Annotated in this window: 48 protein-coding genes and 5 pseudogenes; 22 read left to right on the top strand and 31 right to left on the bottom strand. The window is 69.7% G+C overall.

The features are described 5' to 3' along the window. Positions 1-126: 126 nt before the first annotated feature. Entirely contained in the window at positions 127-1,005 is an 879-nt protein-coding gene (locus tag AC07B0_RS11015; protein ID WP_469378407.1) for a helix-turn-helix domain-containing protein, read from the top strand. Here AC07B0_RS11015 and AC07B0_RS11010 read toward each other — a convergent pair. The 3 genes from AC07B0_RS11010 to AC07B0_RS11000 form a co-directional block, all read right to left on the bottom strand. Next, entirely contained in the window at positions 950-2,101 is a 1,152-nt protein-coding gene (locus tag AC07B0_RS11010) for an HTTM domain-containing protein (RefSeq protein WP_478897668.1), read from the bottom strand. The genes AC07B0_RS11015 and AC07B0_RS11010 overlap by 56 nt on opposite strands. Further along, on the bottom strand, positions 2,091-2,831 hold the full coding sequence (locus tag AC07B0_RS11005; protein ID WP_478897666.1) for a DUF5819 family protein: 741 nt from the start codon (positions 2,829-2,831) through the stop codon (positions 2,091-2,093). Before AC07B0_RS11005 ends, AC07B0_RS11010 begins: the two co-directional genes overlap by 11 nt. Positions 2,832-2,943: 112 nt before the next feature. Beyond that, positions 2,944-4,215, bottom strand: a complete 1,272-nt coding sequence (locus AC07B0_RS11000) for an ice-binding family protein (RefSeq protein WP_356881207.1) — start codon at positions 4,213-4,215, stop codon at positions 2,944-2,946. Between the two features lie 402 nt (positions 4,216-4,617). Here AC07B0_RS11000 and AC07B0_RS10995 point away from each other — a divergent pair, with 402 nt between their 5' ends. Then, positions 4,618-4,746, top strand: coding sequence for a hypothetical protein (locus tag AC07B0_RS10995; protein ID WP_478897664.1), 129 nt, complete (start codon positions 4,618-4,620; stop codon positions 4,744-4,746). 125 nt (positions 4,747-4,871) lie between these two features. Here the strand turns inward: AC07B0_RS10995 and AC07B0_RS10990 are convergent, their stop codons facing one another. Both AC07B0_RS10990 and AC07B0_RS10985 read right to left on the bottom strand, forming a co-directional pair. Then, entirely contained in the window at positions 4,872-5,612 is a 741-nt protein-coding gene (locus tag AC07B0_RS10990) for a response regulator transcription factor (RefSeq protein WP_478897662.1), read from the bottom strand. Beyond that, positions 5,609-6,883 (bottom strand): sensor histidine kinase, encoded by a 1,275-nt coding sequence (locus AC07B0_RS10985; protein WP_478897661.1) that lies wholly within the window; start codon positions 6,881-6,883, stop codon positions 5,609-5,611. Before AC07B0_RS10985 ends, AC07B0_RS10990 begins: the two co-directional genes overlap by 4 nt. Before the next feature lie 143 nt (positions 6,884-7,026). On the opposite strand from AC07B0_RS10985, the gene AC07B0_RS10980 reads away from it, so the two are divergent. The 4 genes and pseudogenes from AC07B0_RS10980 to AC07B0_RS10965 all read left to right on the top strand — a co-directional run. Then, complete coding sequence (locus tag AC07B0_RS10980) at positions 7,027-7,479, top strand: DUF4190 domain-containing protein (protein ID WP_478897659.1); 453 nt, start codon at positions 7,027-7,029, stop codon at positions 7,477-7,479. A 66-nt stretch (positions 7,480-7,545) separates the two neighbouring features. Then, a complete protein-coding gene (locus AC07B0_RS10975; RefSeq protein WP_478897657.1) occupies positions 7,546-9,081 on the top strand; it encodes an alpha/beta hydrolase in 1,536 nt (511 codons plus the stop codon). Positions 9,082-9,252: 171 nt separating this feature from the next. Next, positions 9,253-9,810, top strand: coding sequence for an SMI1/KNR4 family protein (locus AC07B0_RS10970; RefSeq protein ID WP_478897655.1), 558 nt, complete (start codon positions 9,253-9,255; stop codon positions 9,808-9,810). A gap of 95 nt (positions 9,811-9,905) precedes the next feature. After that, positions 9,906-10,506 (top strand): annotated as a pseudogene (locus AC07B0_RS10965) (transposase); the annotation flags it as partial. Positions 10,507-10,525: 19 nt separating this feature from the next. Here AC07B0_RS10965 and AC07B0_RS10960 read toward each other — a convergent pair. Together AC07B0_RS10960 and AC07B0_RS10955 are read right to left on the bottom strand one after the other, a co-directional pair. Continuing rightward, on the bottom strand, positions 10,526-10,915 hold the full coding sequence (locus AC07B0_RS10960; protein WP_478865054.1) for a hypothetical protein: 390 nt from the start codon (positions 10,913-10,915) through the stop codon (positions 10,526-10,528). A gap of 47 nt (positions 10,916-10,962) precedes the next feature. Beyond that, positions 10,963-11,140, bottom strand: a pseudogene (locus AC07B0_RS10955) (VOC family protein); the annotation flags it as partial. Between the two features lie 801 nt (positions 11,141-11,941). On the opposite strand from AC07B0_RS10955, the pseudogene AC07B0_RS10950 reads away from it, so the two are divergent. After that, positions 11,942-12,490: pseudogene (locus AC07B0_RS10950) on the top strand (IS630 family transposase); the annotation flags it as partial. 126 nt (positions 12,491-12,616) lie between these two features. Here AC07B0_RS10950 and AC07B0_RS10945 read toward each other — a convergent pair. Then, positions 12,617-13,360, bottom strand: coding sequence for a 2OG-Fe(II) oxygenase (locus tag AC07B0_RS10945; protein WP_478898168.1), 744 nt, complete (start codon positions 13,358-13,360; stop codon positions 12,617-12,619). Positions 13,361-14,024: 664 nt separating this feature from the next. On the opposite strand from AC07B0_RS10945, the pseudogene AC07B0_RS10940 reads away from it, so the two are divergent. Further along, positions 14,025-14,449 (top strand): annotated as a pseudogene (locus AC07B0_RS10940) (transposase); the annotation flags it as partial. 4 nt (positions 14,450-14,453) lie between these two features. Here the strand turns inward: AC07B0_RS10940 and AC07B0_RS10935 are convergent. The 7 genes from AC07B0_RS10935 to AC07B0_RS10905 form a co-directional block, all read right to left on the bottom strand. Further along, positions 14,454-15,041 carry a sulfite oxidase-like oxidoreductase gene (locus tag AC07B0_RS10935; RefSeq protein WP_478897653.1) on the bottom strand — a complete coding sequence of 196 codons (588 nt, stop codon included), beginning with the start codon at positions 15,039-15,041 and terminating at the stop codon, positions 14,454-14,456. Between the two features lie 379 nt (positions 15,042-15,420). Then, positions 15,421-16,533 carry a type IV pilus twitching motility protein PilT gene (locus tag AC07B0_RS10930; RefSeq protein ID WP_478897651.1) on the bottom strand — a complete coding sequence of 371 codons (1,113 nt, stop codon included), beginning with the start codon at positions 16,531-16,533 and terminating at the stop codon, positions 15,421-15,423. Continuing rightward, positions 16,530-20,417, bottom strand: coding sequence for a hypothetical protein (locus AC07B0_RS10925; protein WP_478897650.1), 3,888 nt, complete (start codon positions 20,415-20,417; stop codon positions 16,530-16,532). The genes AC07B0_RS10930 and AC07B0_RS10925 overlap by 4 nt, the downstream gene beginning before the upstream one ends. Next, the gene (locus AC07B0_RS10920) at positions 20,414-20,938 is read right to left on the bottom strand and encodes a type II secretion system protein (protein WP_478897648.1); all 525 of its coding nucleotides are present in this window, start codon (positions 20,936-20,938) and stop codon (positions 20,414-20,416) included. Before AC07B0_RS10920 ends, AC07B0_RS10925 begins: the two co-directional genes overlap by 4 nt. Further along, complete coding sequence (locus tag AC07B0_RS10915) at positions 20,935-21,369, bottom strand: prepilin-type N-terminal cleavage/methylation domain-containing protein (protein WP_478897646.1); 435 nt, start codon at positions 21,367-21,369, stop codon at positions 20,935-20,937. The genes AC07B0_RS10920 and AC07B0_RS10915 overlap by 4 nt, the downstream gene beginning before the upstream one ends. After that, on the bottom strand, positions 21,366-22,577 hold the full coding sequence (locus AC07B0_RS10910) for a type II secretion system F family protein (protein ID WP_478897644.1): 1,212 nt from the start codon (positions 22,575-22,577) through the stop codon (positions 21,366-21,368). Before AC07B0_RS10910 ends, AC07B0_RS10915 begins: the two co-directional genes overlap by 4 nt. A gap of 111 nt (positions 22,578-22,688) precedes the next feature. After that, the gene (locus AC07B0_RS10905; protein ID WP_478897642.1) at positions 22,689-24,515 is read right to left on the bottom strand and encodes a GspE/PulE family protein; all 1,827 of its coding nucleotides are present in this window, start codon (positions 24,513-24,515) and stop codon (positions 22,689-22,691) included. Positions 24,516-24,801: 286 nt separating this feature from the next. Here AC07B0_RS10905 and AC07B0_RS10900 point away from each other — a divergent pair, with 286 nt between their 5' ends. The 3 genes from AC07B0_RS10900 to AC07B0_RS10890 all read left to right on the top strand — a co-directional run bounded on the left by AC07B0_RS10900 (position 24,802) and on the right by AC07B0_RS10890 (position 26,836). Next, positions 24,802-25,140, top strand: a complete 339-nt coding sequence (locus tag AC07B0_RS10900; RefSeq protein ID WP_469378441.1) for a type IV pilin protein — start codon at positions 24,802-24,804, stop codon at positions 25,138-25,140. A gap of 172 nt (positions 25,141-25,312) precedes the next feature. Continuing rightward, positions 25,313-26,131: a prepilin peptidase gene (locus tag AC07B0_RS10895; protein ID WP_478897640.1), complete on the top strand. Its 819-nt coding sequence runs from the start codon at positions 25,313-25,315 to the stop codon at positions 26,129-26,131. Positions 26,132-26,284: 153 nt separating this feature from the next. Next, positions 26,285-26,836 (top strand): PadR family transcriptional regulator, encoded by a 552-nt coding sequence (locus AC07B0_RS10890; protein ID WP_469378445.1) that lies wholly within the window; start codon positions 26,285-26,287, stop codon positions 26,834-26,836. A 185-nt stretch (positions 26,837-27,021) separates the two neighbouring features. Here the strand turns inward: AC07B0_RS10890 and AC07B0_RS10885 are convergent, their stop codons facing one another. Continuing rightward, entirely contained in the window at positions 27,022-28,914 is a 1,893-nt protein-coding gene (locus tag AC07B0_RS10885) for an FG-GAP-like repeat-containing protein (protein ID WP_469378447.1), read from the bottom strand. Positions 28,915-29,158: 244 nt separating this feature from the next. Next, entirely contained in the window at positions 29,159-30,334 is a 1,176-nt protein-coding gene (locus tag AC07B0_RS10880; RefSeq protein WP_469378449.1) for a type 2 periplasmic-binding domain-containing protein, read from the bottom strand. Positions 30,335-30,682: 348 nt separating this feature from the next. Between AC07B0_RS10880 and AC07B0_RS10875 the strand changes: the two genes are divergently transcribed. The 3 genes from AC07B0_RS10875 to AC07B0_RS10865 are packed head-to-tail and all read left to right on the top strand — an operon-like array spanning position 30,683 to position 33,373. Continuing rightward, the gene (locus AC07B0_RS10875; RefSeq protein ID WP_469378451.1) at positions 30,683-31,321 is read left to right on the top strand and encodes a hypothetical protein; all 639 of its coding nucleotides are present in this window, start codon (positions 30,683-30,685) and stop codon (positions 31,319-31,321) included. Continuing rightward, positions 31,318-32,982, top strand: coding sequence for a prepilin-type N-terminal cleavage/methylation domain-containing protein (locus tag AC07B0_RS10870; RefSeq protein WP_478897636.1), 1,665 nt, complete (start codon positions 31,318-31,320; stop codon positions 32,980-32,982). Before AC07B0_RS10875 ends, AC07B0_RS10870 begins: the two co-directional genes overlap by 4 nt. Before the next feature lie 4 nt (positions 32,983-32,986). Beyond that, positions 32,987-33,373, top strand: a complete 387-nt coding sequence (locus AC07B0_RS10865) for an excalibur calcium-binding domain-containing protein (protein ID WP_469378455.1) — start codon at positions 32,987-32,989, stop codon at positions 33,371-33,373. 109 nt (positions 33,374-33,482) lie between these two features. Here AC07B0_RS10865 and AC07B0_RS10860 read toward each other — a convergent pair. Together AC07B0_RS10860 and AC07B0_RS10855 are read right to left on the bottom strand one after the other, a co-directional pair. Next, positions 33,483-33,755, bottom strand: a pseudogene (locus AC07B0_RS10860) (tRNA adenosine deaminase-associated protein); the annotation flags it as partial. A gap of 284 nt (positions 33,756-34,039) precedes the next feature. Continuing rightward, positions 34,040-34,741: a M24 family metallopeptidase gene (locus tag AC07B0_RS10855; RefSeq protein ID WP_478897634.1), complete on the bottom strand. Its 702-nt coding sequence runs from the start codon at positions 34,739-34,741 to the stop codon at positions 34,040-34,042. A gap of 636 nt (positions 34,742-35,377) precedes the next feature. Between AC07B0_RS10855 and AC07B0_RS10850 the strand changes: the two genes are divergently transcribed. Further along, positions 35,378-35,731 carry an EamA family transporter gene (locus AC07B0_RS10850; protein WP_478897632.1) on the top strand — a complete coding sequence of 118 codons (354 nt, stop codon included), beginning with the start codon at positions 35,378-35,380 and terminating at the stop codon, positions 35,729-35,731. A gap of 52 nt (positions 35,732-35,783) precedes the next feature. Here the strand turns inward: AC07B0_RS10850 and AC07B0_RS10845 are convergent, their stop codons facing one another. Then, positions 35,784-37,904: a SpoIIE family protein phosphatase gene (locus AC07B0_RS10845; protein WP_478897631.1), complete on the bottom strand. Its 2,121-nt coding sequence runs from the start codon at positions 37,902-37,904 to the stop codon at positions 35,784-35,786. A gap of 367 nt (positions 37,905-38,271) precedes the next feature. Here AC07B0_RS10845 and AC07B0_RS10840 point away from each other — a divergent pair, with 367 nt between their 5' ends. Further along, positions 38,272-38,475 (top strand): cold-shock protein, encoded by a 204-nt coding sequence (locus tag AC07B0_RS10840; RefSeq protein WP_114041062.1) that lies wholly within the window; start codon positions 38,272-38,274, stop codon positions 38,473-38,475. 439 nt (positions 38,476-38,914) lie between these two features. Beyond that, positions 38,915-39,304 carry a hypothetical protein gene (locus AC07B0_RS10835; protein WP_356878677.1) on the top strand — a complete coding sequence of 130 codons (390 nt, stop codon included), beginning with the start codon at positions 38,915-38,917 and terminating at the stop codon, positions 39,302-39,304. A 33-nt stretch (positions 39,305-39,337) separates the two neighbouring features. On the opposite strand, the gene AC07B0_RS10830 is transcribed toward AC07B0_RS10835, so the two are convergent. The 3 genes from AC07B0_RS10830 to AC07B0_RS10820 all read right to left on the bottom strand — a co-directional run bounded on the left by AC07B0_RS10830 (position 39,338) and on the right by AC07B0_RS10820 (position 44,868). Then, positions 39,338-40,192 carry a hypothetical protein gene (locus AC07B0_RS10830; RefSeq protein WP_469378467.1) on the bottom strand — a complete coding sequence of 285 codons (855 nt, stop codon included), beginning with the start codon at positions 40,190-40,192 and terminating at the stop codon, positions 39,338-39,340. A gap of 207 nt (positions 40,193-40,399) precedes the next feature. Then, positions 40,400-40,690 (bottom strand): STAS domain-containing protein, encoded by a 291-nt coding sequence (locus AC07B0_RS10825; protein WP_356878671.1) that lies wholly within the window; start codon positions 40,688-40,690, stop codon positions 40,400-40,402. Continuing rightward, positions 40,690-44,868 (bottom strand): SpoIIE family protein phosphatase, encoded by a 4,179-nt coding sequence (locus AC07B0_RS10820; RefSeq protein WP_478897629.1) that lies wholly within the window; start codon positions 44,866-44,868, stop codon positions 40,690-40,692. Before AC07B0_RS10820 ends, AC07B0_RS10825 begins: the two co-directional genes overlap by 1 nt. Positions 44,869-45,076: 208 nt before the next feature. Between AC07B0_RS10820 and AC07B0_RS10815 the strand changes: the two genes are divergently transcribed. The 3 genes from AC07B0_RS10815 (at position 45,077) to AC07B0_RS10805 (ending at position 47,706) form a co-directional block, all read left to right on the top strand. Then, a complete protein-coding gene (locus tag AC07B0_RS10815; RefSeq protein WP_478897627.1) occupies positions 45,077-46,405 on the top strand; it encodes a PP2C family protein-serine/threonine phosphatase in 1,329 nt (442 codons plus the stop codon). Beyond that, positions 46,402-46,758: an STAS domain-containing protein gene (locus AC07B0_RS10810; RefSeq protein ID WP_478865047.1), complete on the top strand. Its 357-nt coding sequence runs from the start codon at positions 46,402-46,404 to the stop codon at positions 46,756-46,758. Before AC07B0_RS10815 ends, AC07B0_RS10810 begins: the two co-directional genes overlap by 4 nt. Positions 46,759-47,070: 312 nt before the next feature. After that, positions 47,071-47,706, top strand: coding sequence for a VOC family protein (locus tag AC07B0_RS10805; RefSeq protein ID WP_469378475.1), 636 nt, complete (start codon positions 47,071-47,073; stop codon positions 47,704-47,706). A 156-nt stretch (positions 47,707-47,862) separates the two neighbouring features. On the opposite strand, the gene AC07B0_RS10800 is transcribed toward AC07B0_RS10805, so the two are convergent. Together AC07B0_RS10800 and AC07B0_RS10795 are read right to left on the bottom strand one after the other, a co-directional pair. Next, positions 47,863-48,507 (bottom strand): NADPH-dependent F420 reductase, encoded by a 645-nt coding sequence (locus AC07B0_RS10800; protein WP_478897625.1) that lies wholly within the window; start codon positions 48,505-48,507, stop codon positions 47,863-47,865. 49 nt (positions 48,508-48,556) lie between these two features. After that, positions 48,557-49,369, bottom strand: a complete 813-nt coding sequence (locus AC07B0_RS10795; RefSeq protein WP_478897623.1) for an inositol monophosphatase family protein — start codon at positions 49,367-49,369, stop codon at positions 48,557-48,559. Positions 49,370-49,485: 116 nt separating this feature from the next. Between AC07B0_RS10795 and AC07B0_RS10790 the strand changes: the two genes are divergently transcribed. Next, positions 49,486-50,430 (top strand): LysR family transcriptional regulator, encoded by a 945-nt coding sequence (locus AC07B0_RS10790; RefSeq protein ID WP_478897622.1) that lies wholly within the window; start codon positions 49,486-49,488, stop codon positions 50,428-50,430. Positions 50,431-51,318: 888 nt separating this feature from the next. Here AC07B0_RS10790 and AC07B0_RS10785 read toward each other — a convergent pair. The 5 genes from AC07B0_RS10785 to AC07B0_RS10765 all read right to left on the bottom strand — a co-directional run bounded on the left by AC07B0_RS10785 (position 51,319) and on the right by AC07B0_RS10765 (position 54,068). Further along, positions 51,319-51,474, bottom strand: coding sequence for a hypothetical protein (locus AC07B0_RS10785; RefSeq protein WP_478897620.1), 156 nt, complete (start codon positions 51,472-51,474; stop codon positions 51,319-51,321). Between the two features lie 102 nt (positions 51,475-51,576). Continuing rightward, positions 51,577-52,098 (bottom strand): hypothetical protein, encoded by a 522-nt coding sequence (locus AC07B0_RS10780; protein WP_478897619.1) that lies wholly within the window; start codon positions 52,096-52,098, stop codon positions 51,577-51,579. A 35-nt stretch (positions 52,099-52,133) separates the two neighbouring features. After that, the gene (locus AC07B0_RS10775; protein ID WP_478897617.1) at positions 52,134-52,847 is read right to left on the bottom strand and encodes a transposase; all 714 of its coding nucleotides are present in this window, start codon (positions 52,845-52,847) and stop codon (positions 52,134-52,136) included. A gap of 241 nt (positions 52,848-53,088) precedes the next feature. Beyond that, the gene (locus AC07B0_RS10770) at positions 53,089-53,334 is read right to left on the bottom strand and encodes a hypothetical protein (protein WP_469378490.1); all 246 of its coding nucleotides are present in this window, start codon (positions 53,332-53,334) and stop codon (positions 53,089-53,091) included. A 395-nt stretch (positions 53,335-53,729) separates the two neighbouring features. Continuing rightward, positions 53,730-54,068, bottom strand: a complete 339-nt coding sequence (locus tag AC07B0_RS10765; protein ID WP_356878654.1) for a hypothetical protein — start codon at positions 54,066-54,068, stop codon at positions 53,730-53,732. 789 nt (positions 54,069-54,857) lie between these two features. Between AC07B0_RS10765 and AC07B0_RS10760 the strand changes: the two genes are divergently transcribed. Next, a complete protein-coding gene (locus AC07B0_RS10760; RefSeq protein WP_478897615.1) occupies positions 54,858-55,481 on the top strand; it encodes a DJ-1/PfpI family protein in 624 nt (207 codons plus the stop codon). A 176-nt stretch (positions 55,482-55,657) separates the two neighbouring features. On the opposite strand, the gene AC07B0_RS10755 is transcribed toward AC07B0_RS10760, so the two are convergent. Further along, positions 55,658-56,200 (bottom strand): hypothetical protein, encoded by a 543-nt coding sequence (locus AC07B0_RS10755; RefSeq protein ID WP_469378494.1) that lies wholly within the window; start codon positions 56,198-56,200, stop codon positions 55,658-55,660. Between the last annotated feature and the right edge of the window lie 1,138 nt (positions 56,201-57,338).

Here is a 57,338-nt window from a genome sequence, read left to right as displayed (position 1 = left end):
CGCTTCCTTCACACAGCCCGACACTCACTGACAGGGCCCGTTTGATCATCACCGCACGGTGAGCTCCCCGGCCCGGCACGCAAGTCCGTGGCTGTGAGACAGCCCCGAGCCGGAGGTAGACCACCCGTGGCGGTGAACGGAAACCCGACCGTCAGGAGACGTCGACTGGGCGCGGAGCTGCGCTGGCTGCGCCTGGCCCGAGGCCTGACCAGTACGCAGGTGGCCGAGCACCTGTTGATCTCCCAGCCCAAGATGAGTCACCTGGAGAACGGGCGCCGCGCCATCAAGCCCCGTGACGTGCGGGACCTGTGCGCCCTCTATGAAGTGACGGACATGCGGGTCGTCGACGCGCTGATGCGGATGGCGACGGAAGCGGACCGGCAGGGCTGGTGGACGGCCTGCGGCGAAGTCCCGTACGCCGTTTACATCGGCCTGGAGACGGAAGCCGCCTCGATTCGCTCCTACGAGCCCCAGTTGATCCCGGGCCTGCTGCAAACCCCCGCCTACGCGGACGCCGTCGTAGCGGAAACGATCCCTCAGGCCACGGCTGAACTGATCGCCGTGCGCCGCGAGGTCCGGCTGCGTCGTCAGCACCGGGCCCACCACCCGGCCCGGCCTCTGCGCTTGTCGGTCGTACTGGACGAATCGGTGCTGCGCCGCGTGGTCGGCAGCCCCGCGATCATGTGCGAACAGCTGGAGTTCCTGAACCACCTCGGCGCGCAGCCGCACGTCACCGTACAGGTCCTCCCGCACGAGGCGGGAGCCCATCCCGGCGTCACGGGACAGTTCTCCGTCCTCGACTTCCCGGACAGCGTGGACGGGACGGTGTACCTGGAACGCTTCACCAGCGACCTCTATCTGGAGAAGCGATCCGACGTGCAGCACTACGGCGTCATGTACGAGAACCTTCAGGCCCAGGCCCTGGACCCGGAGCACACCCGCCGCTTCATCACCCGTGCCGCCGAGCAACTGCCGGCCGCGGCACCACCGCCCGGCCGGCAGTGATCCGGCCTCGGGATCCGCACCTTCCTGTGCGCCGCACTGCGCGACGCCACAGGTGCGGCAGGAAGGTGTAGAAGCGGTCGGGAAGGAACACGGCGTCCGCCACGATCATCGCGCCGGAGAAGAGGGGCAGCCCCAAGAGCACCGCGATGCCGACGTGCATGCCGAGCAGCACGGCCAGAACGGGATACTTGAGCCTGCCGAAGAGGACGAACGGGAAGGCGACCTGCAGGAGCACCGTCAGGTAGCCGGCGATCGCGATCACCATCGGGTACTCGTCCACGAGGTGGGAGAGCGCGGGCCAGGGCTGGAAGAGTTCGAGGTTCAGTGCATAGTGGAGAGCCGTGCCGCCGCCCCAGGTCAGGCCCTGGACCTTGTACAGGCCGGCTGACCCGTACAGGAAGCAGACCTGTGCCGCGATGATGAGGATGCCGCAGTTGTGCACCACCGTGGTCAAGGTGGCACGGGCGTCGTGGAGTTGTCGTGCGTAGAAGCTCCTCACCCGATCCGGCGCGTCGCCCGCACGAGCTGTCCTGCGCCGATCCCGGCGTGCGTCCAGGGACCAGCGCCGACCGCAGGCGGTGAGGACGAGGTAGAAGGCCATCAGCAGGATCAGGTTGTCGCCCCCGTCCGTCATGAAGATCGATCTCGCGTGGAACGAGGCCACCACGACGGCGAAGAGGACGGACACGGCGCGGGTCCGCCAGCCCAGCATGAACAGCGCGGACGTGACGACGGCCATGGCGTAGCAGACTTCGAAGTAGGCACGGCTGCCGGACAGGATCAGGATGCTGTTCCAGCCCGTCTGGTCGAAGAGCTGCTGTGCCAGCGCCGGGGTCCAGGGGGAACCGGGGCCCCAGATCTCGTCGCGGTGCGGGAACTCCCGCAGCAGGAAGGCCAGGTACAGCAGCCCGTAGCCGATGCGCAGAACTGACGCGGCGTACAGGGAGATCGGCCGGCCGGTGAGAAGCGCCCACAGCGCACCGATGCGTTCGAGCAGCCACCGGTGGGCCGTGGCGGCGATCGAGGTCTCGTGGGCCGCAGGCCCGTTCGGCGTGGCTGCTGTGGAGGCCTGCTGGGTGAGCTGCTCATTTCCCATGGGGGGTCACCTTCCACCAGGGCAGGAGCCGGTCCTCGGTGGGCGCCGGCGGGCGGTTCCCGGCGGCTGCGCCGGGCGCGGCGACGGGCAGTGTGACGACCCGCAGCTGAATGAACTCGAAGGAGCCGCCGTCGTTGTGGGCGGCGACGCGGTCCGCGGCGATGTTGCGCAGGTACTGCTGCAGCATCGCGGCCCGTTCCGAACGTGCCGTGTCGGTACCTCCGTGGGTCTCGACGTACGAGGTCCAGGCGCGGCGCAGAAGGTTCTGGGACGTATGGCTCGGAAACACATTGTGGTCGACTGCGGCATTGTCAACGGCAGCCAGGTCGAACCAGGGGGTCACCCCTACCGATCCTTTGGAGTCGGTGTGGGCGGTTCTCGCGAGGACCTTCCGGTTGAAGGAGTCGGGGTCCGGGGCGAAGAGCCGCCAGTTCTGTTCGAAGAGGGGGTACACCCATCCGTTGATCTGTGAGCTGTACCGCTTCGATACGGGGTTGGAGGGGGCCACATGAAGGAACACCAAGACGACATGGACCAGAGCCGTCACCAGACAGAGGGCGACGGCGGTGTGCAACCCCGCTTTCAGCGCACGCACACCCATGGGCGGCGTGCACGGGCTGACCGCTTCGTCATGAAGCGGCTGGGGAACCGGACCGGAATCGGACTGATGAAGTTCCTTCACGCCGGGAGATTCAATTCCGCTCGACACCACCCACCCGGTCCTTCTCATGTCGGTTGTTCGTCTGAGGTCTCTGCGGCTCTCACCGACGGCGCGCGGCGGACTCGATGAGGATTCCGCCGCGCGCCGTCATTCGATGAAGGGGCTTCGTACAGCCTGCTGCCTAGCCCTCGCGGCCTTCGTGGCCTTCGTGGCCCTCGGGCTTGTCGCCGTAGCCGTGGTGCTCGCCGGGCTTCCCGCCGTGGCCGTGGTCCGGCTTACCGGGTCCCTCGCCGGGCCCGTGGTCCGGTCCGCCGTGGTCCGGTCCGCCGTGCTCGTCTCCCGGCCTGCCGCCGTGGTCCGGTCCGCCGTGGTCCGGTCCGCCGGGCTGACCGCCGTGTCCGCCGGTGACGTTCCCGCCCGTGATGGTCCCGCCGGTCGTGTTCCCTCCGGTCGTGGCTCCGCCGGCCGTGTTTCCGGCCGTGTTGCCCGCGGTGTTCCCGGAGGTGTTTCCGGCGATGTTCCCCGAGGTGCCGCCCGATACGAGGTCGACGATCGGTCCGCCCAGGAGGCCGCCACCGATCAGACCCACGGTGGTGCCGGTCGTCGACCCGGCGGTGGGCGTACCGGCGGTCGTGCCGGTCGTCGTGCCGGTCGTCGTTCCGGTGGTGGTGCCGGTGGTCGTTCCGGTGGTCGTCCCGCCGGTGGCGCACCCGCCGAGGAAGATCCTGTTGTTGTTGAGCGTCACCTCGCCGTTACGGGCCAGCGCCCGGCCTTCGATGTTCGCCCCCTGGTTCACGAAGATGGAGGTCAGCGCCATGATGGTGCCCACGAAGGTGGAGGTGGTGCCGAGGGTCGCCGAACTCCCGATCTGCCAGAACACGTTGCACGGCGAAGCGCCGTTCGTGAGGAGGATCCGGCTGTTGGACGCCGTGGTCAGGGCTTCGGGAATCTGGAACACCCAGACCGAATTGGGGTTTCCCCCGGCGTTCAGGATCAGGTCGCCCGTGAGTCCGACACCGGAGGTGGCCCGGTGGACGCCGGGAAGCAGCTCCTGGCCCCCGCCGATTCCTGCTGCGAGCGGGAAGTCCGGTGCCTGGCCGGTCAATTGGCCGGCCGCGTTGTTGTACGCCACAACCAGATCGCTCTTGGCCTGAGCGGCCTCAGCATCCGCGGGATGCACGGCACCGCGCACCTCTCCGGGCGGGAATCCGGTGATGGCCGGGTTCGGGTGCGTACCGAGGTCGTGGTCGAGCACCGAGTTACCGGTGTTGGTGACTCCCTGACCCGCCAGAACGGAGTAGCTGGCGGTGGTACCCAGCGGCACGGGTGTCGCGATGGCCAGTGCCTGCGTCGGCAATCCGGCCACCATCACAGCGGCAACCGTCACGGCGACGGCCGAGCCCAGCCAACCGGACAGAGTGCGGCGTCGAGCCGCCTGGATTCTCAGCTTCATCAAGAGGCCATTTCCTGTTGTGGGGCCGTGGCGTACCGGGTCCTAGCTCGCCCGGGATGCCCTGGTGTATTGCGGCCGTATATTACGCAGGAAATTTCGCGCGCCACCAACGGGTCAGGCGGGGTGGGGGGATTGATACAAACACATTCCGAGAAGAATGTGTGTTGAAAATAGCCAAAATTGCGTTGTCGATTATGCGACATTGCCCCGGATGGGTAAGGCGCGATTACCTCACAAGAGGTAGCGCCGCACACCTGTCCAAATAAGTCCAACCGGCACACGCGGAGATGTACCGCCAGTCAGGCGATCTCGCGAAACCCGGCGAGACGGGCGTGGCGGCAGTTCGTCGCCATTGGCCTACGTCGAGGTCACTGGCCGGGGCTTTCCACGGAGCGGATACCCGTGGTCCGCGGCATCAGCGACCAGCCGCACGCCGACGTCGTCCGCGACCGCGTCGCCCAGGAGCAGCGCGAAGTCGTCCTTCTCGCGGTCGGCGATTTCGACCGCTCGGGCAAGGGCGTCGAGCGGTAGTGGGGGAGCGCACGGGTTGCTGGAGCCCGGGTGACGGCCACGGGGGAGTGGTGGCTCAGGCGTGGACCGCCCGGGAGGCTGGGCCAGTGGCACAGGCAGGCCGGGTCGGTTCAGCTGATGTCGCGTCAGCCCACGACCCCGGGTACGGCCAGGCCGGTTTCGTACGCGATCACCACCGCATGGGTCCGGTTCTGCGCGCCGAGTTTGGTCAGCACGTTCCCGACGTGCGTCTTCACCGTCTCCAGGCTCACCCTGCACGACTCCGCGATGTCCTGGTTGGACCGGCCGGTGGCCATCAGGCGCAACACCTCTTCCTCCCGGCCCGTCAGCGCCGCCTGCGGCAGCGCCCGGGCGGATCCCAGTGGGCGGGCGGTGACCATCTGCCGCAGGGCCGCCGGGAAGAGGATCGCCTCGCCCGCCGCGACCACGCGCACCGCCTCCGCGATCTTGGGGACGGGGAGCCGCTTGAGCACGAAGCCGCTGGCGCCTGCGCTGAGTGCGGAGGTGACGTAGTCGTCGTTCTCGAAGGTGGTGATCACCACGACCTTCGGCGGGTCGGTCTGCCCGGCGAGGAGCTGCCGGGTGGCCTCAATGCCGTTGCGGCGCGGCATCCGTACGTCCATCAAGACGACGTCCGGCCGCAACTGCCGGGCCCGCTCGACTGCTTCGACACCGTCGGCGGCCTCCCCGACGACGGCAATCCCGGGCTGCATGGCGAGCAGCGTGCGCAGACCGCTGCGGGTCACCGCGTCGTCGTCCGCGATGAGGAGGGTGGTGCAGCTGGACGCGCCGACGGTGTCCGTTGTGACGGCTGTGCCCGTGTCGGGGCTGGTCGCGACTGCTGCGCTCGTTCGTGAGCCGATCATGCCGGCAAGCGTACTGGCAGCCGTACCGCGAGCCGCCAGTGCTCCGGTCCGTCCGGACCGGCCTCGATCTCGCCGTGCAGGAGCCGCACGCGTTCCAAGAGGCCGGGCAGGCCGTGCCCGGACGTCGGGAAGGCACCCGTGGTCATTGCGCTACCGGCTCCGGTCCGGTTGACCACGTCGAGCACCAACGAGTCCGGCGTCGCCGCCACCTTGACCCGGATCGGACCGACCGCTCCGTGCCGCAGCGCGTTCGTCAGCCCTTCCTGCAGGATCCGGTACGCCGCCCGGGACAGCGTCCCCTGGACCTGCGCATGGTCGCCCGACAGCTCCGGCTCCACCACGGCGCCCGCGTGCCGCAGCCGGTCGAGCAGCTCGGGCAGGTCGGCCAGGTTCCGGGCCGGTGCCGTCCCCGCCTTCTCCGCGCGCAGCATGCCCAGCACGTAGTCCAGGTCTTCCAGGGCGGCCCGGGTCGATTCCTCGATGCTGCGCAGGGCGGCCCGCGCCGCCACCGGATCGGCGCAGAGCATTTCGCCCGCCACCGCTGCCTGGATCGTGGCGGCCGTCAGGGTGTGCCCGATCGAGTCGTGCAACTCGTGGGCCAGCCGGTTGCGTTCGGCCAGTGCCCGCTCCCGCTCGGCGGCCAGCGCGAGCCGCTCGGCCGGCGACGGACCCAGCAGCCTGGGCGCCAGCCACCGCAGGGCGGACGTCACCGCCAGGCACAGAGCCGACGCCAGCAGCAGGCAGCAGAGCGCCGCTGCCCAGCTCTGCCAGCCGCTGTCGGCCCGCAGCGACCAGCCGTTCACACTCAGCCCGGCCTCGGCGCCGGCCCAACCGCCGGGAAGGAGCAGGCCCGCGACGAACAGCAGGATGCTCAGCTGCGCCCCCGCCCACCCCAGTACCACGTGCGACAGCAGCCACAGCGGGGTTCGCAGGCGGTCGGCGCCCGATGCCGTCGAAGGTACCGCCCCGTCACCGGGCAGGTCCGCACGCCGACGCTCGCCCACGGGGTCCGGCAACGGAACCGCCAGCATCCGCCGGGCGCAAGCGATCAGCACCCGCCGCGTGGTGCCGGCCAGCCCGATCACGCCGATCAGTACGGACCAGACCAGCACGGTCAGAGCGAACTGCACTCCGACGGGGGCGGATGGCCACGCCACCGCCGGTAGTGCTGCGACGGGCAGCAGGGGAAGGCTCGCCAACGCGCCGCAATAGGCGAACAGCGCACCCGAATACGTGGAGCCGCGCAGCAGCGGCCGGATTCCTCTGAACATGGCCAGGTCAGTATGACCGGACGGCCCACCGGCGGCCTCCCCCGATCGGGGGAGCGAACTCTCCCGCCTTCCCGTGATGTGTCCGTGGGTCCCCGAAACCAGAATCGGAGCCTCACCAGTTGACGGGACGGAAGGACGGGCTGATGAACGCTCAGGAAATCGAGACACCGCTGGATCACACAGTGCAGGACCAGGCGGTGCAGGACCGCACGGTGTCCGCTCATCCCCAGGCCGTACGGAGTCACCCGGCACCGCACGGAATGACGCCGGGGCTGACAGCGCCGAAGAACAGCCTGGCCACGGCCGCCATGACATTGGGCATCATCGGCCTGTGCACCTCGGCCGTCTTCGTCGGCGGCCCGCTTGCCGTGATGGGCCTGATCCTGGGCATCGCCGCGCTGATGGCAGCCAAGCGGACCGGTGTGGGCCGGGGCAGGGCCGTCACCGCCGTCGTGACGTCGGCCCTCGCGATCGTGGTGTCCGGGCTGGTCGCCGTGTTCATGGTCTGGTACGCGAACAAGACACAGGAGTGCTACCAGCCCGACGGCTTCCACCAGTACGCGCAGTGCGTCCGCGAGCACCTGAACGGAAACTGAACGGCCCTCCCGTTCCCTCACCGGCCAACCGGCTGCCCACTCTCCCCGACAAGGACGAGCATCACCGTGCGAAGCAGAAACACCCGCAAGGCCCGCCTACTCGCCGCCGGCCTCGCGGCGGCCACCCTCTCAGCGCTGACGCCCGCAACGGCCTTCGCCGCGTCCGTGGCATCCGGCACCTCCGCGGCATCCGACCCCTCCACAGCCAAGGACCCCCTGCGGCGGTACACGCAGCAACAGCTCCAGTGGAAACGCTGCGACGCGAAGGGCCCCGACACCTTCCAGTGCGCGACGCTCAAGGTGCCGCTGGACTACAGCGACCCCGCCGGCAAGACGATCGGCCTCGCGATGTCCAGGCTGAAGGCGGGCAGCGCGAAGGCACGTCACGGCGTTCTGCTGCTCAACCCGGGCGGCCCCGGCGCACCGGGACTGCAACTGCCTGTCGATCCGCTCATGAAGTTCCCCGCGGAAGTGAAGCGGCGGTACGACCTCGTCGGCTTCGACATGAGGGGTGTCGGGCAGAGCTCACCCGTCAGCTGCGGGCTGACCGCCGAGGAACAGGCCGACCGGCCCTACAAGGCGGAGACCTTCGCGAAGGACGTGGATCGGGCCCGTACCGTCGCCGGGAAGTGCCGGGCCAGGGCCGGTGACATGCTGCCGCACCTCACCACCCGCAACAGCGCCCGTGACATGGACATCATCCGCGCCGCCCTGGGCGAGAAGAGGATCTCCTACCTGGGGAGTTCCTACGGCACCTACCTCGGCGCCGTCTACATGCAGCTGTTCCCACAGCGGGCCGACCGATTCGTACTGGACAGCGCAACCGACCCGAACCGGATCTACCGGGGGATGTTCCAGGACATGGCGAAGGCGGCCGAGCAGGCTTTCACGCGCTGGACCGCATGGACCGCCCGCCGGCACGCGACCTACGGACTGGGCGACACTCCGGCCGAGGTCCGCGCGACCTACTGGGACCTGATCGCGCGGGCGAACCGCAAGCCCGTCTTCTTCGAGGGACAGACCCTCACCGGCGACGGCATCCGTGCCGACAACCGCACGTTCTTCCACGTCCGGAAGGCCGCCGAACGGATCGCCGGGCTGAAGGACGCGGCCGAGGGCAGGAACCCGGCTCCGTCCGGCACGCCCGGCCAGGCCCAGGAGCCCGACGACAGCTACTTCTCCATCGCCTGGTCCTTCATGTGCGCCGACACCCGCACCTGGTCGCACGACCCCGAGCAGTACCGCCGCGAGGCGATCCGCGACAAGGCCCGGTATCCGCTGTACGGCGACTACGCGGCCGCCATCACACCCTGCGCCTTCTGGCAGCAGGGCAGCGAGCCGCAGACCAGGATCGACAACACGGTCGGTGCGCTGATCACGCAGAACGAGTGGGACTCCCAGACCCCCCTGTTCTCCGGCCTGGCCATGCACCGGGCCCTGCGCGGCTCCCGGATGCTCACCGTCGCCGGTGGTGAGGGACACGGCGTCCTCTACGCACCCGACGCCAATCCTTGCGCGGACAAGGCCGCAACGACCTACCTCACCACGGGCAGACTCCCCGCCAAGAACCTGACCTGCCAGGCCACGACCGGCCAGAAGTAGCGGCGGGTGGGCACGGGACGACACGAACTTCGCCGAACGGCTCTACCGCTACCCCACCGGCGAAGACACGGCCGGCCCCAACAGCTCCGCCTTCTACCCCGGTCACGTCGATGCCTTCGATCCGGCAGCCCCGTCGTCGACATGTCGGTGGGCTCTGGCAGCATCGCCGTCATGACCGACATCGATGACCTCGTGAAACGCGTTGCCATCCGGGCCGCGTCGGACAACGCGGACCTTCCCGCGTCCATCGACGATGCCCGGATCACGGAGGCCGAGGCACAGCTGGGCTTCGCGCTGCATCCCCTCCTCGCGCGCCTGTATCGCGAGGTTGCTGACGGCGGCTTCGGCCCTGAATACCGTCTGCTGCCACTGCTTGGTCCGGGCTCCAGCGTCGTCGGCGAATACCTGACGCGACGCGAGACGTCCGCGGGAGCGGAGCACCCGAACTGGCCCGAAGGCGTCGTACCGATCCTGACCTGGGGCTGTGCCATGTACGCAGGCGTCGACTGTCTCAGTGAAGACGGCCAGGTCCTGCTCTTCGAGCCGAACCCGTATCAGGGCGGATCGTGGGAGCAGTGCTGGTTCCTCGACTCCGCCAGCCTCGCAGCGTGGCTGGAGACATGGCTCGCGGGGACGGGCTGGTTCGAGGAAGACGCCTTCGACAGGGAGGACCTGGTCGAGCCTCAGCCATGGGACCAGGCCGCGAGCCGACTGTCCTCCGGCACATAGCGAAACACCAACGCTTCATCCCGTTGCCTTCGGCGGGGGAGCGGCGGGGCTCCTGCACCAAGATCCGGATTACGGTAGGACTCCTCCTCGCCCGTCGCGGGAACATCGCACGGCCCGTCCGGATCGGCTGGGAGGCTCTGCGGTGGTTACTAGCCCGCTGCGGGATCTCCGTCCAGCACACGAAGACCTGGAAGGAGTCCCCGGATCCGGCGTTCGACGCTAGGTTGGATCGGATCGAGTAAGCGGTCAACGAGCGTCCTGACCGCACGTTCGCCTTTGGGTGTCAACCGGCGCCGCAAGGGCATCGACCACACCTGGGTCGCCCTGCGGTCGATCCGAGCCGCCCGTCCGGACGACGCCCCGATCTACGTGATCCTAGACAACCTCTCCGCCGACTTGAACTGGAGAATCCGCAGGTGGGCGCCGAGAAACAAGGTCGAGCTGTGTTTCACGCTGGCCTACCCGTCCTGGGCCAACCCGATCGAGGCCCACTTCGGGCCGCTGCGGCAGTTCACCCTGGCCGACTCGAACCATCCGAACCACACAGTCCAGACCCGGGCCCTGCACGCCTACCTGCGCTGGCGGAACAACAATGCACGCCACCCCGAAGGCATGGCCTCCCAACGAGTCGCACGAGCACGCATCCGCAGCGAACGAGGTGTCCGCTGGGGCGGACGGCCGCGGGCGGCGGCCTGACAATTTCCGGCTTGGCGGCCTACTCGTTCATTTCCTCGGGAGAGAGACGAGTGATCTTCATCCCGGCTTCGGTCTCGACCAGGGTCAACGCACCGATCCAATCCCCGTCGTCGGGATACTCCCAGTTGACGGCATCTTCGAGAGCCGCCGGAAGCTGATCCCGAGGGATCAGCTCGCCCGGCTGAAGACCGCTCTCTCCGGCCGGCGACACCCACGGCGCAACCCGACGGACCTCAATCCACCCGCGATCAACGAGGGTGAGCAAGATTCCTGCGAGCTCGCTGACCGGCCGGGATTGGTCGGCGTCGTCGAGGTCTCCCCAGACACCGGCCAGGATGTCGATCTCGAATGAATTGACCATGAACGCTTCCTCGATCTTGGTCAACGCGTCCCACTCATGCTTGCTCACTCGTCGATCATCGCAGAGCAACACGGCAAACCTTCCCGGTCACAGCACTAGGCCATGCCCACGGAGACGAGTTCGCTTTCGAAGCCGTCGTGTGATTCGAGGTAGGCGGCGCGTTGGTGGGGGCCGCCGACGGGGGGCGATGTGGAAGGCGAGGTGTCTGAGGCCGGGTGCGCAGCGGTCGTGCCGTGCTGCGGTGAGGGCGGGGGACTGTTCGAAGACGAGGTGGACCGCAGACGACGACGAAACGATCGGCACCTGCGCGCCGACACCGCAGTACGGGCAGACCGTCCGTACGCTCTCGGCCTTCGAGTCCGGCGTCGTCGACGAGACTCCCCCGGGGCGGTGGCGCCCGCCCGATATTCAGTGGCGCCGTGCTCTCGTGGGCCGTTAGCGTGCTTCCGCCCGCAGTCGCCCCTGGCAAGGACGTGCCGTTGTACACCAAGTGAGACCCCCCGAGCGCTGAACCGTCGCGCGTCGCATCTGTGCGCCGCGCTCCCTTTCGCTGCTGTCTTCTCACTGGAACCGGTGTATCTCCATGTCCAGAACCTGGGTGGTCGTTCCCACCTGCCTGCCGATCGTTCTCCGCCGTTGCCGCGGGTGCCCCTCCGGGCACTTGCGGGTGCACGGCGAGCTCCGCGTCCACGCGCACCGCACGCTCCTCGACCCGGGTGTCTCCGGTCGAAGCGACCGGCCGGCTTGGCAGTCGCCGTACGGTCCGCCTTCCCACCGGGCGCACCGCGGCCGGTGGGCCCCCGTGCCGGGAGTGGCACATCCTCGGTCCGCCCTGCCGCGCGAATACCTGTGCGGCCGGTGCGACTGATCGCCGCAGGGTTCGGCTGTGCGCCAGCCGAATTCGGCAGGCCGCTCGGCGCGAGGAACCTCGCGCCGACGGTCCGCCTGGACGGCTAGCTCGCGGGCGCTTTACCTTCACGCTCAATGGCTGAGTCCTGCCAGCGCGGGGCCTGTCCGGCGGAAACCGATCCGCTGGGCAGGCCCTCGTGACCTGAGTCTGAATTTTGTCGTTAGTCGCAGATCCAGGCCCTGGACCGGTCCCAGCCAGTGCTGCCGATGATGCCCGGTGTTGCGGAGCGACGCAGCCACGACTACATCCGCGCCGGCACCACCACCCTCTTCGCGGCCCTCGAGGTCGGCACCGGCAAGGTCATCGGCTCCCTCCACCGGCGCCACCGGGCCGCCGAGTTCAAGAAGTTCCTGACCAAACTCGACAAGGAGGTCCCCGCCGACCTCCAGGTCCGCCTCATCCTCGACCACTACGCGACCCACAAGACGCCGGACGTGAAGGAGTGGCTGCTGGCGCACCCTCGCTTTCACCTTCACTTCACACCGGCCAGCGCGTCCTGGCGGAACCTGGTCGAGGGGTGGTTCGCCGAGCTCACCCAGAAGAAACCCAAGCGTGGAGTTGACCGCTCCATCCAGGCCCTCGAGCGCGACATCCGGGCCTGGCTGACCGACCGGAACGACCAGCCCAGGCCCTTCGTTTGGACGAAGACCGCCGACGAGATCCTCGACAAAGCCGACGCCTACTGCCACCGAATCCCTGACTCAGGTCACTAGATCCCTACAGAGGGACCACCACATGCGCGTCGTCGAATCCGAAGCCCCCCTGGGCGCCCACCCGGTGTCGCCAGCCCGGGCGGTTACCACGTGGGACCTCCTGCGCGACGGCTGCCTTGCTGTTGCTCAGGGCATGTCTATGGGCTCGTAGAGCACATCGGTTCTGAGAATTGTTTTCGTACCCTCAAGAAGAGGGGCCGAGTCGTGAAGCGTCCGATGCCAGAAGAGGAGCGCATCGCCCGGCTCGGGGCGGTGGGCGCTCAGTATTTCCTCAGGCTCTGCGAGCCGGGGCCAGTCCGAGAAGTCGCGTTGCGCAAAGGGAATGTCGTTCTGCTTGTCGGCGATGAACCGTGTTTCTCCGCCCACTGCCTCATACGACAGGTAGACGACGACCGTCAGGTGAGTTCGCGTTCCGTCGGGGGCGAAATAGGGCGAATCGTAGTGCGGGACGAGAAATCCGCCGTGTTCGTACGTGATGAAGCGCATACGCGGATTGACGGACGCCGGCTTCCAGCGCCTTCCGTCTGCATCCGTCGGATCGTCCGGTCCTACTTCAAACGACAGAAACGTCCGCAGCCTGCGGTAGAACTCTGCCGCCAAGACTTCGGAGTCAGCCGTGGCGCGGAGAGAGCCGACCGGGTCTCCTTCTACGTAGTTGGCGGCAACGCCGTCTAGACCCACCGGCGCAAAGCGCTGGGTAGCGAGTTCGGCCGCGAATGCTTCCACTTCAGCCGGAGTGAGGAAATGGCGAATCACCCTGGCATCGACGTGTGGGATCTGCGACTCGGTCGGGGCCCATGAGTCATCGGTGGATATTCGGCTCAGCATTTCCTCGGAGAGGTCGAAGGGATTTACCGGCATTGTGAACATGCTCACTTTTTCGTCCTGAGGTCATTGTCGATGCCGCCGGGGGCGCGGAGGACGCTCCTGGCGGGTGGATTTCTCCGGGAGGGGAGGGGTTGCGTCATCCGAATTCCCACTTCGATCGACGCGCTTCTTTGCGTCGGCACGCGGCTCCCCGAGCGCCGGAGTCTTCGAGGGTTTGAAGTGCACGAGCGGTGGATCGGGGAGCACGATCGCGCATCAGGGATCAGGCGCTGGGTTGCCGCAGCGCGGTGGCAGGCGGCCGCCGGGCGGCTGGTGCGCGCGCCGGCATGACTCTGGGTTCGTGCTCGACGTCACGGCCGCGCGCGCAGCGGCGGATCGAGGCCCCTGGAGTCAATGCCCGCAGGGGGCGCGGACCGCTGAGCGATTATCGTCATGGTGACGAGAATAGACTGGGGTGAACCCGCAAAGCAAGCAGAGCGTCCCCAACGCGGCGGGGTGGGGGCCGGCTCGGGGACTACTGATGCGCGGTGGTCCCAAGCAGGGCTGGGCCGCTCCGTACCGGGTGACCGCATGTGTGGTGTGGGAAAACCGCTCTGACGCGGGGTCAGGCCACCCGGCGTAGTTGTCCCCAATGAAATAAGTCAGTGCGGTGTCCTGACCTGGTTTTCCGGTAACTGACCTTGTGGCAGGTCCAGGTGGGGGGATCGTCGCCGTCGACTCCACGGTCAACCGCGCCCACCAGTACGCCGCCGACGGGCGGGGCCTGCCCCTGCCCACCGTGCTCACGCCCGGCAATGTCAACGACGCCACCGCGTTCGCTCAGCTCCTCGACGGGATCCGATCCGCATCCCGCCGATCCGGCACCTGCTGCGGCGTCGGGGTATCGCCGTCACGATCTCCGAGCGTCGCGACCGAGCGCCAACCGCCGGCGCCTCAGCGGCCGACCGCCCGCCTTCGACAAGGAGGTCTACCGCGACCGCAACGTGGTCGAACGTTGCTTCGCACCCCTCAAGCAGTGCCGCGCGATCGCGATCAGGTTCGGCAAGCTCGCCGACCGCTACCGTGCCGGCGTCATCCTGGCCTCGCTGACCCTCTGGGCTCCGTGAACCGATCCGTGATCATTTGTCGGACACTCCTAAGGGGAGTCGTCCTCCTGGTAAGAGTGCCGCTGTTCCTTCCACGGGTCCGCGATGTTGTGGAACCCGCGTTCCTCCCAGAATCCCCGCCGGTCCTGGGTCATGTACTCGATGGCGCGCAGCCACTTGGGCCCCTTGTAGCCGTACAGGTGCGGTACGACCAGGCGCAGGGGGAAGCCGTGTTCGACGGTCAGCGGTTCCCCGTCGTGGTGCATGGCCAGCAGGGTCCGGTCCGAGGCGAAGTCGGTCAGGCGCAGGTTGGCGCTGTATCCGTACTCGGCCCACGCCATGACGTGGGTGACATCGGGGGCCGGTGGCGCCAGCTCCAGCAAGGCCCGGGCGGGCACGCCGTAGAACTCGTGGTCGGTCGTCGAGGGCCCCGACGCGCAGTGCATGTCGGTGACGATCGTGATGCAGGGGATGGCGGAGACCTCGTCGAAGGACCAGCTGTACTTCTCGCCCGAGGCAGTGGCGCCGAAGACCTGGAGGGTCCACCGCTCGGGCCGGAACTTCGGTACCGGCCCGTAGTGCGACACCGGCCAGCCCTTCGCCAGCTTCTGGCCAGGAGGAAGTTGTCCCGATCCCACGATGCCGCCCTGTTCTCCCGCTTGCCGACGCGGTGACGGCGAGCGCCTCTCCGCGAGCAGAAGTCTGCCAGCATCCGCCGCTCACCCGCGCCGTAGACGCGGAGACCGACAGGCTCGTCGTGGTTTTCGCCAGGCTCCAACCCGCCTTGCCGGCCAGGGCCCGCACCTCGGCGTGCAGCTGTCCGCCGGCGATGCGGTCCTGCCCGAGAAGTCTCGCGGGCTGCCACGCTCAGCTTGACCAGGTCGTCGCCGAGCACAACCGTGCGGGCGAAGTCCGTCAGGTACCCGGCGAAGAGCGGGCGACCAGGTACGAAGCGAATCCCGCGCGAGCGGTCTCCGCGCCCCGGGCCGCCTCTTCGTGACGCTGTCCATCGGACGGTCAGGCGCGGCCGACCTGGACGTGGGGCCGCTTGATGTCCTCCGGGTAGGCCGTGTGCAGCAGTGCCTCCTCGTGGGCGACGGCGCCTGCCGCGACGAGGGCGTTGATGCTGGTTTCGAGGGTCTGCATGCCGTCACGGTGGCCGGTCGAGACCATGTTGCGGATCTGGCGGGTCTTGCCCTCGCGGATCAGGTTGCGGATCGCCGACGTGCCCACCAGCACCTCGAAGGCGGCCACCCGGCCCCCGCCGATCCGGGGGATGAGCGTCTGGTTCAGGATGCCGACCAGGGTGTGCGCCAATTGCAGCCGGATCTGCGGCTGTTGCTCGGCCGGGAACACGTCGACGATGCGGTCCAGCGTCTGCGACGTGTCGTTGGTGTGCAGGGTGGCGAACACCAGGTGCCCGGTCTCGGCGATGGTCAGGGCCGCGGAGATGCTCTCCGGGTCGCGCATCTCGCCGAGGAGCAGGACGTCGGGATCCTCACGCAGGGCCGCACGCAGCGCGGCCGGGAACGAGTCGGTGTCGGTGCCGACCTCGCGCTGGTTGACCGCCGAGCGCTTGTGCTGGTGCAGGTACTCGATCGGGTCCTCGATGGTCAGGATGTGCACCGACCGGTGCGTGTTGACGTGGTCGACGAGCGCCGCCAGGCTCGTCGACTTCCCCGACCCGGTCGGCCCGGTGACCAGCACGAACCCGCGCGGCATGCCCGCCCACCCCATGACGACCGGGGGGAGCCCGAGCTGCTCGGACGACGGCACGTCGAACGGGATGATCCGCAGCGCCAGAGCCGAGGCGCCGCGCTGCACGAATGCGTTCCCGCGCAGCCTGGCCTTCTCCCCCCAGCTGAACGCGAAGTCGACCTGCTTCTCCCGGCGGAACCGTTCCGTGAGTTCCTCGCCCAGCACGCCGGTCACCAGGCGATCGGCCTCCGGCTCGGTCAGCGCGGGCCCCTCGACTGGTCGCAGGGCGCCGTCGACGCGCAGGAACGGCGCCGATCCGGTGGTCAGCAGTAGGTCGCTGCCGCCCCGCTCCCACAGCTCACCGAGCAGGCGGTCGATGATCGCGGCACTTGGCCCGGACATGGTGGTCTCCAAGGTGGTGTGCTTGCTCATGGCAGGACCGTCCACTGCTTGACGGTGCTGGTGTGGCCGTCGAAGGACACGGCGGCCTTGACGAGCGGGCCGGACAGCAGGTCGATCCGGGTGCCGCCGAGGTACTCGGTCGCGCCTCCGCTCCCGGCGGTGACGGTGTAGGTCACGGTCAGCCCGGCCAACTGGGAGGCCTCGGTCAGGCCACACGGTGCCAGGTCGACCTGGTCGGTCACCGGGCCGCTGGAGCCGAGACGGACCGGCACGTCCAGTACGTTGCTGTTGACGCCGGTACAGGTGCTGCCGGGGAAGTCCACCGACATCTTCACCGACTCCACGTCGCCGTCCTCGTGATGAGCCACCTGCAGGACGACGTGGTCGAGCGCTCCGGTCGTGGCCGGTGCCGGTGCCGGTGCCGGCTGGGCGTAGCCGCCGAACGTGAGGGACGCCCGGCCACCGCCGGGGATGGTGGCGTCCGTGACGTCGACGGGCGCGCCGGGAGCCGGGGCCGTGAACCCGGTGATCGCGGTGACCGACGCCGGCTTCGCGATCACGGCCGGATAGGTCGTGAACAGCACCGGCTCCGGTGGGACTCCGATCACCGGGCGGAGGTATCCCGCGGCCGGACGGATGCCGAGGCCGATGGTCCGGGCGATGACGCCGCGGGTGACGACCTGCGAGCTGACCTGGCTCATCGACAGGTCGACGGCAGAGGTCGGCGCGTAGACGGTGCCGTTGATCACCATGCGGCTGTGATGGGTGTCCGTGTCGGCGTCGTCGGTCGACTTCAGCACCGCGCAACGACTCCCCGTGGTGAGGCAGCCGGACAGGGCCCTGATGGCGGGGGCTCGGAACACGATGTCGAGTTCGACGCCGTCGAGCTGGACGGCGGCGTCGGTACCGCCCGTGCCCAGCATCGCCGCATAGTCGACAGCGAGCCCGGACAACTGGTCGGCCTTCGTGACCCCGCAGGCGCCGAGGTCGACCACGTCGACACCGAGCGCGCCTTCATCGGCGGTCAGGGTGTGGTTCGCGTCGCAGGCGGTACCGGTCCCGGACACGGTCAGCGAGGCCGTGGGCGGCCCCGTCGGCCCAGTCGGCGCGGACGGCTCCGCCGGCAAGGGCGGCCCCGTCGGCGAGGGCGGGGCCGGGGTGGCGTCGTCGTCCTGGTGCGATACGTGCAGCACGACCTTGTCGATCACCGCCCCCGCCGGCAGGGGCAGCATCGCGAACGCGCCGAGCCGGATCGACGCCGACGGGGTGGCCGTGGAGAGCCTCGCGGTCGCGGTCGCGGTGTCGAGCGCTTGGGCGTTCTTCGGGTTGAGGAACGCCGCGGCGGTGGGCGTCGCGGTGCTGATGGCCTGGGTGGGCCGTACCGCGATCGGGGGTCGGTGGGCCAGTTCCAGGCTGACTCCGTCGAGTTGGGCGGTGGCGGTGGTGCTGCCGGCGCCGAGGGTGGCGGAGTAGGTCACGACCAGGCCGGTCAGCTGGGCGGGGTCGGTCAGCCCGCAGATGGCGACCAGGTCCAGGGTGTCGGTGCCCAGGGCGTCCCGGTGCGTGGCCAGCTGCTGCGGGGCGGTGCAGGAGCGGGGTATCCCGGGCCCGGTCAGGGTGACCGCGACCGTCGGCGGCGGTCCTCCGGCCGCCCCGGGATCGTCGCGATGCGCGACGTGCAGCAGGGCCCCGTCCAGGACCGAGCCGGGCGCCACCGCGGGGGTGTCGTAACCGCCGAGGCTGACGGTGGCGGTCGGCGTGGTGACCGAGTCGAGTGTGGCGTGGGCCGTGTTGGCGCCGTCGATCGCCTGGGCGTTGGCCGCACGGACGAACGTCGTCGACGACGCGCTCGTCGCCGGCCGGGGCCGCGGCGGGTCGTAGACGACTTCGAGCCACATGCCGTCCAGGGAATCGGCGCCCGCGCTGCCGCCCGCCTTCAGCCCGGCGGCGTAGGTCGCGGTCAGGCCCGTCAGCCGTGCGGGGTCGGCGATGCCGCACGCCTTCAGGTCGACGCGGTCGTCGCCCAGGCCGGCCCGCACGGTGAGCGGCAGGTTGCTACAACTTCCCCCGCCGCCCGCGGGGGTGACGCTGATTCTGGGAGCCGCCGCGTCGCCGGTCTCCTGATGGGCCACCCGCAGCACGGCGGAGTGGACCGTCGACCCCGGCGGCAAGGGCGGCTGGCCGAACCCGGCCAGGGTGATCGACACGGACGGGACCGCCGTGCTCAGAGCGGCGCCGGCCACCGACGATGTCGGCTGTTCGCCGATCTCCAGGGCGTTGTCGGGATCGGTGCCGGTGGCGGTGAACCCGGTGGATGCGGTCACGGCGGTCGGCTTGAACGTGGTCGGCGTGCGGTAGGCGACCTCCAGCCAGATGCCGTCCAGGCGTTCCGTGGCGGTGGTGCCGCCGGTGTCCAGGGTGGCGGCGTAGGTCACGGTCAGGGCGGTGAGCCGAGCCGGGTCGGTGAGCCCGCACGCGCCCAGCAGGTCGATCGGGGGATCGGTGGCGAGTGCCGTGTGCCGGGGCAGGTTGTCGGTGCGGCAGGTGTCTGCGCCGACGGCGGTGGTGACCTTCACCGCGCCGGGAGCGGTCAGGCCGCCGTCGTCCGCGTGCCTGACACGCAGCGTCGCGCTGGTGATGACCGAACCGGGCGGCACCCGGGGGGTGAAGCCGGCGAGCTGCATCGAGGCCGACCGCCGTTTCGTCGGGTCGAGGACGGCGTCGGCCGTGCAGCTCGCGGTGCCCGCCGGCTGCGAACACCCGGCCAGGGTCGGCCGTTCGCCACTGGTCAGGGCATGGCCCGGGTCGGCGAAGCCGGTGTTCGTGACCACCGCGGTCGGCTTCAGCGTGTGTGACGGCTTCGGCGGCTGGACCCCGTACACCGCCACCTGCTGGACGTCCGGGGTCACCGGGGCGCACAGTTCGACGTGTCCACGGTCGACCTGGAACTGGCTGCCGCCACCCATCATGACCTCGACGCCTTCGGGCCGCGCTGTGTCACAACCGCCCGGGCTGGGGACGGCCGGGCGGGTGGGGGCCCCGGGATCCCAGCCCGCCCGCGTACCGCCGACCACGCTGACCGTGGGATCGTCGACCGTCCAGACCGCGGTGCCACCGGTGAAGGTGAAGTCGAAGTAGTAGAGGCCCGGCTGTAGCCACACGACGACGCCCGGGCAGTCGCCACCGGTGAGGCGGGTGAGGGCGCCGGCGTCGTCGTAGTAGCCGGGCTGCAACCGCACCAGCCAGGAACCGGGGGCGGGACACGCGGGAACCGGCTGCCGGACCGGGACGGCCGTGGCCGGCGGGGTGTAGTCCGGGTCGGCGCCCACGACCTCGTCGGCGGGAGCCGACGGGGTGTCGTTGGCACAGTCGTGCACGTACGGCGCCTGGGTTGGGGGCAGCTGGGTCCGTGACACGGCACGGGAGCAGTCGCCGACGGCCGACACGTCGCCCGACACCACCATCGAGGCGCCGGCGCCGGCGGTGATGTTCGAGTGGGAGAACACGCTGCCCTGCACGCGCAGGCCGGGCGTGGTCACGTTGATGCCGTCCTCCGCCGCCTTGCCCAGGCTGCGCAGCGCGTCCTGCGGCTGGGTGGCGCGCGCGGCCGCGGGAGACGCGTTGAGGGGGTCGCAGTGGACGATCATCTGCCGGCCGTTGATCGGCGGGGCGGTGTAGTCGGCGCACGGGTTGCCCTGCGAGAAGTTCTTGATCGCGAGCTGCGTGGCACCGTCCGCGCTGTAGCCCCGCTTGCCCTGGTCGACGTACAGGCCCGCGGCTTTCAGGCCCGTGGCGGCGAAGGACAGGACCGACACGGTGACCAGGCTGAAGACGACGATGAAGGCCAGCGCGAGGATCAGTGTCGCGCCCTGTTCGTCGTCGCGCCGGCGGCGCGGATCGAGGCGGCCGGTCATGACGCGCTCGATCGTCGGACGGCGGTGAGGGCCGTCGGGGGCGCGGCGGGGTCGCTCTGCACGGTCAGCGTTACCTCCATGGGAGAGGTCCACGAGGTCTCGGCACCGCAGCTCAGAGTCACCGGACGGGTCGATGTGGTGGTGTCGAACCGGCCCAGCAACGTGGTGACGACGCCTCCGTCGGTGCACTTCACCCGGTTGAGGGTGCCGGTCGGCTGGTCGTAGGTGTAGACGACGTCGGTGCCGGGCCGGCTCAGGTGGACGATCACACCGGCAACGCCGCATGCGGAGTCGGTCGTGACGTCGGCCGCGCTGTGCACATCGCCGTAGAAGTAGCGGCCCAGCGTGCCCACCGCGCTGGTGGCGGCCACCCGCTTCTCCGTGCCCGCGGTGAAGCGCAGCCCGAGGACGATCGCCCTGGGCAGCAGGAGCCCGATGATGCCCAGGATGACGATCGTGACCAGCAGTTCGGTCAGGGTGAACCCCGACTCCGGGTGGCCGGACGTCCGTTGGGTCGTCATGACAGCATCGACTCCCGCTTGACCACTTCGAGCGTCGCGTCCCTGACGGGGTGCGGGCCGGTCGATTGCACGGTGAGCGTCACCTTCTGTACTCCGGTGTCGGCCGTCGGGCAGGACGGGCCGAACGCGCCCACTCCGTCCCAGTACTCGATCTTGAGGGTCACGGTGTACCCGGCCGGCGGCGTCGGAGTCTCGTAGCCACTGGCGCAGGAGACGTACGGATCGCTGACGATCTTCTCGGCGGCGCTGCGGATGACCGAGTCGGCGCCGGTCACCTTCTGCTGCCTGACCGAGCTGATGATCGCGGTGCCCATGCCCCCGAAGACGGCCACGAAGGCAATGCCCATGAGCACCACGGCGACGAGAACCTCGACCAGGGTCTCGCCCTCTTCGCCGCGGGGACGCCGCGGGCGGCGTGCCGGGCCGGTCATTGGACTTCGACCTGGTTGTAGACGCCGTAGATCGCCGAGAGGAGGGCGATGGCCACGAACCCCACGACGACCCCGACCACGATCACGATGGCCGGCTCGAACAGGCTGGTCAGCCGCTTGAGTTTGTGCTGCAGTTCCTTCTCGTAGAACTCCGACACGTTCTCGAGCTGGTCGTCGAGGGTCCCGGTCTCTTTCCCCACGCGCATCATCTGGGTGACCGCCCCGGGGAACAGCTTGGTGCGGGCGATCGGCCCGGAGATGCCGCCGCCTTCGAGCATCTCCACCTGGGCCCGCCCGATGGACCGCTCGTACACCAGGTTGTTGGCGCCCGAGCCGGCCAGGCTGAGTGCCTCCGGGATGGGCACGCCGGCCTTGATCATCGAGGTCAGGATGCGGCAGAACCGTTCGATGACCATGTAGCGGACCACATCGCCGACCACCGGCATCGCCAGCAGGAACCGGTCGCGCAGGACCCGTCCCCGCTCGGTCCGCAGACCGGCGATCACCGCCGCGACGAGCGCGACGAGCACACCGATGACGACCGGATACCAGACCGTGACGAAGTCGGTGAAGCCCATCAGGATCCGGGTCGGCAGCGGCAGTTCCGCGTTGAAGGACTCGAAGAACAGCTTGAAACGGGGCAGTACGAAGATGACGAGGACGAGGATGACGGCGACGGCCAGAGCCATCACCAGGCTCGGATAGGTCAGGGCGGAGCGGATGGTGCGCCGGCCCTCGACGTCCCGCTCGATGTAGCGGCCCAACTGGGCCATCACCACGTCGAGCTCACCCGTCGCCTCCGCCGAGCGGAGTACGGAGATGTAGAACGGCGGGAGCGCCTTGGCGTGGACGGCCATCGCGCCGGCGAAGCTTTCGCCGAAGCGCAGCGAGTCCATGACGTCGACGAGCAGCCCTCCCAGCTTCTTGTCCTTGGTCTCGGCGCGGATGATCTCCAGGGCGTCCAGGATGGGCACTCCGGCCTTGATGAAGGCGGCCATCTGGCGGGAGAAGTTGCTGAGCTCGACCAGGTCGACCTTCGCCGCGGTGAGTTCGAGCTGCAGCAGGTCGCGGCCCGCGGCCGTGACCGACCGCACGTCGTAGCCCTGCCGGGCCAGGCTGTCGGTCACCCCGTCGACACTGGAGCCCGTGAGCACGCCGGTGGCCTGTTTCCCGTCCGGGCCGATCGCGACGTACTTGAAGGTGGCCATGCCGGTGCACTCCTGGTTTGCGGGGTCGGAGGTTCGCGTCGTCGGTGTGTGGGTGCGGTGTCCGGCGAGCCGGACACCAGGGGACGTTCGGCAAGATCCGAAAGGGGCGGCCTAGACCACGTACACGCTGGACATGATCTCGGCGATCGTCGTGACGCCCTCCTCCACCAGACGGACGCCGCCGTCCAGGAGGCTGTCCATGTGCTGCTCGCGGGCGGCCCTGCGCAGGCTGCTGATCGACGCCTTCTCGACGAGCAGCCGCTTGACCGTGTCGCTCATCACGAGCAGTTCGAAGACGCCGATCCGCTCCTGGTAGCCGGTCCGGGAGCAGAAGTTGCAGCCCCGGCCCTGCCAGAACCCGATGTCGGTCGACCCGCCGGCCTTCGCGAAGAAGGCCAGTTCGTCCACGCCGGGCTGATAGGGGGCGCGGCACTGGTCGCAGATCCGCCGCACCAGTCGCTGGCTGACCACCCCGGCGACCGTGGAGGTGATCAGGAACGGCTCGATGCCCATGTCGGTGAACCGGTGCAGTGCGGAACAGGCGTCGGCGGCGTGGATGGACGACAGTACGAAGTGGCCGGTGAGAGCGGACTCGACCGCGATCCGTGCCGTCTCGCCGTCCCGGATCTCGCCGACCAGGATCACGTCGGGGTCCTGCCGGAGGATCGAGCGCAGCCCCGTCGCGAACGAGACGCCCGCCTGTTCGTTGATCTGGATCTGGTTGACCGACGGGACCACGTACTCCACCGGGTCTTCGATGGTGGTGATGTTGCGCTCGCTCTGGTTCAGCTCACCGAGCGTGGCGTACAGGGTGGTCGTCTTGCCGCTGCCGGTCGGTCCGCCGCAGGCGACCATGCCGTACGGGGAGCGCAGCAGCGACGCGAACCGTTCGTAGGTCGCGGCGGGCATGCCGAGCTCGGCCAGCCGCAACAGGGTGCGGTTGCTGTCGAGCAGCCGCAGTACCGCCTTCTCGCCCCAGATGGTGGGGGTGGTCGCGACGCGGATGTCGACCGACCTGCCGTCGATCTCGGTGGCGATCTGCCCGTCTTGCGGGCGCCGCCGGTCGACGATGTTCATGTTGGCCATGATCTTGATCCGGCTGACCACGGACGGGCCCATGTTCTCCGGCAGGCTCAGTACGTCGTGCAGCGCGCCGTCGATGCGGTACCGGACCCGGACCCGGTCGGCGTGCGGTTCGATGTGGATGTCCGAGGCCCGGTCGCGCAGGCCCTGGGTCAGCATGAGGTTGACCAGGTGCACGACCGGCGCGTCCTCGCTGACCACTCTGGCGCTGGAGGCGGCGCCGCGGCCGGTCTCGGTCGCCTCGAAGGCCTCGACCAGACTGCTGACGCCGGTCAACGCCCGGTAGGCGCTGTCGATCGCGCGCCGGATGTCCGAGGGGGCCGCGATCGCCAGCTGCACCTGATCCGGTGCGACCGCCTGGCCGACCTCGTCGAGTACGCGCGGGTCACCCGGGTCGCCCGCCGCGATGAGCAGCGTGCCCTCGGCCCGCCGCACCGCGACGACGCCCAGCGAGCGGGCCAGCGCCTCCGGCACCCGCGCCGCAGCCTCGGGATCGGGTTCGCTCTGACGCAAGTCGGCCACGGGTATGTCGAGTTGTTCGGACAGGGCCTCGACCAGGGAGCGCTCGTCGACCATGCCGAGTTCGAGGAGCAGGGCGCCGAGCCGCTTGCCCGAGGCCGACTGCTGGAGGAGGGCCTCGTCCACCTGCGCCGGGGTGAGCAGCCCGCGCCGCACCAACAGTTCCCCGATGCGCGGCCGGTTCTGCTCCGGGGGCACATGCCGCGCCGCGCCGGACTGCGCGCCCCGGACCGGTTCAGCCGGGGCCGGGTCCTGCGCCCCCTCGGGCAGGGTCCCGTCCTCGGCCGCCGGGTCTGCCGCCGCCGTGCGGCCCCGGAAGAGACGGCGGTTCGCCAAGGAACCCACCCCTTTCGCGCATCCAGTACAACGGCCGGTCATGTGCCGCGAGATCGCGCGGCACTGTCAGCCACTGATTAGTCAGCCGCATACTACTGCACGTCAACGCGCCCCCCTCCGCAGCCTCCGGATGAATGGAGCCCGCCGCGATCAACCCTTGTGGGTCCACTGCCTGCTCAGTAGTCTGCGGCTGATTAATCACGCTGTTACTATCACTCGATCTTGCAGCGGTCGCCGTAGATGGAGAGAGATGTTCACTTACCTGCAAGGCACGTCGCGTCAGCGGATGCGCGCACAGAACGAGACGACGGAAGCCGGCTTCACGCTGATCGAGCTCCTCGTGGTCATCGTGATCCTCGGCATCCTGTCCGCCATCGTCGTCTTCTCCGTCCGAGGCATCAACGACAAGGGTCAGGGCTCGGCGTGCAAGACCGACAAGTCCACGATCCAGACCGCGGAAGAGGCGTACTTCGCCAATCACAACAAGTACGCCGACATGGCCACGCTGCAGGAGGGGTTCCTGTCCAGCAGTTCCCGCTGGCACCAGGTCACTCTGGGCGACGAGGGCAAGTCGTACGAGGTCGTGCTGGTGCCCGGCGACGCGAACCCCTGCAACGGCGTCTGACGCGGGGGAGCCCTCATCGGGCGTCGTCGGCCGGTGGCCGTCGGACGGCCGAGTTCGCCAGGTGGCTTCGGATGCGCCACCTGGCGAACCGCCGTCGTAAGCCCGCGGCTTCGCCGACCCATCGTTTTTCGCCGGTAGCTACTGATACGCGCGGTACGGCACCATTGCGCGCATGTCACCCATATTCGTCGTGATCATCGGTCTGCTCGGGCTCGCTGTGGGGTCGTTCCTCAACGTCGCCGTCTCCCGGGTGCCGGCCGGCCTCTCGGTCGTGCGTCCACGCTCCGCCTGTCCGGGATGCGCCACGCCGATCGCGGCCCGGGACAACATCCCCGTCGTGTCCTGGCTCCTGCTGGGCCGGCGCTGCCGCACCTGCCGGGTTCCGATCCCCGCGCGCTACCCGCTCGTCGAAGCGCTCACCGCGCTCCTGTTCGTCGCCGAGGCACTGCGCTTCGGCCGGTCGGAAATCCTGCCGGCCGCACTCGTCTTCACGGCAGGACTGCTGGCCCTGGCCGCCTGCGACGCCGAACAGTTCCTCCTCCCACGCCGGCTGCTCTACCCGACTCTCGGGCTCACCGCCGCCTGTCTGCTCGCGGCCGCGGCGGCCACCGGCCAGTGGCACCGGCTCGGTGTGACCGCGGCATGCGGAGCGGGCGGGTTCGCCGTCTTCTTCGCCCTGCACTGGGTGCGGCCCGCCTGGCTCGGATTCGGCGACGTGCGCCTGGCCGGCTTGCTCGGCACCGGGCTGGGCTGGCTCGGTCCGTCGCATCTCGTCTTCGCGGTGCTGGCCGGCAGCGTCGCCGGGTTGCTGGTGGGCATCGTGCTCATCGCGGCGGGGCGGGCGAACCGCCGAACCCGCCTCCCCTTCGGCCTGTTCCTCGCCGCGGGCGCCATCGCAGCCCTTCTCGTGGGCGCGCCCGTCGTCGACTGGTACGAGAGCCTGAGTGACCTGTCCGCGACGCCTGCGCCGCTCACGACGGTCCGCCACTGATCATCACCACCAGGGCCGGACGCCGGTTCCGTCGTACGGCTGACGTCGGGCCGATCGGTGTGTTCTCCCGGGATCCGGTCCTCATGCCCGCCTTTTTCGCTCCGGGCTCGGTCGGCATCGCAAATACCATCGACGGTCCTTACCCTGGTGACCATGACGGAACCTGATCTGCCACTGGCCGAATGGATCGTGCTCGCACTCCTGGCCGAACGACCCAGCCATGGCTTCGCCATCGCCACCCTCACCGCGGAGGGCGCGGAGATCGGTGAGTTCTGGTGCATCTCGCGGCCCATGGTCTACCGGTCGATCACGCGGCTCGTCGAGCGCGGACTCATCACGCCGGTCGGCGCCGAGGAAAGCGATCGCGGACCGCAGCGCATGATCCACGCCGCCACCCGCTCGGCGAAGACGACGGTCAGCCGGTGGCTCAGCGAACCCGTGACGGAACTGTTCGACGTCCGCGCCGAGCTCACGTGCAAGCTCCTGCTGCTCCAGCGTCGAGGCACCAGCCCGGCCCGCCTGGTCGAGCGGCAACGGGTCGTCATCGACGAGATCGAGGAGTCGCTCCGCGCCAAGGAGGACGCCGCGGGCGACCACATCGCCCGCGCGAGCTACGCCTTGCGACTGGAACACGTCCACGCCGCGCGCCGGTTCCTCGACGCCGTCGACGTCGACTCGACGCAGCCGGCCGTCAAGACCGGCTGACGCCACCCTCGTGGTGATCGTCCCCCCCCCCCAGGTATCCACGTCACCGCCGCGCGCGCCACGACTCGATCCGACCGATACCGGCCGGCAGGACCAAGAAAGGCCCGGCGATCGCATTATTGCGATTGCCGGGCCTTTTTTGCAGGTCAGCGTGTCATAGGCAGCCGCCGGTAACGACCCGTCGGCTACGGCACCTCGACGACGGTCTCGCAGGAGCCGCCGGCCGCGATCGCATCCGTGCCCGCGAGCGTCGGACCGCCGTTGGCGTCGCCGGCGCAGACGTCCGCGCCGCCACCGCCGGAGAGGGTGTCGCTGTCGGCGCCACCGGCCACGGTGTCGTTGCCGTTCCCGCCGGAGAGCGCGTCATTGCCGGCCCCGCCCTTGAGGGCGTCGGTGCCGTCACCGCCGGTGATGGCGTCGTTGCCGTCACCACCGTCGACGTAGTCGTTGCCGCTGCCGGCCGACACGGCGTCGTTGCCGCCGAACGTGCAGATGGTGTCGTTGCCGCCGCTCCCGCTGACGCTGTCGTTCCCGTTGCCGGTCACGATCACGTCGGCGCCGTTCGTGCCGTTCACCGTCCCGTTGCCGGTGATCGTGGCGGCGAGACCGTTACAGCCGGCCGAGACGTTGACCGTCACGGTCGCGATGTTCGAGTCGACGGTGCCGTCGGTCGCCTTGTACGTGAAGCTGTCGCTTCCGACGTAGGCGCCGGTCGGCTGGTAGCTGAAGGACCCGTCCGGGTTGAGCGTGAGGGTGCCGTGCGTCGGGCCGGTCACGAGCGACGCCGTCAGCGTGCTGCCGTCCGGATCCGTGTCGTTGCCGAGGACACCGGAAGCGCCGACGACGAGTGCGGTGTCCGCGCCGACGTGGCTGTACGAGTCGTTCGCGGCCGTCGGCGTCCGGTTGGTCGCGTTGGGCAGCACCGTGGCGTCCTTGACGAACGTCGCCGAGCTGTTGCTGTTGGCCGTGACGACATCGGGACGCCCGTCGCCGTCGAGGTCGGCTACCGCTGTGGCCTGAGGGTTGCCACCGCCGCCCAGCCCGAATGCGAGCGGGCTGCCGAACGCGCCCGTGCCGTCGCCCTCGAACACGACGACCTCGTGCGAACCGGAGCTGGAGACGACCAGGTCGACGTGGCCGTCGCCGTTCAGGTCGGACACCGAAGCGGAGGTGAGGTTCGACCCGGCCGACAGGAGGCTCGCGGTACCGAACCCGCCCGCGCCGTCGCCGAGCAGTACGGCGACGCGCCCCGGCGTGCCGGGCGCCACGATCACGGCGTCCTGCTTGCCGTCCTCGTTGACGTCGGCGAGCTTGAGCTTGGACGGCAGCGTCATGCCGGCCGAGACGCTCGACGCGGTGCCGAAGCCCCCGTCTCCGTCGCCCGGCAGCACGGAGAGCGTGTCGGCCGACGAGTTCGACGTGACCAGATCCAGATGGCCGTCGCCGTTGAGATCGGCGGCCGCGATGCCCTGCGGGCCGGTGCCGCCGTTCAGTCCGAACCGCGTCGCCGCGCCGAACGTGCCGTCCCCGTTGCCGAGCACGACCGCGACGTTGTTCGTGTTCGCGTTGGACGTCGCGAGGTCCGGCTTGCCGTCCTCGTCGAAGTCGCCCACGGCGACGCCGGTCGGGAAGCGGGCGACGCACGGGTTGTCGCCCGTGGTGTCGCACCCGGGCGTCGGGTTGAGTTCCACCGAGGCTCCGGCGCCGAGAGCGCCGGAGCCGTCGCCCAGCCAGACCAGAGCGACGTTGCCGCGCCCGTCCTGGCTGATGACGTCCTTGTGGCCGTCGCCGTTGACGTCCCGGATCTCCGCCGAGCTGAGAAAGCGGCTCGTCAAGGTCTGCGGGGCCGCGTACTTCGTCACGGCGCCGAAGCTGCCGCCGCCCGAGCCGAGGAACACGCCGAGGCCCTCGGTGCGGATCGCCGTCACGAGGTCCGGCTTACCGTCGTTGTTGAGATCGCCGATCGCGACGGCGGAGCTGCCGCGGCCGTTGTCGTCGAGGTTCACCGCGGTACCGAAGCCGGTCGTGTTGGCACCGGTCGCCGAGGCCGGGGTGGCGGCCATCACGACGGTAGCCATCGCGAAGACGAGCGTCGGAATTCGGCGTCGCCGGCCGTGCGTGGCCGCGACCGGGCGACCGTCCGGCGTGAGGTGCCGGCGTGGTGATCTGTGCATGGGTGAGGACCCTCCTAAGGGCCTGATACAGAGGAATGGGTGACGCGCTCCGGCATGACGGCCGTCAATCGGCGGGACGCCGGGCCGGGACCGTCGGCGGGCGATGTCCGTGCCGGCCGACGGCCCGTTGCCCAGGCTTCCGGGTCGCCTAGTAGCCGTAGGCGGCGAGGGTCCCCTGGATGGTGGGGTCGAGGTCCCAGTCGTTGTTGAACAGGTCGCTCCAGACGGCCGCTGCGCCGGCGTTTCCGCCGTTCAGGGCGACGCCGTACTGCTCGATGCCCCCGTAGCCGGAGTACGCGCTCGCATTGACCTCGGTCCACGTGTTGGGATCGTTGCCCGTGGTGCCGTTCAGTGAACTGGACGTCCAGCTCACGTTCACGACGTTCGACTTCGCGACCAGACCCAGCTGGGTGTTTCCGCCGGCGTTAGCCGTCACCGCGCCGCGCACCTGGCTGATTCCTGATTCCAGGCGCACCTTGCACGCCGTACCCGCGCTGTCGCAGGCGCTTCCCCGGAACACGTTCTGGCCCGGACCGCTGTCGGTCCACGTGAACCCGTTCTGTACCAGGGCCTGCTTGGACGCCGCGCCGAACGGTGCGGAAGCCGGGTCGGCGACCGCGATCCGGTGCCCGCTCGTCGCCAGCCAGCTCACCACGCCCGGGATCGTCGTGGGCGCGCCGCCGGAGACCGGCGTCGCGTCGCAGCGAGGCGACTGCGCCTTGCCGTTACCGCTGCCGTTGGCGTCCGCGCCGAGCGCCAGCGGCGGGCTTCCGGCGTTGGACGGGTCATCGCCCTTGGTCGAGCCCGCCCAGCTGCCGCTACAGCTGTAGATCGCCAGGCGCCCGACTGCCACGAGATGCTTGGTCGTGGGGTCGCCGTTGCATTCGACGCTCCCGCTCGCCGTGCACGTCCCGCCGGCCGCGGTCGGGATGACCGCGTCCACGTTGGCTTCGTCCGCCGACAGGAACGCGTCGATGTGCAGCGGCCCATTGGAGCAGTTGTTGGAAGAGGAGGGGTCGCACGTGGTGTAGGGGCCGGCGCTCTTCAGCTGCTGCCGCAGGCTTCCCGACGTGATGCCCCGCATCGTCGACGTGTCGATCGCCGGCTTGTTCCAGAACCCGCCGATCTGCGACGCGGCGTTCGCCGTGAACGGCGTGAACGACTTGGACGTCGCGATGTACCCCTTCATGTCCTTGAGGGCGGGGTACATGTTGTTCGCGACACCCACCTCCGAGTCCGTCGTTGCGAACGCTGCCGGTGCCGCGGCGGTGATCAGCGCCGTCGCGAGGGCACCCACCGCGAACGCGTTCCGCACCCGCCGCATCGCGGTGCGGCCGGAGTTCGGACCGCTTCGAGCGCGGCTGGACCTTATGTGCATGTGCTACTCCTAGTCGATCTGGTCTGCGGCGGCGGCCGGACCGGCACCCTGCTGGTGGGATCAGGCAAATGCCGGAAACACATGGGCATCTGCGAGGTTTCCGGCATGAAGGTGCCGCACGCGCCTAGATGGTGCTCACGCCGGACCCCAGTAGTCAATCGTTGACAACCGTACGTGCTGTGGGTGTAATGCACGTATCCAGACTGCAACGGGCCTGGTGGGCAAGTGTCGTCAGGCCGCTGCAGGACGCAGAGAAGGGGCTGGCGGCACGATGGGCAGAGGCGTGGTACGGCTGTGTTGAGCAGACTGTCGGGCTCGCGCGCGATCAGGCGGGGTGTACTGGCTCTCGCGGTGGTCGCGTTGGCACTGGGCGTTGTGGTGTTCGTACGCGGTGGTTCGGATGCGCCGGCCCAAGCCCAGAGGCCGGAACGCGAGTGGTGCACGCCGGGCACCCCGCGCAGCGGGCTCTGCCCGAACAACAAGGCGTTCGACGTCAAGGAATACGCCCATCACGGCGACGCCTTCGATTGCATGAACTTCGCCAACCAGGCGGATGCCCAGGCGGTGCTGCGGGCCGACCCCAGCGATCCGAACCGCCTTGACGACGGAGGCGGCGTCGCGTGCCGGGGATTGCCGCAACCGCGCGACACCACACCGGTTCCCGCTATCGCCCAGCAGTTCAAGTGCGGTCCCGGCGACACCCGCAGCGCGCTCTGCCCGCAGCCGGAACGAGCCTTCGACGCCCGCTACTTCCTGCGCTACGGCAATGACGCCTACGACTGCCCGGACTTCGCCGGCCAAGCGGACGCGCAGGCCGTCCTGCGCTTCGCGCCGGCCGACCCGAATCACCTGGACGGCGAGGGGAAGGGCATCGCGTGTCCGGACCTGCCGGGACCCAAGGACGTCAAGCCCGTACGACGGGGAACACCGTGACGTGGCAAGGGCTCGCGCGTGCGCTCGGGCCGGACGTGAAGCATCGATCGAAGGAAGCCCCGACCGTCATGACACCGGATCATCGCCTGTTCCCCTTGCGTGCCAGACGCCAGGACGGCTTCACGCTCATCGAGTTGCTCGTGGTCATCGTGATCCTGGGCGTTCTCGCGGCCATCGTGGTGTTCTCCGTCAGGAGCATCGGCGACAAGGGCCGCAAGGAGGCGGTCGCTGCGGACGCGGCCACCCTGCGAACAGCGGAAGAGTCCTACTGCGCGAAGCACGGACACTACGGGACGATCGATGATCTGAAGGCCGACGGGCTGCTGACGGGCGAACCGGTCTACAACATGGTGACGGTCGGCGAGGAGAACAAGTGCGGTCGAGGCGCAAAGTCGTCGTTCACGCTGTATGACACCTCACCGACTGAGCGCGCAGCGGACCCGATCCCGGTGGGCGAGGGGCCGACCGACGTCGCCGTCGACGAGAAGGCCAATCGCGTGTACGTCGTGTCCAGCGTCGCCAACAGCGTGACCGTGATCGACGGCAAGACCGACGAAGCGATCGGCACGCCGATCAGCCTCTCCAGCGCTGTGTCGAACCCGACCCGGATCGCGGTCAACCCAGAAACGGGGCAGGTCTACGTCGGCGGTACGGGCAGCGTTGCGATCATCGACACGGCCAACGGCAATCGAGTGATCCGCGTCGGCTTCCCGGATGCCGTCAGCGCCCTGGCCGTCTCTCCCAAGAACGGCGACGTCTACGTCGGCGGCGGACTCTGGACGGTCGCCTACATCGCCGCCGGCGGCTCGTCGGCGACGCTGATCCCGCTGCCCGCTGCGGGACTGCTCGTGAGCGCGGGCAACGGCATGGACTTTTCCTTCGGCCGCGCGGGCGACGAGGTGTACTTCGCGAAGCAGGGCAATGGCATCGGCGAGAGCCCCAACATCGGCCTCTTCGCGATCTCGTCGCAGACCCACACGGTCAGGCTCGTGGCGGGGTTCCCGACGACGAAGGCAGCCTGCGGCAGCAGCAACGTGAACCTCCTCACCGCGAACTCCGCCCGGGGCGTGACCGTTTTCGATCCGAACCGAAACCTCGTCTACCTCCTTGCCAAGAGGTGCGCTTCGAACCCGTCGATTCCCACCGGGGGGACCCCCGTCGGGACGGTGATCGCCATTGACCCCAGCAGCGGTGCTTCAACGGCGATCGACGACCTGGTCGGAACGAACGGCACTCCCATGGCAGCGGTCTACAACGCTGCGGCAGGGTCGGTCTACGTCTTCTCCCTCGTTGTCGGAGGCGGCCAGCAATGCGGCGCTACCGGAGGCCGCATCAGCCGAATCAGCGGGACGACGACCATGGGGCAGGCGTCAGTCTGCGCACTGTCAACCCTGAGTGCCGGGAACCCGGCGCACAAGGTCGCCGTGCTGAAGAACTTCAACAGGGTCTTCGTCGCGCAACGAAGGCTCGAAGCCACGAACGACGTCCCCGGCTCGCCGGGCGGCCTCGGAGTGGCCGACGGCACCACGCTGCTGACGCAGGCTCGGCTCGGCACGCCCAGCGAGTTCGTCTCGCTTGCCGTGAACAACGCCACGGCGAAGGTGTACGCGCTCGACCCGGCCAAACGAACGGTCGCGGTGTTCCGGACAGGAGCGGCCTAAGACCATGCCGGACCAGTCACGCACCACCCACAAGAGCCGGGACCGCCGGCCACGACCGGGCGGTCGTACCTCCCTCGCGGCGGTCGGCGTGATCGCGGCGATCGTGCTGACCGCGTGCGCCGGCAACGAAGCCCCGGAGCACACCTTCGACGTCGCTCCCTACGTGAACAAGGGGCACGTGGTCGACTGCGACGCGTTCAAGGCCCAGGCCGACGCGCAAGCGGTGCTGCGAGCGGACGCACTCGACCCGAACGGACTCGACCGGGACGGCAACGGCATCGCATGCCCGAACCTCCCCAAGCCGACGGACAAGAAGCCGGTCCACCGCGACTTCATCACCGACCTGGACGGCGCTCCGATCATCGAGCCGCTCACACCGCGGCCGACGTAGCGACGGCGGAAGCGCTTCCGCCCGCCCACGGGGGCGGCCGGTCGGGTTCCCTCCATGAGGCCCCGACCGGCCGACCGCCTCGTCCGACGAGCGGCGGCAGGGACAGGCCCTACCGGCGCAGCCGGTCGAACTCGGCGGTGAACCCGCACCGGTCCGCGACGGCACGCAATTGGTCGTCGGGCACGCCGTCCGGCCGGCCCAGGACGAGGCCCATGGCTTCGGCGGTCAGCCCCAGGTCGGCGAGGATGCCCAGATCTCCGGCCGGGCGTGCGCCGGGTGCGTCCTCTTCGGGAGGGGTGATGCGCAGGACGTCCAGGGCCTGGGCCGCGAGCGTGTGCCGGTGCGCGGCGCGGGCGTCCGAGAGCAGCAGGGCGCTTCCGGCCGTCGCGGACCGCGGAACGCAGGATCAGGAAGAACGACTCGTCCGCGTTGAAGAACCCGAACACCGCCTCCGAGGCCCCGACGGCACGGACCGCGGCGATCGCCTCGTCGAGCCCCGTGAGGGCGGTGCGGTCCAGGCGGGTGCACCGCCAGGCGCCGCCCCGGCGTTCGACGGTGATCGCGTATCGATGGTTCCTGTGTTCTGTCACGGCTCCAGAGGTGCCCCGTCGGCTCACCGGGTAGCCGCACGCGGTGCCGGCATGGTCCGCACGGACCAACGGTCGGTCAGACGAGGTCGAGCAGTTCCGTGTGCACGGCGGCGGGGCCACGGTGCTCGTCGAGGAGGTGGATCTGAAGGATCCAGTGGGCCCGCAATCCGTCCTCCAGCATCCGGCGCAGGGGCCGGTCGTTCTCCGGACCGATGAAGACCTCCGGCCGTGTCGCCTCCGCGGGCGCGGCGGGCGCGGTGCCGGTCAGCCGACCGCAGTGCCGGGCGCCCAGACTCCGGCCGGCCCTGGCCGCCAGGCCGCGTACCTTCGCGTACAGCTCGCGGCCGGTGATGGATTCGTCGGCCCGGAAGGCATCCCGGGCGCCGGTGGCCACGGCGGTCAGGTCGTGCACGAGGCGCCGACGCACGGGACCGTCGCCGAGGGCCACGGTCCGGGCGAAAGCCGTCTCGTACGGGGCCAGCAGCGACTCGAAGTCCAGCACGACCAGGTCCTGTGCGCCGATGACCCGCTCCGGCCACTGCCCGCCCACCACGGTGCTCGGCCACGACCGTACGAACCTACGGCGGACCCGGCCCGCCCGTACGCCGAACACCTCCCGGGCGATCAGGGCGATCCGGTTGTCGACCTCTTCCTCGCTGCGCCCGGGCTTGATCACCTGAGTGGCGATCACGTGCGCGAACAGGCGCTGCGCCATGCGCTGGCCTTCCAGCAGGTGCAGGCCCCGCAGCCCCACGTCCATCCGGTCCAACGTCGCCATCGTGTGTCCTTGCTGTCAGCCCATGCCCGCGCCGCTCGCTGCCGGGCCCGCCGGCACCTGAACCGGCTGCGGCACGCCGGAGCGGGGCCCGAGGCGGAGGTGGTGATCGACCGGCGCCGAGGCGGAGCCCTGACGGCCTGGCCGAACCTAACAGCGTCGGCCTGCGCGGCATCACCGGTTGATCCTCCAGCGCTCGGCCGATACCGGCCGCCCACGCTGGTCCGTCATACGAGGGGCAGCGGCAACCGGCCGACGCGAGGCCCGTGTACGGGATCGAAATCGGCGTGGGGAACGTCGCGCAGGACGGCTGGAGCGTCGCCGTCACGCTCATGGACCTGGCCACCGAGGCGATCTGGGAAGACCCCCCAACGGCTGCCCGTACACGGCCGTGACCGAAGGCGACGTCACCTCGCACATCGACAGCACCAGGGGCCAGGCGCGACCGGGGACGGCGAATGTCACCGGATCATCCCCTCGCGTTCCGGTGGAGCGCCGAGGGGCGAGGCAGGCGCTCGGGCTCATCCTGATGAGCTCCACCGGTATCCAGCTGTCCTCCGCATTCGCGGCAGGGCCGTTCGACTCGCTGGGGCCCCTCCCCGTCAGCTCGCTGCGCATGGCCATCGCCGCGCTGATCCTGTGCGCGCTGTTCCGGCCGCGGCTGCGCGGGGGATCGGCGCGATCGGCCGGGTGGGCGGGCACCAGTGGCTGGTCCTGGTCGCCGCGGCCGTGGTCGGGGTCGCCATTCCGTACGCCGTGGACACGATCGCCGCCCGAGTCTCCTCCGCGAGGGTGGTCGGCACGCTGTTCAGCATCGACCCCGTCATGGGATCCCTCGCCGGACTGCTGATCCTCGGCGAACGCATCAGCTGGACCGCGGTCGCCGGCATCGTCGTCGTGGCCGTCGCGGGAGCCGCCGTGGTGTGGCTGGCAGAGGCTACGAACGAGGCGGGCGAGCCGCTCGCAGAGGCGCCCGAAGCGGTCCGGTTCTGACGTCGCGGGACCGGCCCGCATGCGCGTCGACCGGGCCATTCCGGTTGGCCGGTCAGATCGGTGCGCTCGCCCCGTCGCCGGGCGGGTGGGGGCGGACGTGGGCGATGACGAGGGCGACGTCATCGGCGGCGTCGTCGTGTCGTAGGGCGGCCAGGAGCCGGTCGCAGGTTGCCTCAGGGGAGAGGCCGGAGTCGGTGAGGAGGCTGAGGAGGAGGCCGAGGCGGTCGTCGAAAGAGTCTCCGCGGGTTTCGACGAGTCCGTCGGTGTACAGGACCAGCCGGTCTCCGGGGACCAGTCCGAGGGCGGTGGTCTGGAAGTCGGCGTCGCCGAGGCCGCCCGTGCCGAGCGGCACACCGACGGGAAGGTCGAGCAGTTCGGGGTACTGCCCTGACCGGATCACGATGGGGGGAGGGTGGCCGGCGAGGGCGACGCGGCAGCGGGCGCGGAGAGGGTCCCACGTGGCGTAGACGCAGGTCGCCATGGTCCCCTCCAGTTCGGTGGTGATGTGGTCGAGGTGGCGCAGGACCCGGGCCGGATCGAGGCTCAGGTCCGCCAGGGTGCGGGTCGCCGTGCGCAGTTGTCCCATGGTGGCGGCGGCGTGGACGCCGTGTCCCATGACGTCGCCGACGACGAGGGCGGTCTTGTCCCCGGGCTGGGGGATCGCGTCGAACCAGTCGCCGCCGATCCCACTGGCCGCTGCGGCGGGTTGGTAGCGGTAGGCGATCTCGAGTCCGGCGGACCGGGGCGGGGGGTGCGGGAGGAGGTGGCGTTGAAGGGTCAGGGCGGTGTCGGTGGCGTGCTGGTACCAGCGGGCGTTGTCGATGGCGATGGCGGCGCGGGTGGCGAGCTCGCCGGCCAGAGTGACGTCGTCGTGGCCGAAGGGGAGCGGGTTGCGGGTGCGCAGGAGGCCGAGGGCGCCGAGGACCTGTCCGCGGGCCGTCAGCGGCACGGCCAGGTAGGAATGCGCGCCCTCTTGGGCGAGGAGGTCGGCGGAGGCGCCGTCACGCGCGATGCGCCCCAAGTCCGTACGGCTGGTGTGCGGCACCAGGACGGGGTGCCCGGTGGTCACGCAGCGGGTGACCAGGCGTTCGGCCGAATAGGTGGTGCGCTCGCCCACCTGGTCGGCGGCGCGGAGCGCGTCCGTCTCGTAAGCCGCGGCGAGGGCCAGGGCCATGAACAGGGCCTGTCCCGCACCGGGGCCGGGGGCCGCGGTCGCGCTGCCCTCCAGGACCGAGTCGAGGACGTCGACCGAGGCGAGGTCGGCCAGGTCGGCCACGACGAGGTCGGCGAGTTCCCGGGCCGTGCGCTCCAGGTCCAGGGTGGTGCCGACGGTCACCGAAGCCCGGGCGATGAGGTCCAGGCGCCTGCGGGCCTCGGCTGTTTCTCTGGCCGCACGGTAACTGTCGGTGACGTCCACGACCACCAGGGCGACGCCGATCACCCGCCCGCGGGGGTCCTCCAGCCGGTAGTACGAGCCCGACCAGGCGTGCTCCCGGCCCGGGTCGGCGGGAGTGCGGCCGACGCCGTACTGGTCCAGCAGCGGTACGCCGGTGTCCAGGACCTGGCGCATGGAGGCTTCGATCACCTCGGTGTCCAGGAACGGCACCGCCTCATGGGGTGTACGGCCCAGGTGTTCCTCGGCGGGTAGGCCGTTGATCCGTACCAGCATCGGGTTGATCAGTACGTACCGCAGGTCGGTGTCCAGTACCGCGAGCCCGAGCGGGGACTGCGCCACCAGCGGCACCGAAAGTGCCAGGTCGCGCTCCACACCGCGCAGAACGGCCTCGTCGCAGGCGATCCCCAGGGCGTAGACGCCGCCGTCCTCGTCCTGCAGCCGCATGTTGCGGAACTCCACCAGCTTCGTGGAGCCGTCTTTGTGCCGTACGGGGAAGACGCCTGCCCAGGTGTCGCCGCCGGCCATGACCTTCGCGAACAGCTCCAGGACCAGATCGGCGTACTCATCGGCGACCAGCAGTTTCACCGCGTAGCTGCCCAGCGCCTCCTCGGCCGACCAGCCGAACAGCTCCTGGGCCTGGGGGCTCCACAACGTGATGCGCCCCCCGGTGTCCAGGACCACCGCGGCCACGCTCAGCACGTCCAGCAGGCCGCCGGGCTCGGAGGGAACCACCCGTACGGGGCCGGGGCCGGCCGGGAACGCCTCGGACGCGACCATGACCGGACCTCCTTCAGCCACTGCGGGTCTCGGACCCGACGGTCCAGTCCCTCGCTCGCCCGTCGGTCCTCCTACTCATCCTGCGCCCGCCCGGCCCGGGCGGCAGCCTCCGTCGGCGGGTGCTCCGGTGTGGGGGAGGGGCACCCATTCGGAAGTTCGTCCGTGGAGTGAGGCGTAGGAGGCGTTTCTGTGGTGCGAGCAGGACTCTCCGTGTAGCGTCAGCGCCAGCTGTCATGGTTCCGAAGTACCGGTCGCCCGTGAGCACAGTTTCACGGGCGATTTTGCTGTTCGGCGTCTCTGAGGACCAGGGCGATCACCTCCGGCTCCCGCATGGTGCGGGACCGGTTTCTAGTCCCTTGGAGGACACATGGCCACCGGAACCGTGAAGTGGTTCAACTCGGAAAAGGGCTTCGGCTTCATCGAGCAGGAGGGTGGCGGCCCGGACGTCTTCGCCCACTACTCGAACATCGCCGCTCAGGGCTTCCGCGAGCTGCAGGAGGGCCAGAAGGTGAACTTCGACGTCACCCAGGGCCAGAAGGGCCCCCAGGCGGAGAACATCACCCCCGCCTGAGCCTTCACTCCCTGTAGCGGCCCGCGAGCACGCAGTGGCTCCGCTGCCGTATGAAAGCCCGGCCGGCACGCTTGTGCCGGCCGGGCCTTTCTTTTGCGCCGCCAGGTCAGGTCGCGTGAACACGCCGTTTGGCAGGCGGCTGCGGATCCTGATCACCTCCGAGCGGCCCCCGACCTCATCCCCGATGCCCCCCTCAGGCGGCAGCGGACCCCGCCCCCGCCGATGGCACCGCCATCTGGGCCGGCCTCACGGCGCGGCCCGACGGTCCGGGGAACCGGGTATGACGATGACCGGTTCCCCGCCTGATGCCGTGCACGCCCCCAGACCCGCAGTACGCGGCCCGATATGACCGTCCCGCGGGCCGGTGAGAGGATTTCAGTACCACGGGTAGAGGGCGCGACGTGTGCGTCCATCCCGATACAGGACAGCAGGTCAGGTCATGGCCAAGCAACCGAAGCCGTCCCGGCCCCGCGATGGCGAGGGCATCAGCCGGCACAAGGAAGCCAAGCAGCACGGCTGGTCACCGGATGTGGACGAGACCACTCAGCAGGAGAACCCGAGCGCCCACCGCTCCTTCCACCCGGACGAGTACGCCGCCGCCAAGGGCCCCGGCCGAAAGGTTTCAAAGGAAGAAGCGGGCAACCCCCACGGCACCCCCTCCAAGAGCAGGGGCACCCGCGGAGAGGACCAGGGCAAGGGCTCCGGCGACAAGGGCATGCACGACCTCGGCCCGCGAGGCCGCTCACAACGCCCCAGCGGAACCAAGGACGCCTCCGCCTCCACCGGAGTGGACCCCCAGGACCCGCCCGGCACACGCAGCGCCGGATAGCGCGCTCGCGGGCGTCGTTCTCTCTGCGACGTGTCACCCAGTGATCCGCCAGGTGCCGTGACGTACGTCGAGCGTTGCGGTGAGGTCGGCCTGTCGCGGGAAGGAGACGTTCAGCCGCCATGGCTCCGGCAGGGCAGCCAGCTTGATGGCGACCAGATCCTCGGTGACGCCGGCCAGCGCTCCGATCCAGTGAGGTGCGGTCGCGATCAGCTGCTCAGGCAGCCAGAGCCCGGGCTCGGGAACATGTGAGAGGGACGCCTCGGCGAGTCCGGCGAGGGCGGAGCCGGCCAGAAGGGCCAGCAGCCGTGCCAGGACCGCGGCCGGCAGAGCCGGGTCCCGGGTCTCCAAAAGCACGTAGCAGTCGTCGTGGCCCGAGAACCAGACCCGGGAGTCTCCCAGGCGGTTCAGGAGCGGCTCGTCAAAGCCGGTCGTGCCGAGCACGAGCGCGAGCTCGTCGAGCTGCTCCGTCGTCACGCCGGCGGGCACGTCGATCAGAGTCAGCTCGTACGGCGACCAGGTGCCGTCGAGGAGACGGGGCAGGAGGTCGCGGTCCATCACCAGGAACTCCTCCGCGAGTCCGTTCGTGCCTGACGCCCAGGATCCGAGGGAGTGGACCGTGCACGGCACGCCGAGCTCGGCCGCGATCAGCGAGGGACGCAGCGAATGCCAGTTCTCGTCCAGGTATGAGTTCGTCTCCAGCGACACCACCGCCACGGCGTCGTTCGCCACGGCCACGAGCAGGTCGACCAGCTCACCCGCCTGTGCCGCACCCGCACTGACCTGCCACATGCCCTCGGCCTCGCGGAGGCTGAAGCTCAAGGGGAACGGCCGGCGCTCCACACCGACACTGTTCACGCTGAACGCGCCCTGCTGCCCGACCTCGATCACCGCCCCACCCCCGAGAACCCGCTGGACACCACCGCCCACCCCGAACCGACCAGCGAGTTCGAGCTGTACTCCCACGCCCTGGAGGACGCTCCCGACCTCCAGCTGCCCCGGCAGGACATCCGGCAGGGAACGGTCCGGGCCGCGCAGTGGGCCCGCCGCAACAGTTGACGGTTCCGCCCCGAGCGCCTGCCCAGGGCCGTTCCGGGTTCACGTGCCGTGGACGGTGGTCAGGTCGGTGAGGCCGGAGATGGTCAGGACGGGTTCCAGGAGGGGGTTGGCGAGCAGCTCGATGCGGTCGGCGTGCGGGAAGAGCACGCTGAGGCCGGCACTGTCGAGGTATTCGACACCGGTGAGGTCGAGGACCAGGGGACCGGCCGTGCCCGCGAGGGCGGCGGCCAGTTCCCTGGTGTTGCTCATGTCGATCTCACCGACAGCGGTCAGCAGCGCGGTACCGTCGGGCCGCCATCCGAGGGTGAGGGTCAGGGGAGTGGTGGTCATCAGGCGATCCTCGTATGCATGTCGACGGTGGTGCCGGACGGGCCGGGGGTGACGGTGACGTGCTGCATCAGTGCGCGCATCAGACCCATCCCGCGACCGCGATGGGTGTTGAGCTCCGGCTGCGGTGCTTTCCAGCGGCCGGTGTCGGCGATGGTCAGGCGCAGCTTGTCGACATGCGCCTCGGCCCGGAAGTAGATGGTGTCACCGGGGGCGTCGCGGTGGCCGTGCTCGATGGCATTGGCACACGCCTCGCCCGCGGCGACCAGGACGTTCTGCATGGTGGTGGGGGGCAGGTCGCACTGGTTGAGCCAGCCGCGCAGCGTCTTGCGGACCGGGGCGAGCTGCGAGGACTCGGCGGGGAAGGACATCTCCAGCGGGGCCGGGTGGCGGTAGAGCAGCAGGGCGACGTCGTCGTCGTAGCCGTCGGCGGGGGCCAATCGTGACATGACGTGGGTGGCGAGGTCGTCGATGGAGGTGTCCCGGCCGTCCTGGAGGGCTTCACTGGCCTGGTCGATGCCCGCGCTGAGCGGGCGGCGGCGGCGTTCGACGAGCCCATCGGTGTACAGCAGCAGGGTGGACCGCGCAGGTATGGTGCAGGCGCCCTCGGGGCGTTGGTTGCCGGGCCGCACGGCCAACGGCAGGGAGCGTCCGTCCTCCAGGAGGCGACGGGTGCCGTCGGGAAGGACGAGGATGCCGGGCGGATGGCCGGCGCTGGCGTACGTCAGCTGCCCGGTGTCGGCATTGAGGACGCCGCAGAAGACGGTGGTGCAGATCGCACCCGGGACCCCCGCCGCGAACTGGTCCAGGGCCATCAGCGTCTGGGAGGGACTCGAGTCCTGGAGCAGCAGGGCGCGGCACGCGCTGCGCAGTTGGCCCATGACGCTGGCGGCGGCTAGGCCCCGGCCGACGCAGTCGCCCACGACGATGCCGATGCGGCCGTCAGGGAGGGTGACGGTGTCGTACCAGTCGCCGCCGACCTCCAGGGGCCGGGTGGCGGGCTCGTACCGGACGGCGAAACCGTCGGGCAGCCGGGAGGGGCCGAGGATGGCGCGCTGTAGGGCGATGGCAGTCGCGCGCTGCTGGTCGAACTGGTGGGCGCGGTTTAGCCCCTGGGCCAGGTGACCGGCCAGGAGGGACAGCAACAGCTGGTCCTCGCCGGTGAAGGGCCGGTTCTCACCCAGGTCGATCCACAGGACCAGCGGGCCGTCGGGGAACTCCAGGAGGATGCCGGCTCCGGTCTGGTCGGCGACCGGCGTCAGGACCGGCCCCCGGCGCAGCCCGTCGAGCGTCCCGCGTCGTGCGGCGGGCAGCTCCGGCCAGGCCGGCGACGCGTCGGTGGAGGTCAGCACGGGTTCGTCGCCGCGGTCGAAGACAGCGGCCACGACCCACCGGGCGCGCCACAGCTTCTTCAGTTCGGCCAGAGCACCGGCCAGGGCCTCGGGCACGCTGGTGGCCCGTGACAGGCAGGTGGCCAGCGCTGCCAGTGCGCTCTCGCGCTGGATGGCGTAGTGCTCGGCGGTGACGTCGCGGAACGTGCCGACGGTCACGCGGCGCCCGGTGTCGGGATCGTCGACCTGGTTGAAGGTGGCCGTCACCCACAGCCGGTGTCCGTCGAGGTGGGTCACCGGAATGGTGTACGAGCCCTTGGTGTGGCCCAGCAGCAGGGCGAAGGCGTCGCTGACCTGCTGGTGCGCCTCGGAGTCGGTGGCGGCGTCGGGCCACCAGGGGTGGATCGGCCGGTAGGGCAGGCCTTCGGGTCCGTAGCCGATGATGTCGGTGAAGGCCGCGTTGATCTCGACGACGGCGCCTTCCTCGTCGCAGACGAAGAAGGCTTCCTGCAGGGAGTCCACCAGCGCGGTGCGCCAGCGGGCATGGTGGCTGCGCAGCTGCGCCAGCTCGATGTTCGCCCGCACCCGGGCGAGGAGTTCGGCGGCCGCGAACGGTTTGACGAGGTAGTCGTCCGCTCCCGCCCGCAGACCCTCGATGGACGCCTCCTGCCCGGCCCGGGCGGACAGCAGAAGTACGGGGACCGAGGCGGTGCGCTGGTCGGACCGCAGCGCGGCGACCAGGGCGAGGCCGTCCAGGTGGGGCATCATGACATCGCTGACCACCAGGTCGAAGGCCGTCGCGCGGATGGCCCCGATCGCTTCCCGGCCGTCGTTGACCGCGCTGACCTGGTAACCGGCTCCGCGCAGCAGGCGGATGAGGTACTCGCGCATGTCGGCGTTGTCGTCGGCGACCAGTACGTGCGCCGGGCCGCGGCCCGGCCCTTCCGCGTTCCCCTCCACGGCACCCGTGACCGCGTCCCCCCGGACGGCGGCGGGCGTCGCCGCGCTCTGCTCGCCGGGCAGCCAGCGCAGGGCCTCCTGTACGAAGGGGTCGGTCGCGAGGGGAACCGCGTCGGTGCCCGCCTCCGGGAGGACGGCGTCGGCCGGCAGGTGCGCGGAGCCGAAGGGCAGCCGGACGGTGAACCGGGTGCCCCGGCCCTCGGTGGACGCGGCGCTGATCTCGCCGCCGTGCAGGCCGACCAGCTCCTTCACCAGGGCCAGGCCGATGCCGCTGCCCTCGTTGGAACGCGAACGGGCATTCTCGATGCGGTGGAACCGTTCGAACAGCCGGGGCATCTCCTGCGCCGCGACACCGATCCCGGTGTCGGTGACGGTCACCACCGCCGTGCCGTCCTCGGCGCCCACGGTGACACGGATCGAGCCGTCGAAGGTGAACTTCAGCGCATTGCTGAGCAGGTTGAGGACGACTTTCTCCCACATGCTCCGGTCGATGAACACCGGCTCGGCCAGCGGGGAGCAGTCCACCCGGAAGTCCAGGCCCGCCTTGTCGACGGCGGAGCGGAACACGCTGGCGAGCTCACCGGTGACCCGCGCCAGGTCGACCGGCTCGTAGCGGGCCTGCATCCGGCCCGCCTCGATGCGGGAGAAGTCCAGCAGCGTGTTGACCAGCTTGCCCAGCCGCAGCCCGTTGCGGTGGACGACCTCCAGCTCCTCGCGCACGTCCGCGTCCGCGCCCACGAGGCGGTCCCGCAGCTCCTCCACCGGCCCCATGATCAGCGTCAAGGGGGTACGGAACTCGTGGCTGATGTTGGAGAAGAACGTCGTCTTCGCCCGGTCCAGCTCCGCAAGCTCCTCCGCGCGCCGCTGCTGCGCCTGGTAACTGCGGGCGCTGGCCACTCCGGTGGCGACATGCCCGGCGACCAGTTCCACGAAGCCGCGGTACCCGTCGTCCAGGTCCCGGTACCGGTTCAGGCCCACCACCATGAACCCGTACGGGGCGCCTCCCTGCTGGCGCAGCGGCACCACGAGCGCCTGGCGGGGCACCTCGGCCCACGCCCCCGTCGGCAGGTCCGCGAACACGGCGCCGTCCAACGGCACCAGCGCGGAATCGCCCCGCGACGCGGCGGCCGTCGGCCACACCGTCTCTGAATCCGGCAGCAGAAGCTCCGCCGCGGCCGGGTGGTCGGCGCGCATGCCGGTGACCGCGGCCAGCCCGGCGCTGCCGTCGTCCTGGAAGAGGTAGGTCAGCGTGAACGGCAGGTCGTGCGGATTGCGGCTCAGCTGCAGACGGGCGAAGTCGAGCATTTCCTGCTCGGTGCGCACCACGCTGGGGTCGGACCCGAGATCGCGCAGCGTGGCCATGCGTCGTTCGCCGATGACCCGGTCGGTCTCCTCGCTGACCACGCACAGCATGCCGACCACCTGCCCGGTGTCGTCGCGCAGCGGGCTGTAGGAGAAGGTGTGGTAGCTCTCCTCCGGGTACCCAGAGCGCTCCACGAACAGCAGCAGGGCCTGGTCCCAGGTCGCTTCGCCGGTGGTGAGCACGGTGTCGATGCGGGGACCGATGTCGTTCCAGATCTCCGCCCAGACCTCGCTCGCCGGCCGCCCCAGGGCCCACGGGTACTTCCGGCCCAGGGTGTCGCGACGGTAGGCGGCGTTGCAGAAGAACGTGAGTTCCGGTCCCCAGGCCATCCACATCGAGAACTTCGACGACAACAGGATGCTCACGGTCGTCTTCAGGCTCTGCGGCCAGTCCTCCGGGTCCCCGAGCGGCGTGGTCGCCGCCCAGTCCACCAGGGACAGGTCCCGGCCGACCGCCTCGTCGGCGGCGAACACACCGGCCCCGACTGCCGGCACCGGTTCCGGTTCGGCACGCTCGGAACGCGTCACTGTCCACCCCTTCGTTCACGACGGCCGATGCCCGGGCGCAGCCCGCCGGCGTCGATGGCGTTGTCCCCTCCGCACGTCAAGGTCACTACGTCCGTGAGATACCCACATGGGCGCTGGGCCATCCTGAGGAACTCGTTGACGTGATCAGTAGGATAGGACAACCGGGCCCCGCACCAAGAGGGACGGCCGACGAGGGGGCGGGGGCGACATGACGGGGGCGGAGTACGCCGTTCACCGGGACGCGAGGGGAGCTGCGCCGGACGAACAGCAGCGGCTCGCCGCGGTGCGCCGCTACGCGGTCCTTGACACCCCGTCCGACGGTACCTTCGACAAGATCGCCGCCCTCGCGGCCCGCATCTTCGACGTCCCCATGGCCACCGTGGCGATCGTGGACGACGACCGGGTGTGGTTCAAGGCCGCGCACGGCCTCCAGGGCGTCCCGCAGGTCCCCCGTGACCCGGGCCCGAGCCCCTGCGCCGTCCCGTACGACGATCCGTACGTCCTCACGGACGCCCTCACCGACCCGCGCGGAGCCACCGACCCCCTCGTCCGGGCGGACCTGGGCGTCCGCTTCCACGCCGCGGCGGCGATCACCACGGCCGACGGGTACCACCTGGGCACCGTCGACGTCCTCGACACCCGCGCCCGCCGCCCCACCGACGTCCAGCTCGCGACGCTCCGGGACTTGGCCGCGCTCGTCATGGACGAACTCGAACTGCGGCTGTCCGCCCTGCGCACGGTCGCCGCCGAACGCGCCCGGCGCGCGGACGCCGAACGCCTGGCCCGCACCCTCCAGCGCACCCTGCTGCCGCCGGCCCTCCCCACGGTGCCCGGACTGCACACGGCCGCCGCCTACCACACCGCGTCCGCCGACGAGGTCGGCGGAGACTTCTACGACCTGTTCCCCCTGGACGACGGCCGCTGGGCGTTCTTCCTCGGCGACGTGTGCGGCAAGGGCGCCGACGCCGCCGCCCTGACCTCACTCACCCGCTACACCCTGCGCGCCGCCGCCATCTACGACCCCGACCCCTGCACCGCCCTGGCCAACCTCGACGCGGTCCTCAAGGGCGAGTACCAGGGCGACAACCCACGCTTCTGCACCGCCGTGTTCGGCGTGCTCGACGCCGCGTCCGACGGCTCCTTCACCGTCACGCTGGCCGGCGGCGGCCACCCCCCGACCCTGGCCGTGCGCGCGGACGGCACCGTCGAGACGGTGTCCACCACCGGCGGCCAGCTGATCGGGCTCCTGCCGGACCCCCACTTCGTGCAGGCCACCACCCGCCTCGCCCCCGGTGACACGCTGCTGCTGTACACCGACGGGCTCATCGAGGCCCGTACCGCGGACGGCAGCATGCTCGGCGAGGAGGGACTGGCCCGCCACCTGTCCGCCCATACCGCGCGCGGAGCCGACAGTCTGCTGGCCACGGTGCACAAGCTCTTCACCGCCCTGGGGACCGGGGTGAGCGACGACACCGCGCTGCTCGCCCTGTCCGTTCCGCCCCGCCGCACACCACTACCCGCTCAGGAGAACAGGTGACCGACCGCACCCTGACCGCCACCCGACACACCCACTCCCGTGGGGTCACCGTGCTGGCCGTGGCCGGCGAACTCGACCACCACACGGCACCGGAGCTGACCCGGGTCATCCAGGACACCCCCTTCAGCTCCGACGTTCCCGTGCTGATCGACCTCTCCGCGCTCGACTACTGCGACTCCACCGGCATCACCGTGCTCGTCAGCGCCTACCACCGCGCGAACGAGGCCGGTGCGCCCCTGCTCCTGGTCGGGCTGAACGCCGACCTGATGCATGTCTTTGGCATCATCGGCCTCGATCAGCTCTTCACCTTCCAGCCCACCGTCGAGGACGCCGTCAACTCCCTGCACGCCTAGCGAACTCGTGCACGGCTTCGACCCCGGACCCCCTTGCCCTGACGCCCGCACTCCCCGTCCCGCACCCCACTTCGGATGCCGCGGGTTCGAGGGGCGGCGCGCCCAGGCGAGGGTGGACCGGTGCTCACGAGCGGGTCCAAGCCGGTTCGGTGCCCCCGGGCTCGCCCCTTGCCCGGAGCTGATCGACCGGGCTTCCCCCCGCCGCCGGGATGGCGATGATCGATCCGATCCACGGCTGAATCCGCGCCGGACGCGGCCGGGCGGCGGGCGTGGCGTCGTGATTTGGGGGGGGTGTCGGGTGATGATGCAGCAGTGCGACTTGATCACGTGTCCTATGCGGTGGCCCGCGACAGCTTCGTCTCGACCGTCCAGTGGATCGGATCGGCCCTCGGAGCCGGGTTCGTCGACGGGGGCGTGCACCCACGATTCGGCACCCGCAATTTCATTCTCCCGCTGAGCGGCGGCACTTACGTCGAGGTCGTCACCACACTCGACCACCCCGCCGCCGACCGCGCACCCTTCGGCCAGGCGGTCGCGCGCCGCGCCGCCGAGGGCGGCGGCTGGCTCGGTTGGGTGGTCTCCGTCGACGACATCGCCCCGGTCGAGGCCCGCCTCGGCCGCACCTCGGCCGAGGGCCACCGCGTCCGCCCCGACGGGTTCGACCTGAGGTGGAAGCAGATCGGCCTGCTGGAACTACTGGAGGACCCGCAACTGCCGTACTTCCTCCAGTGGTTGGTCCCCGCCGAGGAGCGCCCCAGCGCCGACCCGCGCACCTCCACCACCATCCACGGGGTCTCCATCGCCGGTGACGCCGCCTCCATCGCCGAATTCCTCGGCGAACCGGCCGACCACCCCCTCGACCAGATCGACGTCACCTGGGTCGAGGATGAGGAACCGGGCCTGGTCTCGGTCGAGTTCGCGACCGCCCGCGGCCCGGTCACGATCTGATCAGGGCCCGCCTGCCCCGCGGGAGCAGTACCCTGACCGTCACCGCGGGCCACGCCGGCACGCGCTTGCCTTCGAAGCGGCCGTAGCCGTATCCGCGCGCCACGAAGCGGTCCCACCCACCCACCCGGTTTCGCAATGACCCGGTCTTGGTGTGGGTCAGCGGGCGAGGGAGACGGCGAAGGGCTTGAAGCCGTGCCGTCGCAGGATGTGGGGCACGACCAGGATCATGGCCTCGGTGGCTCGGGCTGTGGTGATGTCGCCGAGATCTTCGATCCGTTCGGGCTGCCAGCCAAGGTCGCCGAGCAGGCCGGAGACGGTCCTCTTCGCCTGTTCGTCGTCGCCCGAGAGATATGCGGTCGGTGGGGTGGCCAGGGTCTCGGGAGCGGTCATGACCGTGAAAAGCATGGTGTTGAGGGTCTTGACCACATGGGTGTCGGGGAGCGCGGCCTGGAGCTTCTCGGCGAGGCTGCTTCCGGGATAGCACAGGTCGCCGGGCAAGCCGTCACCAGCGGTGCTGGTGGCGTTGGAGACATCGACGAGGATCTTGCCGGAGAGCTCGGTGCGCAGGTCGGCGAGGCGTTCCAGGGAGCTGTCGCCGGGCGTCGCGTTGATGACGATGTCCGCGGTGCGGGCGGTGGTGCGCTGGTCGGCGAAGGCGATCCGCGGGGCAAGCCCATCCGTGCGGGCGGCGGTGTCTTCGGGGCTCCGGCCACCGAGGGTGACGTGGTGTCCGGCCGCGACTAGCTTGCGGGCGAGGTTGGTTCCTACGCGGCCGGCGCCCAGGATGCCGATGCTGGTCATGAGGCGGTGCTCCTTGTGGTGTCGGGTGGGAAGAGCGGAGGCGCGCCGGTCAGGCGATGGGTGCGAGGACCTTGAGGGCGGCGGAGTGGAGGCCGGGGGCGGCGGCCAGGAAGTCGCGGCTGGCGGTGTTCCAGGGTTCGCCCGCCAGGTCGGTGACGGTGCCTCCTGCCTCGGAGACCAGCAGGGCGCCGGCGACCAGGCCGGAGCGGACGTCGGAGAACTGCCAGAACGCGTCCATGCGTCCGGCGGCGACGTGGATGAGCTGCATCGTGGCCGGCACGGACACGCGTACGACCAGGCCGTTGACGAGCATGGCGGTGACGGAGTCACCGATCCGCCGGAAGGTGCGCTCGTCTTCGCCGGGCTTGGCCTGACCGGTGCCGATGAGCGCGGCGCCCAGGTCGGTCTTGGCGGACACCTTCAGGGGACGGTCGTTGAGCCGGGCACCGGCGCCCGCGACGGCGGTGTACGTGTCGCCCGTCAGCGGCAGGTGGACGACGGTGAGCACCGGCCGGTTGTCGCTGACCAGGGTGGCGGTGACGGCCCAGTCATCCATCCCGTGGACGTGGTTGATGTTGCCCTCGGCGGGGTCGACGACCCACCACTCCCCGGCCGGGAGTGCGCCGCCGGCCAGTTCGTCCTCGGCCCACTGCGACCCCGGCCGCGCCCGCAGCAGCGGTTCCCGCAGCACCTCCAGTACCGCGTCGTCGTTGGCGTGGATCTCGCCGACGACCTCGTCCAGACTCACGCCCCGGGCGTACGAGGTGTAGCGGTCGCGCAACGTGATGCCGGCCGTCTTCACGGCGGCGGTCACATCGGCCAGGAACGTCGTACCGGCGTCGAAAGACATGGCGGTGCTCATGATGGGCTCCCTGGGGATCGTTAGAAGCGGGGGCGGTTGTCTCGCCCCGCACTTCGAAGGTAGGCCGCCCAATCGTTAACAACAAGTGCATGCTTTTCACTCGTAGGATTACTGCCATGCAACTGGATCTGAATCTACTGACGGCACTGGACGCCTTGCTGGAAGAGGGCAGCGTCGCCGGCGCGGCAGCACGCCTCCACGTCACCCCACCCGCGATGAGCCGCTCCCTGGGTCGCATCCGCAAGGCCACCGGTGACCCGATCCTGGTCCGTACCGGCCGGAGCATGGTCCCCACCACCCGGGCGCTGGCCATGCGCGCCCAGGTCCATACCCTCGTGCAGCAGGCCCACCAGCTTCTCTCCGCGCAGCAGGAACTCGACCTGGCGGCTCTCGACCGGGTGTTCACCGTGCGCTGGCACGACGCCCTGACCGCAGCTTGCGGTACCGCCCTGATCACCTCCGTACACCGCAGGGCCCCAGGCGTCCGGCTGCGCCTGTCCATCGAACCCGGGTCGGACGATGCCGAGTTGCGCCGGGGTGAGGTCGACATCGAATCGAGCTCCAGCACTCCGACGCTTCCCGACGTCCGCCACCGCCTCGTCGGCAAGGACAGGCTGGTCGTCGCCGTCCGACCGGGGCACCCGCTCACCGAAGGCCCACTGAGCCTCGAGCGCTACGCAGCCGCCGAGCACGTCACCGTTTCGCGTCGCGGTCGCCTGCGCGACCCGGTCGACGACGTCCTGACCGCACACGGCCTCGAACGGCGCGTCGTAGCCGCCGGCCCCACCGCCGCCTTCGCACTCCAACTCGCCCTCGAATCCGACCTGGTCGTCACCCTCCCCGACGCCGTCACCGGAAAGGCCCGGGAGCAACTCGGCCTGACCACACTGCCGCCACCCCTCCCGCTGCCCGACGTCCCCCTCTACCTGCTGTGGCACCAGCGCTACGACAACGACCGCGCCCACACCTGGCTACGAGACCTGGCCACCGAAACCGTCCAGGCACTATTCACCCCACCGACCACCTCTCAACAGCCCCTCACCAACGGGACCGGACAGTGACGGATAACCAGGGGAATGGGCCTGTGGCAGCTGACTTCCGTCCTCGTGACCGTCTGACCGGAACGGGCGATCATCCCGAAGCGGTCAGCGGGTCCCGGCCGATGGGAGGGGGCAAATTCTGGACGGAAATTTGATGGAAGACGAGGCTGACTCGCTGTCGGATGAATACCCCTTCTAGGGGAATCTCAACTGATCGGGTCTGGTCCGGAGGGTGCCCCCTGTTTCTGCGGGAAGGTGCCCTCCGTCGATTTCGAGAGCAGGGGATCAAGGGGGCGTCCGACTTCCCCCTCATTCTGTGTGGCCGCCCCAACAGAGCTGAGTCGGAGCCCGAAGTCATTGACAAACGACTCCCGTCATCGGGCGCTGGAGTCGGGAGGTGGTGGGCCTGGCGTGCGCGTTCTTCGATGAGGCGGCGGAACCCGGCGAGCGCATACCGTTCTCTGGTCGCGGAGCCCGGGCCGCAGATGCCGGCGACGTCGGCCACGAGCTGCTGGGGCTGTGGCTGCCGGCCGACGACCAGGACCCGCAGTGCCCAGCCCTCCGCCCGCCGGTGCAGGTCAAAGCAATCCAGGGCGTCCCGCACTCGGGACACGTCACCCGACCCGCCCCCTTCAACTCTGCCATCACCCTGCGCCGTAACCGACCAGCCCGCCGCCATGACCTGGCACGGCATGCCGTCGAGCAGAACACGGCGTCCATCCGCGCAGCCGGCCGCAACTGGTCACCACAGCCCCCACACACCACTCCAGGCTGCGGCCCCGAGTACCTCGAAATCAGTGAGGGACGTCAGATCCAGTTGCCCCAACCGAACGTTGCGACGTAGGCCCGCCGGATGGCGTCCCAGCCACGGCCGCTGCCGATCTGGATCACTGTCAGCGCAAGGATGAATCAGGCCGTGAAGGCACCAGTAATGATCAGTGTCCATCGAGGGCCGGAGAGGCTGGCGACCACGATGAGGGCGATGATGGTCACGCCCAATCCCATGTGGGCGGCGGGCAGATCGGAGCGCAGGACTTCGCGCAAGGCGTGGCGTTCTTGCTGCATATCCCGGGTGTAACGGGAAGAAGCCGAGCCTTCGCTGTTCTCTCGCTCAGAGCTGTGCTCCATAAGGCCCCCTGTTGGTCCAGCTGCGACTACCTGAGCAGCCTATGCCGTGCTGTGATCGCGGTCAGCGTCGGTTTTGCGTCGGGGTTTTGTCCCCTCCTTGCGGTGGGCGGGCCGACTGTAGGCCTCGCCCGTGGCGAGGACGCGTCCCACCTCGTAGCGGGTGGCTGGATGCCGGTTCTTCGAGCCGAGCGGGCGTCTGGGGCCGGCCCGGGTCGGTTTCGGTGCACTGGCTGGCGTGCCGGTCTTCGCGCGTAGGTTTCTGAACCCGCGTCGAACGCGGGCGGGGGTGAGTCTGTTCGGTTCGGCCGGGCGTTCCCACGGCCGACGGAGGTCCCGTGCCCTGGAGTTCCGAAGTCGCGGGCGGGTCCATCCGAGGATCTGCTTGAGCAGCTGGAAGGTGTGTTCCAGGTCGAAGCGTCGCAGGAAGGACTGCCAACATCGGTCGACGTCCTGGGTGGTGGCGCCGGTGCCGGACCACCAGAGCCAGACGGGCTTGTTCACACCGCCGCTGGGCAGCTTCTCGACCGTCAACCGGATCACGGTACCTTCGATGATCGGCAACGGGCCTTGGTGGTCGAGCCAGGCGGCTCGGCGAGTCAGTCGTGGGTGGAGCCGGTACGAGCCTTGCGCGGTCGCCGCCCCATATCGGTCGCTGTTGGTGACGGTGACCGTAGTAGCCTCGCCCCACGTGGCCGGGTCACCGAAGCTAAAATCGCCGCCGTGCTTCGGCGGACGGCCGCCCTGTGGCGGGCAGATCCACGGCACGGGACCGGCTTGCGCATCACCCGGTCCGAGCGGGGCCGCCCCAGAACCTCCACGGGGAGGTCGGCCAGGAGGCGGGCGACGTGGGGCGCGTCGTAGCCCGCGTCCAGCACGACCAGGATGCTCGGGTCGCCGACCCTCCGCTGTTCAGCGTCCAGGAGCCGTCCGACGACGCCGCGGACCTGTCCAGCGGTGACCGCGGCCACGTCGGCGGCGGGCTCCAGCCTGATCGTCCAACAGCGCGGTCCACGAGGTCCGGCCGGTCTCCAGAGCGGCGAGGATCGAGTACGGCCAGCCGGGCACCATCTGGTGCTTGCCCAGGCACCGGCCGAAGGTATGGCAGAGCAGCGGTCGGACGAGGTGTCGGTGTCCGGCCTCGGCCACGGGGAGACGTCCACGGCCAACACCAGCCGGCCATCGCTAGCCCGGGGCAGTGTAACGGCGACCAGCCCCCACCGTAGCCGGGCGACATCGATCCGGCCCTGGTTCATCCCGGAGTAGAGGGCACCGTGGCCCCTCCGGTGCTCAGGCGCGAGGGCCAGGTCCACGAGCGTGCGGTGAAGACCAGGCACGTGTACAGCTCCGACCGGCACTCCGCCACTGCCGTGAACGCGTCTCGTTGGACGTTGTGCTCGACCAGTCCCACGTTCCCGGCCTCTGTGCTGCGTTGTCGCTGATCACAGGATCGAATGACGGCACCTCAAATGCGATGAACTGGGGAAATCCCGATCAAGTTCGAGCCCCGTTCGACGGCAGACCATAAACGACAAGCTCAGTCCGCGAACTTCGTCACTCCGGCGTCAGGGCGGCGTCGCGCCGTCGAAGGTCTTGCATCGCCAAGGCCACGCCCCGGCCATCGGCCACCATCGCCCAGAGCCCCAGCGGGATGACAAGCCACCGCCACCCACTATGGAAGTGCGTGATCACGGCGACTACGAAGACCAGCTGGGCCGCACAGAGCGCGAGGTTGCCCAGCAGGCGCAGCACCGGATGCGGTCTCCTGCGGAACACCACTTCGAACCAGGTCTTCTCCACTGTCCCCACCCCTCATTCAGTCCGGGGCCACCCCGGACGACGACAGGGAAACAGTAGCGACGTACTGCATCAAGACCTGGCTGAAGAACAACAAGGTAAAAGGTGCTGGCGCGCTTGCCCGGGCGGCTGTCGAGACGGGTCAGGCCCAGCACACCTCTCTGCCTGGGGAGAGGCTGGTTGCGTCGATGGTGGCCCCTCTCGCGATGCCGTGTGGCGGATCAACTCGTTCCCCGAAGCAGGGCTCATACCTCGAAAGTCGTTCGCGACCCAGACCGACGGTCGTCGCGAGCTCTCTCGTGCGGGCGCTGTGGCCGCGTGGCACCGGACGGTCTGCGCCTTCCCGCTCCACCCGCTGCGTGAGGGCCCGCCGGGCCCCGCATCAATGCCCGCTGCCGTCAGCCCGTCGCGCCGGGCAGAGCCGTGAAGGTCGCGCTGGCTGACCGAGAGGACACCGCCCCTTCCACTGCGAGTTCCCCGTCGATGGAGATCGTGCACTGGAGCCAGCCGTCGGGATGCTCGGGGTTGGAGGTGATGATCGTGAGCATGGGCATCGCGTCGATGCCCGACATCACGACGTCCTGCTTCCACGGCGTGACGCCAGCCTTGACCTGCTTCTGCTCTCCTTTCAGAGGGTCGCCGACCGAATAGGACACCTCGAAGGAGCCGGTGCCGGTCACCTCGTAGGTGACCTTGGTCCCACGCTTGCGCAGGAAGGGGAGGAACTTGCTGTTCATGTGCGGCCTCTGTGAAAGCGGACAAGGCGAACTCTCAGTGATCCTCGCACGTGCTGCCGCGACGGCCGCGGGGGTACCTGGAGCGACGGGGCCTTCGATGAGCATCCCTTTCGCCGCCGAGAGCGCCTCCGCCCTAGATACCCCTGATCCACCTGGACCAGTCGGCCCCGGGACAGGGCGGGCACGTTCGGCTTCACCACCGGGGTCAGGCCCACGTCGCTGCACGCCTCCGCCATGGCAGGGCGCACACGCTCAGCTCGAACTCCACCATCGACGGGTCGACGCCCGGAGATATACGTGAACGCCGACGTCATGCCGATCAGCTCGGCGACCTCCAAGAGCAGCTGCGGGGCGTCGTCGACGCTCGCCGACTCCCGATGCCGCACAGTGGGGGGCACCGTTGCGGTCATCCGCGTCTCCTCCAGTTCCCGCAGCATGGGCGCTTTCGAGCCCATCCCGTACTGGCGCTGCCGCCGTGTCGCGTACGCGGCGAACTCACCGGGGTAGACATCCAGTTGATCGGCGGCGAAGCGGACCGCCGGCCCCTGGGGCCACGGATAGGTCCTCGCTGGGGAACACCCCGAGCATGCGTACGCAGCTCCACTGCACTGCCCAGCCGGTTCGCCGGCACCCGCTTCGGCCGCGGTGACTCCAGCGTCCCTGCTCCCGTCCCAGGGCGGCGGAGGGTCATGTAGATCCGGTCCATCTGCGCGAACATCGTCAGCAGGGCGATGGTCATGTCGGTGCTTTACCGTCAAGCCACCGCCACCGAACGGAAAGGCAACCGTCGTGCACATCGCCATCCTCACCTTCGAGGGCTACAACGAGCTCGACTCCCTGATCGCGCTCGGCGTGCTCAACCGCATCAAGACCGACGACTGGCGCGTCACCATCTCCACCCCCAGCCCCAAGGTGACCTCGATGAACGGGGTGGTCATCGAGCAGATGTCCACGCTTGAGGAGGCGTGCACCGCTGACGCCGTCATCGTCGGGAGCGGCATCGCCACCCGCGAGGTCGTCGAAGACCCGGCGATCATGAACATCCTGCGCCGCCTGGACCCCTCGCGCCAGCTCATCGCGGCACAGTGCTCCGGCGCGCTCGTGCTGGCCAAGCTCGGCATGCTCAACAACATCCCCGCCTGCACCGACCTGACCACCAAGCCCTGGGTCGTAGCCGCCGGCGTCGAGGTACTCAACCAGCCCTTCTACGCCAAGGGCAACATCGCCACCGCCGGCGGCTGCCTGGCCTCGCACTACCTCGCCGCCTGGATCATCGCCCGCCTGCAGGGCAACGACGCCGCCGCAAGCGCGCTGCACTATGTCGCCCCGGTCGGCGAGAAGGAGGAATACACCGAGCGCGCCTTGCGTAACATCACCCCCTACCTGCCCTCCTCCACACCGGTGCTCGTCTGAACAACGAGTCGCAGGCAGCGACCTCGGGCGTCGCAGCCTCAGCCCGGTGGCCGGGGTTGCTGGACGGCCGTACTGGCGGGCGGACCGCTACCATCCGGCACGGCCTGCGCCCGGTCCGGGCGCAGGCCGGCTCACTCTGCGCTGCCCCTCCTGACGAACTGTCGAATCCGTCCGGTTCAGGTGCCGGCTTCGCAATGCAACGTCACCGTGAACACTGCCGACGAGACGCCCTGCTCCGATCCCTGTCGGGGCACCAGGAGCTGGGCCTTCACTGTGGGCCTTGGTTCTGCCGGGTTCGCGCGGGCGGGGGCGTTGACGACGAACTGGGTCTTGGCGCTCGGGGCGGTGAACTTCACCATGGGCTCGGTGCGCTTACCCGTGTCCGGGCTGGTCCACACGACCTTGATGTCACCGCTTCCCGTGCCTGTGAGCGTGCCCTCGAACGTCACGGGAGTTGCCTGGTTGCACTTGACCGTGGGGGTGTCCGGTTTGGTCGCGACCACGTCGGCTTCGGCGATGTTGACGTTCACTGGGGCGGGCCCCTCCGTGCACGGGACGGTGGAGCCGCGACCACCATCGCGTGGTCTGACGTTGTAGGTGCCGTCGCGCAGGTTTTTCGCGATGAGGTTGCCCTGTGCATTGACGCGTGTATCCGACGCTCTTCCGCCGATTCGGTTGATCGTGATCTTTTGGTTCGGCCGGAAGCCGGTGAGCTCCATGTTGACGTTGGTCGAGGAGCCGCCTATGGCTTTCAGCTGGCATGCCGGGGCGGCAGGGGCTTGCACGGCCGAAGGGGCCGCCAGGGCCGCCGTCGGTGGCAAGGCAACGGCGGAAGCCAGGAGTGGGGCGATCAGTGCACAACGACGTTGCCGATTCATGTGCTTCCCTCCATGGCAGAGTTGCTGCCAGGGTGTGTACGGAATCAGGGATCGGGCTCGCCATGGCGGGCGACGCGACACGTGTCGCGGCAAGAGGGGGCGCGGCCGGTCTACCGGTCGGTCCGGGATCAGCGCTCGACGCCGACTGTCCGCGGACGTCGCGGATGGGGTGAGGGCTGATGGGCCGTCATGGCGGCCTGCGGTGGCCCCGAGCCACGGGGCTCCACTCCGAGAATACCTGCCAGAGCCTGAAGCGGCTCGTCAAGAGCGCCTGGCCCCAGAGAGCCGCATCCGCTGGGCGCGGTAGCGAGTCGCGCCTGGCCCGAGGAGGCGGCCACGTATGGGATGCAGCCGCTCTTTTCTGCGCCGAGGACGGGCTTCGCCTTCCTCGAAGGCCAGGTATTCGGCCGCCGCGCGGCGTTCCTTCCCGCTTGCCGGAGGCGGGGGCGCCAGATCCTGGACACGGAGGCCGGGCAGGGAGCATCTGACCGGACGACCTATGGGAGGTGGCCGACCCCTCGTCGTGGCGTCGGGGCCACCCTCGTATGCAGTCCTCGGAATGCCCGGCACTCCGGGGGCTGGGTCACGCAGTGGATCCTCCTCACCCACCTCGCGGTCGAAGTCCATGCCGCTCGACGCAGCACGACGGAGTATGGAGCGGCGCGGAACAGCTGGAATGGTGGCGGTCCGAACAGGAACAGCGCCCGGCGGGCTCCGCAGAGCGGTCCGCCCTCCGAAAAGCCGCCCAGATGTCCTCGTCCGCCACGGAGCAACAGCAGGCCGGCAGTAAGCGGACCCGGCTGCGCCGCAGGCGGCGGCAGGCGTCCCGGTACCGGTGCCGGCCGAGCTGGACGGCCTCCGTCCCGGCCGCCAGGGGGCCACCTCCTAGGAGTTGTCGTCAAAGTGTCACGCCCACATCAGGAGCGACGCGAGGGTGACGGCTGCTTGGTAGGACTGGGCGGTCTTGTCGTACCTGGTC

Source organism: Streptomyces sp. NPDC044704, assembly GCF_056433525.1.
Note: the sequence above shows the minus strand (reverse complement) of the source record. Positions and strands in the feature narration are given on the sequence as shown.

Coding starts and splice junctions, on each gene's coding strand:
- AC07B0_RS10890 (WP_469378445.1), top strand. CDS start 26,285: ATGACGGAACCTGATCTGCCACTGGCCGAATGGATCGTGCTCGCACTC.
- AC07B0_RS11010 (WP_478897668.1), bottom strand. CDS start 2,101: ATGGGAAATGAGCAGCTCACCCAGCAGGCCTCCACAGCAGCCACGCCG.
- AC07B0_RS10920 (WP_478897648.1), bottom strand. CDS start 20,938: ATGACGACCCAACGGACGTCCGGCCACCCGGAGTCGGGGTTCACCCTG.
- AC07B0_RS10815 (WP_478897627.1), top strand. CDS start 45,077: ATGACGGGGGCGGAGTACGCCGTTCACCGGGACGCGAGGGGAGCTGCG.
- AC07B0_RS10880 (WP_469378449.1), bottom strand. CDS start 30,334: ATGCGGCGGGTGCGGAACGCGTTCGCGGTGGGTGCCCTCGCGACGGCG.
- AC07B0_RS10825 (WP_356878671.1), bottom strand. CDS start 40,690: ATGACCACCACTCCCCTGACCCTCACCCTCGGATGGCGGCCCGACGGT.
- AC07B0_RS10945 (WP_478898168.1), bottom strand. CDS start 13,360: ATGTTCACAATGCCGGTAAATCCCTTCGACCTCTCCGAGGAAATGCTG.
- AC07B0_RS10990 (WP_478897662.1), bottom strand. CDS start 5,612: ATGATCGGCTCACGAACGAGCGCAGCAGTCGCGACCAGCCCCGACACG.
- AC07B0_RS10795 (WP_478897623.1), bottom strand. CDS start 49,369: ATGAGCACCGCCATGTCTTTCGACGCCGGTACGACGTTCCTGGCCGAT.
- AC07B0_RS10855 (WP_478897634.1), bottom strand. CDS start 34,741: ATGGCGACGTTGGACCGGATGGACGTGGGGCTGCGGGGCCTGCACCTG.
- AC07B0_RS10835 (WP_356878677.1), top strand. CDS start 38,915: ATGGCCAAGCAACCGAAGCCGTCCCGGCCCCGCGATGGCGAGGGCATC.
- AC07B0_RS10800 (WP_478897625.1), bottom strand. CDS start 48,507: ATGACCAGCATCGGCATCCTGGGCGCCGGCCGCGTAGGAACCAACCTC.
- AC07B0_RS10840 (WP_114041062.1), top strand. CDS start 38,272: ATGGCCACCGGAACCGTGAAGTGGTTCAACTCGGAAAAGGGCTTCGGC.
- AC07B0_RS10910 (WP_478897644.1), bottom strand. CDS start 22,577: ATGGCCACCTTCAAGTACGTCGCGATCGGCCCGGACGGGAAACAGGCC.
- AC07B0_RS11005 (WP_478897666.1), bottom strand. CDS start 2,831: ATGAGAAGGACCGGGTGGGTGGTGTCGAGCGGAATTGAATCTCCCGGC.
- AC07B0_RS10970 (WP_478897655.1), top strand. CDS start 9,253: ATGACCGACATCGATGACCTCGTGAAACGCGTTGCCATCCGGGCCGCG.
- AC07B0_RS10930 (WP_478897651.1), bottom strand. CDS start 16,533: ATGAGCAAGCACACCACCTTGGAGACCACCATGTCCGGGCCAAGTGCC.
- AC07B0_RS10925 (WP_478897650.1), bottom strand. CDS start 20,417: ATGACCGGCCGCCTCGATCCGCGCCGCCGGCGCGACGACGAACAGGGC.
- AC07B0_RS11000 (WP_356881207.1), bottom strand. CDS start 4,215: ATGAAGCTGAGAATCCAGGCGGCTCGACGCCGCACTCTGTCCGGTTGG.
- AC07B0_RS10900 (WP_469378441.1), top strand. CDS start 24,802: ATGCGCGCACAGAACGAGACGACGGAAGCCGGCTTCACGCTGATCGAG.
- AC07B0_RS10980 (WP_478897659.1), top strand. CDS start 7,027: ATGAACGCTCAGGAAATCGAGACACCGCTGGATCACACAGTGCAGGAC.
- AC07B0_RS10885 (WP_469378447.1), bottom strand. CDS start 28,914: ATGGCTACCGTCGTGATGGCCGCCACCCCGGCCTCGGCGACCGGTGCC.
- AC07B0_RS10755 (WP_469378494.1), bottom strand. CDS start 56,200: ATGGAGCTCACCGGCTTCCGGCCGAACCAAAAGATCACGATCAACCGA.
- AC07B0_RS10790 (WP_478897622.1), top strand. CDS start 49,486: ATGCAACTGGATCTGAATCTACTGACGGCACTGGACGCCTTGCTGGAA.
- AC07B0_RS10845 (WP_478897631.1), bottom strand. CDS start 37,904: ATGGTCGCGTCCGAGGCGTTCCCGGCCGGCCCCGGCCCCGTACGGGTG.
- AC07B0_RS10915 (WP_478897646.1), bottom strand. CDS start 21,369: ATGACCGGCCCGGCACGCCGCCCGCGGCGTCCCCGCGGCGAAGAGGGC.
- AC07B0_RS10865 (WP_469378455.1), top strand. CDS start 32,987: ATGCCGGACCAGTCACGCACCACCCACAAGAGCCGGGACCGCCGGCCA.
- AC07B0_RS10785 (WP_478897620.1), bottom strand. CDS start 51,474: ATGCAGCAAGAACGCCACGCCTTGCGCGAAGTCCTGCGCTCCGATCTG.
- AC07B0_RS10985 (WP_478897661.1), bottom strand. CDS start 6,883: ATGTTCAGAGGAATCCGGCCGCTGCTGCGCGGCTCCACGTATTCGGGT.
- AC07B0_RS10765 (WP_356878654.1), bottom strand. CDS start 54,068: ATGAACAGCAAGTTCCTCCCCTTCCTGCGCAAGCGTGGGACCAAGGTC.
- AC07B0_RS10895 (WP_478897640.1), top strand. CDS start 25,313: ATGTCACCCATATTCGTCGTGATCATCGGTCTGCTCGGGCTCGCTGTG.